Below are 56269 nucleotides of genomic sequence, written 5' to 3'. Positions count from 1 at the left end.
CGCCACTGTTCCGCTACACCCTGGCGATTATGTTGCTGGCGATCGGCGGTGCCTGGCTGTTTATCCGCATTCAGAACCGACCCCTGGTCGACCTGGAGCATGCAGCGCTTCAGGTCGGTAAAGGCATCATTCCTCCTCCGCTGCGTGAGTATGGCGCATCGGAAGTGCGTTCCGTAACGCGAGCCTTTAACCAGATGGCGGCGGGCGTCAAACAGCTTGCCGATGACCGTACGCTGCTGATGGCGGGTGTCAGTCATGATTTGCGCACCCCTTTAACACGCATTCGTCTCGCCACCGAGATGATGAGTGAACAGGATGGCTATCTGGCCGAGTCGATCAATAAAGATATCGAAGAGTGCAACGCCATCATCGAGCAGTTCATCGACTATCTGCGCACCGGGCAGGAGATGCAGACCGAGCGCGCCGATCTCAACAGTGTGTTGGGTGAAGTGGTGGCGGCGGAAAGCGGCTATGAGCGTGAGATTGAGAATGCGGTGATGCCGGAAGAGTTGATGCTGGATATCAATCCGCTGTCGATTAAGCGTGCCGTGGCGAATCTGGTGGTGAATGCCGCGCGTTATGGCAACGGCTGGATCAAAGTCAGCAGCGGCCAGGAACTGAATCGCGCCTGGTTCCAGGTGGAAGATGATGGTCCGGGTATTAAGCCCGATCAGCTTCAGCATCTGTTCCAGCCTTTTGTACGTGGCGATAGCGCACGCAGCACCAGTGGCACCGGCTTAGGGTTGGCGATTGTGCAGCGTATTATCGACGCGCATGAAGGCTCGCTGGAGATAGGTGAGAGCGAGCATGGCGGATTGCGCATTCGCGCGTGGTTGCCGATACCGGAGAATAACGGTACGGCGTTAGTCAGCACGCATCACAGTTAACGCTTCGCTCAGATAAATGTGGAGCGATGACTGTTTCGCCTGCAGGCATCCGCGACTGGCTGCGTAGCCCTCAGCACCACAGTTGAAAAATCACGCCGCTTAAGACTGAGTATCAATGAGCCGCCATTTGGCGGCTCATTCACTTCACAACTGCGGGCCAGCCTGAACCAGCGCTTTGCCGGCATCGTTATCGGTATACTTCTCAAAGTTGGTGACAAAACGCTGCGCCAGACCCTGCGCGGCCTCATGCCACGCGGCTTCATCCGGCCAGCTGCGACGTGGATCCAGAATCGCATCATCGACTTTTTCCAGGGTCGCAGGCATCTGCAGGTTAAATACCGGTAGCGTTTCCATCGCTACGTCGTCCAGCTCACCCGCCAGAATCGCATTGATGATGGCGCGGGTATCTTTCAGTGAAATACGTTTACCGCTGCCATTCCAACCGGTATTCACCAGATACGCTTTTGCACCCGCCGCTTCCATACGCTTCACCAGCGCATCGGAATATTGCGTTGGATGCAATGTCAGAAAGGCCGCGCCAAAACAAGCTGAAAAAGTCGGCGTTGGCTGGGTGACACCACGCTCGGTGCCGGCCAGTTTGGCGGTAAAGCCCGACAGGAAGTGGTACTGGGTCTGTTCTGGCGTTAAGCGCGAAACCGGCGGCAGTACACCAAAGGCATCAGCGGTCAGGAAAATCACGCGCTGCGCATGGCCCGCTTTGGATACCGGCTGCACGATGTTTTCAATGTGCTCAATCGGATAGGAAACGCGCGTGTTCTCCGTTTTGCTGGCATCGGCAAAATCAACGCTGCCATCCGCTCGCACCACCACGTTCTCCAGCAGGGCATCGCGGCGGATGGCGCGATAGATTTCCGGCTCGGCTTTCTCTGACAGATTGATGGTTTTGGCATAGCAGCCACCTTCGAAGTTAAACACGCCATCATCATCCCAACCGTGTTCATCATCGCCAATCAGCTGGCGATCGGGATCGGTGGACAGCGTGGTTTTGCCGGTGCCAGACAGGCCGAAAAATACCGCAACGTCACCCGCTTTACCCACGTTCGCCGAGCAGTGCATTGACGCGATGCCTTTCAGCGGCAGCAGGTAGTTCATGATGGCGAACAGGCCTTTCTTCATCTCGCCGCCGTACCAGGTGCCGCCAATCAGCTGCATGCGTTCGGTGAGGTTAAAGGCGACAAAGTTCTCAGAGTGTAAACCCTGAGCCTGCCAGTCCGGGTTGGTGCATTGCGCGGCGTTCATCACCACAAAATCCGGCTTAAAGGAGGCCAGCTCGGCTTCATCAGGGCGGATAAACATGTTTTTGACGAAATGCGCCTGCCAGGCGACTTCCATCACAAAACGCACACTCAGGCGGGTGCCGGGATTCGCACCGCAGAAAGCGTCGATGACAAACAGACGTTTGCCAGAGAGTTGTGCGGTGCAGCGATCTTTCAGCGCCTGCCAGGTTTCCTGCGACAGCGGCTGGTTGTCATTTTTACCGTTGCCGACATCATTCCACCACAAGGTGTCACGCGTGGTGTCATCGCGCACGATGTACTTATCTTTTGGCGAACGTCCGGTAAAGATACCGGTATCCACGGCAATGGCGCCGCTCTGCGTCAGGGTGCCTCGCGCATAACCTTCAAGTTCCGGGCGGGTTTCTTCCTGAAACAGCGTATCAAAGTCAGGGTTGTACACCACTTCTGTGGTGCCGCTAATGCCCAAAGCGGCAAGGTCTTGCGATGTCAGGCCGTGAACGCGCATGTGGCTGCTCCTTAGATCGATGCTTCATAGCATTTTTATGAGGGGGTCTGCGTCCTGTCGTGCATGGCCGGACAGGGCAGATCGCGCGCAGTGTACACGTCTGAGCAGGGCGTAAAAGTGAAGAGAGGTAAAAATGCGAGCTGGAACGTGACAAGCAGTGAATTCTGCCAGTTAAGAAACTAAAGTCAGTGTAAGTTAGTTAAATTACGCGGAAGTTGATGGGTTAATTCCTGACAGAAATGCGGGCGGCGATGCCGCCCGTAGGGGAATTAGTGCAATTGATCGCTGTTATTTGTAGGTGAATTACGAATCGCAGCAATGTCTACGGCATCGTAAACATAATGCGAACCGCAATAGTCGCAGTGCATATCGATCTTGCCATCCTCTGCAAGGATTTCGTCCACTTCTTCAACCGGCAGTGTGTTCAGTACTTCGCCACAGCGCTCGCGTGAACAGGTGCATTTGAAACTGACCGGGGTCGGATCAAACACCGTGGCCTCTTCCTGATGATACAGGCGCCACAGCACATCCGTCGCGGGCAGCTCAATCAGCTCTTCGCTCTTCACGGTTTCGGTCAGAGTGGCCAGATGATTAAAATCATCCTGGCTCGGCTCTTGTGCAGGCAGTACCTGCAACAGAATACCGGCGGCGCCTTTATCGCTGGTACGAATAAACAGGCGAGTTGGCAACTGCTCAGAACGCATGAAGTAATCTTCCAGGCAGCCAGCCAGCGTATCGGCTTCCAGACCGACGACACCCTGATAACGCTCGCCTTTTTCCGGAGAAATGGTGATGACCAGATAGCCGTTGCCCACCATCTCTTTTAGGCTGCTACCCGGTGTTATATCGGCATCTTCCTTCACGCGTGCAACGCCACGCAATTCCTGCTTGTTGTTGCCATTGATCACCGCCAATGTCAGTGGACCATCGCCCTGTAACTGAACGGTGATGTCGCCATCAAATTTCAGCGTTGCGGTCAACAAGCTGGTCGCGACCAGCAATTCACCCAGCAGGTTTTTCACCGGTTCGGCGTAGTCGTGGTTTTTGACAATCTCACGCCAGGTTTCGGATACGTTGACCAGCTCGCCGCGAACGGCGACATTTTCGAACAGGTAACGGTGCAGTTGATCTTGAACAGACATAGTGTTTCTCTCGTTGGGGCGACGGTTATTCATCGCCCGACAATTTAAATTTCATCAGATCGCGGCGCTCTTTTTTATCCGGGCGGCGATCGGGGTGCGGCATGGTCAGAGCATTCATTTTGCGTGCCAGCGCCGTTTTTTCACGCTTCTCAATGCTGGCGGCGGTCTCCGCATACATCTCTTGCGCCTCAGTAGCAGGGCGACGTTGATCGCCAATCGCGGTGATCACTACCGTTCGCTCATCGTTGCCCTGACGCAGCGTTAACTCGGCATGCAATTCCACGGTTTTACTCGGCTTGCTACGCTGGCCGTTGTAATGCACTTTACCGCCTTCGATCATTTCGCGAGCCAGCGCGCGCGTTTTATAAAAACGTGCAGCCCACAGCCATTTATCGAGGCGGACACCTTCGCTGGTTTTTTCTTTCATTGCGGCTCCTGCTTTAACGCAGCGTTTCACACAACTGGCGATAGTCTCGCACTGCAGCATGACGCTGGAAAGATTGATCGGGCCGACCGGAATCCGGATTGCTGACGCCTAAACACCAGCGAATGCCCCAGCGTGCCGCCGCATCGAGGATCGCTTCGCTGTCATCAATAAACAGCGTGCGCTCGCTATCGAATGCAGTTTGCTGCTGAACGGCCTGCCAGAGACGTGGATCCTCTTTCGGATACCCAAAGGTATGGGTAGAAAGTAATAAATCAAGGTGGGGAGCCAAACCGGTTTGCTCCAGCTTTACCTCGAGGTTGTACGGATGCGCATTGGTCAGCAAAATGGTGCGTTTACCCGCAGCACGTAGTGCCTGGAGTAGCGGCAACGTATCCTCGCGCATGGCGGCACGGTGACGTTTTTCCCATGTCATGGCGCGGATATCTAAGGCCAGTTCTTGCGACCAGTAATCAAGACAATACCAGTTTAGCGTATGCACTACGGCTTGATACTTTTGCTGAATCAGCTGATGTGCCTCGGCCAGCGTGATATCACGCTCGCGGCTCAGGGTTTCAGGAACGTGTTCCAACCAGAAATGGCGGTCGAAGGCGAGATCGAGCAGCGTGCCATCCATATCCAGCAGCACGGTATCAATCCCGGACCAGTTTAGCGTCATCGTCATACTCTCTCGCCCTAAAAAATAGGGCGACAGGGTAGCACAGAAGGGAAGGGCTCAGAACAGTGAGCGCACGCTCTGCATAGTGCTCAGATTGTGATTGAAGCACTTGTCGTAATACTGCTGAATTTCCACCATGCGCAGGCGATTACGATGCACACGTCGCAGGGCCAGTAGCCCATTGGTGACGCCGCAGAGGATCAGCACCAGCATCAATAATGCGGTACCGAGGTATCGCCATTGCGCCATCGCATCCGGTTCATTGTGCAACGCAATGTGGCGTGTGCCGTTAGCGTCAGTGGTGATGCTGGTAATGATGCCGTTGGCAGCAAACGGCGTGTGCAACAGCATGCCGGACATGCGTTGTAATTCGCGCCATTGCGATGGTGCATCAAGATCAAACAGCGACACGGAAGGCTGTGGCTGATTCACCATCTGACGACCCTCATCACTCACTATCAGGAAGCCGCCCGGTGGTGGGCTATTCAGATTTTCTGCTGCACGACGGGTTTCACGCGAGAAGAATGTCGAGGTCGCGGTATTCACCAGGTTCTCCAGCGCTTCCGCACTGACCGGGCGTAACAGCACGTTCATGCCGTTAAGCTTGCCGGAATCTGCGCGGTGGATCAGTGAATCCCAATCCTTAGCATTGCCCAGATTCACCAGGGCATTTTTCAGCCGGACGCAATCTTGCTGCTGGCTGCACAGATCCTGTGTTTTCAGCACTAAATCAGAGAAATCATCCAGCAGAATCATGCCCGATTTCTGTATCGCGGAGGCGAGCTGTGGATTGAGTTTCGGATCGGTGTTGGTTTCCGGATGCAGCTGACGTGTGGTGGTATCAAGCAGAGCGGCAGCTTTATCGATGATATCCGACTGCGGCTGCGGCAGAGGTGCTGCGTTATTCCAGTAAATGGCTGAGCAATCGAACGGCATATACGCATAGCTGCGATTGCTTTGATAGTTGCCCGGTACGGAACACATGCCGGTTCCGCTCACCTTCAGGTTGTCACCGATGTGCAGCGGCAGGGCGTTGAGTTTATCCACGCTATTCACTTCAATGCTTTCGGTGCCTTTTACCCATGCGAGGCTGAGCTTGATTGGCATACTGAGCGGAATCCAGGTAAACAGCATCACCAGCACCACCAGCGAACCACATGCCAGCACCAGATTTTTGCGCCAGCGCTGAACTGGGAAGTTGCGAACTTCATCGTGCAGGGAGAGGAAACGCCCCTGTCGCACCACTTGCCGATTCAGATAGATGTCGACATCCGTCACCTGGCCCAAATCGTGCGCCACATAGGGTTGCCAGTGGGCGGGATAAATTAAATCGATAATGCCCAGCGAGATATTGCTCTGCTCCTGATTGGATTCACCAAACAGGCCCCAGCGTTTCGGTGCTCCGCGCAAGCAGTGCACATCGCGCAGCCCTTTTTCACCCGGGAAGCGGTAAAGGAACCACAAGCTAACCGCAATCATTGCGCAGGCTGACAGGGCAATCCACAGCATCAGGCTTCCGGGCAGCACCAGGCTGAGTAAGAACAGCAGGAAGGCAAAGCAGATAACAATGGCCTCGCGCGTGCCATCCGGCCGCGATAGACGGTATTCTTCCGGCGACTCTTTACGCACTTGCAGCAACTCGACATTTTCGCTCTCCTCTTTACGAATAGAGGCGTTGGTCGACATTGAGCGCACCAGCGGCGGCAAGGCGGGTTGTTCTACGGCATAGTTTACTAACGAGTGACCGTTGAGTGAGATCACCAGCGGCAGCGTTTGAGTGCGGATCAGCTCAACATAATTCTCTTCCGCAATGTACTGCTCCCACAGCGGTGGCAGATGCACTTCCACTTCATCGAGGTAGTAGCGCCATTGATGCGCATCATCCGTTGAGAGACCATAGCGAGTGATGGAACGTGTGACAGGATAAACATTGCTGCTCTGCGCCGTGAGCGTCAGGGATTCGGTTTCACGCGACTTCTTTGAGGAGCGGGCAGTACTCTGTTTTTGCTGTTTCGCCAGGGACGCAATGTACGCTTCAATAGCATGACGTTCTTCATCAGTGAGTTTGCGGCAGGGGGGGCTTATAAACGGCAGCGGTTTCGCCAACGGCGGACGATGCCGCATAGCGTACCAATAACCTATTCCTGCTATCAGAGAGCAGGCCAGCATGACAGCCAGAATGGTGATAAAAGTGCTCATGCTTTGCTCAATCCAGCCAAAAAACTGCCTTCACGTTTACGATGTGCTCCCGATGGAACCATTATTACCAGTCAATTTTGGCGAGCAGAAGTCATTCTTACAAGAAAAAACTCAGATAAAATAACGCGCAAAATCATTGAATTATAATTTATTAGATTATTCCTTAATGGGATGTTAACCACAGGACACTCAATTAAATATCGGTATTTTCTGAATTTAACAAGGCCCCATTGACTTATTGTGAAAATTTAAGTGTATAGATAACAATAAGTTGTTAGCAGGCGTAAGCAAATGTGTGTCACGATGCTTTCCCTGCGCTGCGTGTCGCACATTGCTGCGGGCTTCGGTATGCTGGCGTCATCGCGATTCACAAGGCTGTGCTAAGTTTGAGGCTGATATGAAAACTCCAATGAAAAAACCTGACATCCTCAACGTGGAAGCGGTGGCCCGCTCCCGCTTGTTTACTATTGAAGCGGTTGATCTCGCTTTCAGTAACGGTGCACGCCGTGTCTATGAGCGTATGAAACCTTCCAACCGGGAAGCGGTGATGATTGTGCCGATTCTGGGTGATGATGTGATCCTGATTCAGGAATATGCCGTGGGGCTGGAAAGCTATGAGTTGGGTTTTCCTAAGGGGTTAATTGACCCAGGCGAAAGCGTGTTTGAAGCCGCAGACCGTGAGTTAAAAGAAGAAGCCGGCTTTGGTGCCCGAAAACTCGAAGCGCTGGGTAAACTCACTATGGCTCCGTCTTACTTCTCCAGCAAAATGAACATTGTGGTGGCTGAGGGGTTGTATGAAGAGAAGCTGGAAGGGGATGAACCTGAACCGCTGATTGTGCACCGCTGGCCGCTCAATAACCTACTGGCGTTGCTGGACGAGCCAGATTTCGGCGAAGCCAGAAATGTCAGTGCACTGTTCCTGGTGCGTGAGTGGCTGGTGAAGCAGGGACGATTGACCTACTGAATACGACAAGTGCGCAATAAAAAAGCCGGCGAATACGCCGGCTTTTTTGATCAGAACAGTTCGTGGCTTTGGCCGTTGTCCATGAGTGTGGTGCCCACATCATGCACTGAATACTCCGTTGGCTGAGTGCCATTGATGAAGTACTCCTGACGGGTATTGCCGCCACCGTTGGCCAGCTTGCCCGTACCGCGATCGATCGTCACAGTGACAACGCCATCTGGCGGTGTCAGCGGCTGTACCGGCACGCCATCCAGCGCAGATTTCATGTACTCATCCCAGGCAGGCTGAGCACTCTTCGCGCCGCCTTCATAGCCAGAAATCTGGTCAGGAATCGCGCCTGACATGGTCGAGCGGCCCAGCGCGCGTGAATCATCAAAACCAATCCACACTGAGGTCACGACACCAGGGCCGTAACCCGAGAACCACGCATCCTTTGAACTGTTGGTGGTACCGGTTTTTCCGCCAATATCGTTACGCTTCAGGTCACGACCCGCACGCCAGCCTGTCCCCATCCAGCCTGGCTCACCGAACACGTTGGAGTTCAGTGCGCTTTTGATCAGGAACGACAGCGGTGTATTAATCACATGCGGTGCGTATTGCTGGTCACCTGCGGGTTGCGGCTGAGCAGGCACTTGCTCCAGCTCCGGCTGTGGCACCGCCTGATTCTGCGATTGATCGGAGGTCGCGACGTTTTCCACGCTCTCTTCGCTCAACGCCAGCGATTTTTTGGTATCACCGTAGATCACCGGCAGATTGCACTGTGGGCAGGCAATCTTCGGTTTCTCTTCGAACATTACGCCGCCTTGTTCATTCTCAATTTTGGTAATGAAGTAAGGATCGACAAGGAAGCCGCCGTTAGCCATCACGGCATAACCGCGCACCACCTGCATTGGGGTAAACGAAGCCGCACCCAGTGCCAGCGATTCGGTATGGATGATGTTCTGTGCTGGGAAGCCGAAGCGCTGCAGATACTCTGCGGCGTAATCCACACCCATCGCACGCATCGCACGTACCATCACCACGTTTTTCGACTCACCCAGGCCCTGACGCAAGCGGATAGGCCCCGCATAGGTCGGCGGTGAGTTTTTGGGGCGCCAGTCGGCTCCGGCACCCGCATCCCAACGTGAAATAGGCACATCATTCAGAATGGAAGCCAGCGTCAGTCCACGGTCCATCGCGGCGGTATACAAGAACGGTTTGATGTTTGAACCAACCTGACGCAGTGCCTGTGTCGCACGGTTGAACATACTCTGGTTGAAGTCGAAACCACCGACCAGCGCGCGTACCGCACCGTCTTCTGGATTGAGCGAGACGAGGGCCGAGTTGACCAGCGGCACCTGACCTAACCACCAATCGTTATCGACTTTACGCACCCAAATCTGCTGGCCTGCCTGCAGTACCTGCGTCACGCTGCGGGGCGTCGGGCCTTGTAGCGTGTCGGATTTGTAAGGACGCGCCCAGCGAACGCCCGCCATACTCAGAGAGACGCTGCTGCCGTCTTTCATCATCGCGGTGGCTTCATCGGCCGTGGCAGTGGTCACCACGGCGGCATTCAGTGGACCGTAGGTCGGCAGATCTTTCAGCGCGTTTTGAATGCGGCTCTTATCCCAGCTTGCTTCGCCCACTTTCCACAGCACGTTGGTCGGGCCGCGATAACCATGACGCATGTCATACGCCATCACGTTATTGCGAACAGCTTGTTGTGCGGCCTCCTGCAGATGACGCGTGACGGTGGTATACACTTTGTAGCCATCATCGTAAGCGGCATCACCATAGCGTTTCACCATCTCCTGACGCACCATTTCGCTCAGATAAGGTGCGGAGAAGGCAATTTCGGGACCATGATAGGTTGCGACCAGCGGCGTGTTGCGCGCGGCATCATATTGCTGCTGCGTGATGTAATTCTGGTCAAGCATACGCGCCAGTACCACATTACGACGCGCCAGCGCGCGCGCATGAGAGTAAAGCGGGTTAAAGGTTGACGGTGCTTTCGGCAGACCGGCAATCATCGCCATCTCACTCAACGAAAGCTGATCAACCGGCTTACCGAAATAGACCTGTGCAGCCGCTCCGACACCATAGGCGCGGTAACCCAGATAAATTTTGTTGAGGTAGAGCTCGAGGATTTCATCCTTGCTCAGCAGTTGTTCAATGCGAATCGCCAGGAACGCTTCCTTGATCTTACGCATCAGCGTGCGTTCAGGGCTAAGGAAGAAGTTACGCGCCAGCTGTTGCGTAATGGTACTGGCACCCTGCGAAGCATGGCCGGACACCAGCGCGACGCTGGCAGCACGGAAAATGCCCACCGGGTCGACACCATGGTGCTCATAGAAACGGCTGTCTTCGGTTGCAATGAACGCTTTGATCAGCTCAGGCGGCATCTGTTGCAAGGTGAGCGGCACGCGGCGCTTCTCACCGTACTGGGCGATCAGTTCGCCATCCGCGCTGTAAACCTGCATTGGGGTTTGCAAACGCACGTCTTTCAGCGTGTTCACATCAGGCAGCTGCGGCTCTATGTATTTGTACAAACCATAAACCGTGCCTGCTCCCAGCAGAATGCAACACACTGTAAGAATCAATAAATACTTTACGAACTTCACCTGAGAATTCCCATCTGTTGTCGTTTGGGCAGTTTATAAACAATCGCGCGGTAGTATAAAGGCAAGCCTGACGCTTTGATATACCCGTCATACTTCGAGCGGCAGCTATGTCGGCTGCGCGAGCTCACCTTAGACGCTGACTTCGGTAAGCGCCTGAGTAATAGTTCGTTTTCCGCCTTGCCGCCACTCGAAAGATTGAGGGTCTCTCTTTTTTTACCTTAAAAGATAAGGAGATCGCGCATATGGCTTTTCAGCGCTGGCAAATTGGATTGGACATCCAAAACGGGCAACTTTGCGCCCTGGGCATTGAACGCCGACGTCATGGCTGGCAGTTACGCCATTGGTGGCAGCAACCGCTGCCGCACGATACGTTACGCAACGGCGTGTTGCAAACTACCCCACTGTTACAGGAGATGTTGACGCGCTGGCAGCGCCATCTGCCGAAACGCTATTCACTGCGAGTTGGCTTGCCCCCGCAACTGGTGTTGCAGCGAACATTGCCGCTGCCAGAAACCTCGCTCAGTGAGCCAGCAATGAGCCGTTATGTGGCATCCTCGGCGCCACGCTTGTTTCCGGTTGAACCCGCCACGCTGTCGATTGACTACCGCTCGGCACGCAATGCAACGCAACTGTGCATTACGGCGGCTCGGCGTGAAGTGATTGCGCAGTGGCTGGCGCCGTTAAAGGAGGCTGGCCTGCGACCCGATGTCTTTGAACTGAGCAGCCTGGCGTTGACCCAAATCGCCATGCGCATGCCGCTGCATCGTGACCAACTTTTAATCCATCCGCTTAGCGATCACTGGCTATGGACGTTAGCCGGTGAGCCGGGCACATCAGGCGCGGCCACAGAGCCTCTAACGCTGGCGAAACTGCGTGATACCTTCCCTCAGGCATCCTCCATCTTTTGCACCTCGACCTACAGCCTGGCTGAACCCAGCGTGGCGCACTGTCAACCGCTTTCATTACTGCATTACCGGCAGCCGCCATTGCCCGCGCACGAAGGGGAATTTGCCATTGCGCTGGGTCTGGCGCTGCGCCCGGAGGATGCATGATGCTGGCCGTCAATTTATTACCCTGGCGCGTCCGGTTGCAGCAGCGCCGCCGCCAGCAAAGTTTTTCCCTGCTGGGATGCGTCCTGCTGGCGACTGTAATGATGGTGCTGTCGTTATGGTGGCGCGGAAGCCAGACACAGGGCCAGATGCACAGGACGTTGGCGGATATCAGCCAACAGCATGAAGCGTTGCAACGCCAGTTGACGCGACAGCAACTGCTGCTGCAGCAACGCGATGAGCTATTAGAGACGCAGCGGATACGGCAGCGTAAAAAGGATGAGCATCAGCGCTGGCAACAGTTCTGGCTGCGCTTGCCAATGTTGATGCAGGACACGCTTTGGCTCAAACGGGTGGAGCGGCGCCAGGGCGTCTTGCTGTTCGAGGGGCAGGCGCAGAGCATGATGGCGATCCAGGATTTTCGTCATCAATTGATGCGGCAGCCGCTGTTTGCCACGGTTAAACCGGCCAGCGTGCAGCGCCAAACCGCTGGGCACTATCGATTTGTCTTGCGCGCGCGGATGCAGGAGAACATCGGTGAATGATGCATTACAGCGCTGGCTCGCTTTAGCCCTGATGTGGCGGATTGCCTGCCTGTTAGGCATGTCTCTGCTGCTGATGCTTATGGCGTGGTGGATTTTGCTTCGCCCGCAGCAACAGGTCCATGCTGCCCAATTACGCCAGCAGGCGGTGATGTCACAACAGATGATGCAGCGTCAGCAGCTATTGGCTGCACGACCTGCCATCAACGTACTCGAACAGGAAATCGCACGGTTACAGCAACCCATGAGTGGCGTCACTGAGCAAGCTACGCTTGAAGCTTTGATCACCGCGCGCGGCGATCAACTGGAAAGCTGGCTACCGGATAATCAGCCGCAGCAGTTACAGCTGCGGCTCGGCTGGACGCAATTTGTTCCGCTGTTTTCTGAGCTGTCATTGACTCGCCTGCCTGTACCGCAGCGCTTTGAACTCAAAGAAGAGCAGGGAGCGCTGAACACACAGCTGTGGCTGGAGGATGGAGATGCGCCATAGTGCATGGCTGTTAGTGCTGTGGAGCGGCTTTACGCTGGCACGCGATCCCTTTCAGCCGCTGCCCGAGGTGCAATGTCGGATGCAGGTAGCTGAACCTGATGGCTGGCGGTTGCAGGGCATTATCGGTACTCCCACGCGCTATGTTGCCTGGCTACGCTCACCAGAAGGAAAAAATCATCGGCTTGGCCCTTCGGCTCGGTTACCGCGCTCAAGCTGGCAGGTGGCAGCATTAACCGCGAATAGCATGACCTTGCATGTCGCGCAAAGCTGCCCGCCGCAGCAAATCATCTGGTCTATAAAAGGAGGATATTATGAAATGGATGACACTACTGCTGTGCCTGAGTTTGAGCCTGCCCCTGCAGGCAAATGAAGAACGCTTGAGCCTGGTGTTTGATGATGCCCCCGTTGAACGTATTTTGCAGGCGCTGGCAGATTATCAACAAACCAACCTGCTGATTGCACCTGGCGTTGAAGGGCGCTTATCACTGCGCCTGGAAAATGTAGGATGGGAACGCGCACTGGCGCTGGTGACCCGGCTGGCAAAACTCACCGTAGTGCAGGAAGAGGGCGTGCTGCTGGTTTATCCCGAAAGCTGGCAACAGATGCAGACACAACAGGCGAAAACAGAACATGAGGAGCGGCAACAGCAACTTCCTCTCGAACAGCAGTCCGTCACGCTGCATTACGCCAATGCCAGCGATGTCTATCGTAGTCTGCAAGCGGAGCGTTCACTCCTCACTTCACGCGGCAGTGTCACGGTCGATAGCCGCACCAACAGCTTGTTATTGCGTGACACCGCCGCCGCGTTGCGTGACGCCTCGCGCTGGTTGCGCGCGCTGGATATGCCACTCGAACAGGTCGAGTTGTCTGCCCACATCATCACCATCAATGAAGAGCATCTGCGTGAGTTGGGAGTGAACTGGCACACCGCACCTGCCCAAAGTGTGACGGCAGCCTTGCATCATCCACAGCTGGAGATCCCATTGGCGGTAAATAATCCTGCTTTGCGCGCGGGCGTTACGCTGGGTCAGGTCAGTGGCGGATTGCTAAATCTGGAACTCAGCGCGCTTGAGCAGGAGAACCAAATTGAAATCATCGCCAGTCCACGGCTTTTTACCTCTCATCAGCAAACCGCTTCCATTAAACAGGGAACCGAAATTCCTTACGAGGTGAAGTCGGGCAGCAGTGGTGCAACGGCGATTGAATTTAAAGAGGCAGTGTTAGGGATGGAAGTGACGCCCATGGTGCTGGGGAATGGACGGATTCAGTTAAAACTGCGCTTAAGCCAGAACATGCCGGGGCGCAGCCTGAACGTGGGTGAAAGCAGCGTGCTGAGTATTGATAAGCAGGAAATTGAAACCCAGGTGACGCTGCGTGATGGCGAAACGTTGGCGCTGGGCGGGATTTTTCAACAACAGCGCATGCAGACCGAGCAGCGGGTACCTTGGTTGGGTGAACTGCCCCTATTGGGAACGCTGTTCCGTCAGCAAACCAAAGAACATAAAAAGAAGGAGTTGGTGATCTTCATTACCCCCAGACTGGTCAGGGAAGCAGCGCTTACAGCCGGATAAAGCGGAAAATTCACTCTGATTTGCCATCTGCGTTGACGCAGGGCAGGAATTAGCTTACAAGGTTTAGCGATTTTTAAAACGGTGTAGCGGAACGCGGCAGGATAACCTTCCGATGGGCGTCAGTCACAAGCGATACTGGCGTCAGAATATATTTTCCTTAAATAATTTGAGTTAAAGCGCGGTGGTGAAAGCGTTCATTTCTAAGCTTATTTCTGTAAGTTTCAGGGATGAAAAGACACAGCCAACGCGCATGCTGCTTGAAGTGTGAAGGAAACAGGAGGGGCGTTACCGTCTCGCGAACCACAGACCGGTCCTGTTACAAGGTCGCCGGGGCCAATTTATTCGGTTGCCAAACGGCCATGAGTGTTGAGATAATTTTCCGTCTGACTCTTGTTAATGCTCATGAGGTCTCAGTTCCTGTCCCGCCAGCACTATGCTGAACGCGGGGTATCATCAACGAATTCTTAGTAATACCGATAAAATGGCAGAGAAACGCAATATCTTTCTGGTTGGGCCGATGGGTGCCGGCAAAAGCACTATTGGTCGTCAGTTAGCTCAGCAACTCAATATGGAATTTTTCGATTCCGATCAGGAAATTGAGCGACGTACCGGAGCGGATGTAGGCTGGGTATTTGATGTGGAAGGCGAAGACGGTTTCCGCGATCGCGAAGAGAAGATCATTAATGAACTCACCGAGAAACAAGGCATTGTCCTGGCGACCGGTGGTGGTTCTGTCAAATCCCGTGAAACCCGCAATCGTCTCTCCGCCCGCGGCGTGGTCGTTTATCTTGAAACGACTATCGAGAAGCAACTTGCTCGTACACAGCGTGATAAAAAACGTCCGTTGTTGCAGGTTGAAGAGCCACCGCGCGAAGTACTGGAAGCTTTAGCTGGCGAACGTAATCCACTTTATGAAGAGATCGCTGACGTCACTATTCGCACTGACGATCAAAGTGCAAAAGTTGTCGCCAATCAGATCATCAACATGCTGGAAAAAAATTAATCCAGCGCCCTGACGGCTCAGCAATAGGTATCGGTCATCATGGAGAAGATCACTGTCTCACTCGGGGATCGTAGTTACCCCATCACCATCGCTGCCGGACTGTTTAACGATCCGGCTTCTTTTTGGCCGCTAAAAGCAGGCGATAACGCCATGCTGGTGACCAATGAGACGCTTGCCCCGATCTACCTCGACAAGCTGTCAGCACTGCTTTCGCAGGCGGGCGTGAAGGTGGATCAGGTGATTTTACCTGATGGTGAAAAGTACAAGACGCTCGCTGTGATGGACGATGTCTTCACCGCGCTGCTGCAGAAACCGCATGGACGTGATACCACGTTAATTGCGCTCGGCGGCGGTGTGATTGGTGATCTCACTGGGTTTGCTGCTGCGAGCTATCAACGCGGTGTGCGCTTTATCCAGGTACCGACAACGCTGCTGTCTCAGGTCGACTCTTCGGTCGGCGGTAAAACAGCCGTCAACCATCCGCTGGGCAAAAACATGATTGGTGCCTTCTACCAGCCAGCCTCAGTGGTGGTCGATACCGATTGCCTGGCTACGCTGCCGGCGCGCGAATTAGCGTCTGGTCTGGCGGAAGTGATCAAATACGGCATTATCCTCGATGGCGAGTTCTTCCAGTGGCTGGAGCAGCATCTTGATGCTCTGCTGGCACTGGATCAGCAAGCCCTGGCCTACTGCATCCGTCGCTGCTGTGAACTCAAAGCTGAAGTGGTTGCCGCCGATGAGCGTGAAAACGGTCAACGCGCACTGCTCAATCTGGGCCATACTTTTGGTCATGCGATTGAAGCGCACATGGGCTATGGCAACTGGTTACACGGTGAAGCGATTGCGGCAGGCATGGTGATGGCTGCGCGTACCGCTGAACGTCTGGGACAGTTCTCTGCAGCGGATACCGATCGCATTATCGCGCTATTTCTGCGTGCCGGTTTACCGGTGCACGGCCCGGAAAGCATGCAAGCAGAAGCGTATCTTCCGCACATGATGCGCGATAAGAAAGTGCTGGCGGGTGAAATGCGTTTGGTGCTGCCTCTCGCAATTGGCCGCTCTGAAGTGCGCGCAGGTGTGGCACATGATATGGTGCTGGCTGCGATTAACGATTGTATAAAATACTGAAGATATCCGGAATAAGTTGAGCTGCAGCAAGGTGAGCATTGCATGCATTCCAGGCGCTGATGTGAGTGAGCGTCTGGATAATAAAGTGCAACCAACGCCGTTTCAGCTTGAGTATGACGGGTAGAGTGGTGATGCGGTGCGTGGGAAGCGTGCCGTTTTACGGAGGAGGCTAGATGGATGAGTTCAAACCGGAAGACGAGTTAAAACCTGATGCCAGTGACCGCCGTCCTACGCGGCCACGCAAAACGTCTTCTGCGCCGAAAGTGAAGGTACCTGTTTCTCGTCAGCATATGATGATGGGGATCGGCATACTGGTTCTGCTGTTGGTAGTACTGGGCATCGGTTCGGCATTGACCGGTCCAGATGAAAAGAAACTAGCGACCACTGCTAATAATGGCAATGCGGCGCCGACGGCAACCGGTGGTGAAAAGAACATCGACCTTTCCGGCTCGACGTCCATGAGCGGCCAGCAAAACGCCACGCCTTCAGCGGAAGGAAACGCACCACAGACGTCAGCTGCATCATCCTCGCCAGCAAGCAGCGATTCCAACTCGATTTCTATGCCAGCGGTGTCTTCAACACCGACACAGGCTGCGCCTGTCGATACGCCAGCCAATCAGCAACGTGTGACGCTGCCGGGCGATCTCAACAGTGTGTTGAGCAACCAGCAAGGTCAGGTTGATAACGCCGCACAGGGTGCGCAAGGCAACAGTTCACTGCCCACTGCGCCTGCTACGGTGAGCGGTAACGGTAAAGCGATAACGCCTCCGGCGATGCGCTCTGAAATACCTGCGCGTGCTAATAGCAACGGTTCACGTGAAACGCACAGCAACACCGCGCATAAAGCGCCGGCCACGTCGAAACCAGTCGCCGGAGCAAAAGAGAATAAAACACATACCACCGCCGCACACAATGCACCTGTGAGTGCCAGCAGCGGTGCCAGTAAGTCACTGCCAACCGGTGGCAGCTACACGCTGCAGTTGAGCGGTGCGTCGAAAGAAGAGAGCCTGAATGCCTGGGCGAAGAAACAAAATCTGAGCGGTTATCATGTGTATAAAACCACGCGTAACGGTCAGCCCTGGTATGTGTTGGTCAGCGGTGCTTACGCTACGCCAGCCGATGCCAAGCGCGCAGTGGCATCACTGCCTGCTGAAGTTCGTGCGGCAAATCCGTGGGTAAAACCGTTGAGTCAGGTGAAGAAAGAAAGTCAGTAATTGATGTGGGGCTGCGATCATGCGGCCCCGTTTAAAGCGCAAAGCTGCTGTCGGTTCCACCACAGCCCATAATTAAGATGTAATAACCACGACAGCATGAAGAAAAATCGCGCTTTCCTTAAATGGGCCGGAGGGAAATACCCGCTGCTTGACGATATCCGTCGTCATTTGCCACAAGGTGACTGTTTAGTCGAACCTTTTGTGGGTGCCGGTTCCGTGTTCCTCAACACCGATTATGATCGCTATCACCTGGCGGACATCAACGGTGACCTGATCAATCTCTATAACATCGTTAAAAACCGCACGGTTGAGTTTATTGAAGACGCGCGGCAGCTGTTCACGCCTGAAGGTAATATCGCAGAGACCTATTACGCGCAACGTCTGGCCTTTAACGCCAGCAAAGATGAATATCAGCGTGCATTACTGTTTCTCTATCTCAATCGGCATGGCTATAACGGTTTGTGCCGTTACAATCTGCGCGGTGAGTTCAATGTGCCTTTTGGTCGTTATCGCAAACCTTACTTCCCGGAAGCGGAGCTGTTGTGGTTTGCCGAACGGGCGCAAAAAGCGACCTTTGTCTGTGAATCGTACGATGTTACTCTGAACAACGCCCCTGCTGGCTCAGTGGTTTATTGCGATCCGCCGTATGCGCCCTTGTCGGCGACGGCGAACTTTACCGCGTACCACACCAATAGCTTTAGCCTGCGCGAGCAGCAGCATCTGGCCGAGCTGGCAAATAAGCTGGCACATGAAAACAGCATACCGGTGCTGATTTCCAACCACGACACGCTGCTCACGCGTGAGTGGTATCAGAATGCGGTTTTACACGTAGTCAAAGCCCGGCGTTCCATCAGCCGAAGCATAAGTGGTCGCACTCAGGTTGACGAACTGCTGGCGCTTTTCCGCTAGCCTGTTTCGTCCGCGACCAACGCATTACGCCAGCTCTGGCTGGCGCACAAAATTGGGAGAATCGGATGAAACAATTTTTGCTGGCCCCTTCAATTCTTGCTGCTGACTTTGCTCGCCTGGGCGAAGATACCGCCAAAGCGCTGGCAGCAGGCGGGGATGTGGTGCATTTCGACGTGATGGATAACCACTATGTGCCTAATCTGACCATGGGGCCAATGGTGCTGAAAGCGCTGCGCGACTATGGCATTACGGCACCGATTGATGTGCATCTGATGGTGAAGCCGGTGGATGCACTGATTCCAGAGTTCGCTAAAGCGGGCGCGACTTACATTACCTTCCATCCTGAAGCCAGTGAGCACGTTGACCGCACACTGCAACTGATCAAAGAGCACGGCTGTAAAGCGGGTCTGGTGTTCAATCCGGCGACGCCGCTCGATTACCTCGACTACGTGATGGATAAACTCGACATCATTCTGCTGATGTCAGTGAACCCTGGCTTCGGCGGTCAATCCTTCATTCCCGGCACGCTGGACAAATTGCGTCAGGCGCGTCGTCTTATTGATCAAAGCGGTTACGATATCCGTCTGGAAGTGGACGGTGGTGTGAAGATCGATAACATCGGTCAGATCGCGGCGGCAGGTGCGGATATGTTTGTGGCCGGTTCAGCCATCTTTGGTCACCCCGATTACAAAAAAGTGATCGACGAAATGCGCGGCGAACTGGAGAAAGTTAATGGCTCATTTCACTGATATCCGCGCGCTGGCGTTTGATCTCGATGGCACGCTGGTCGATAGCGCACCGGGTCTGTCACAGGCCATTGATCATGCTTTAGGTGATTTGCAGTTACCGCCTCCTGGCCTGGCGCTGGCTTCCACCTGGATTGGCAATGGCGCAGATGTGATGATGACACGCGCGCTGACCTGGGCACTAGGCCGTGAACCGCACGCCGAAGAGCAGCGTGACGCACGCACGCTGTTTGACAAGTATTACGCCGAAACGGTGGAAGCGGGCAGCACGCTGTTCCCGCAGGTGAAAGAGACGCTGGCTGCTTTGCATGCCAAAGGCTTGCCGATGGCCATCGTCACCAACAAGCCAACGCCGTTTGTCGCGCCTTTGCTGCAATCGCTGGGCATTGCCGATTTCTTCACGCTGATTATTGGCGGTGATGATGTGGTGGTGAAAAAGCCCCATCCGGCAGCGATCTTCCTTGTTTTGGGTCACTTTGGCGTACTGCAAAAAGAATTACTATTTGTTGGTGATTCTCGTAATGATATTCACGCAGCTCAGGCTGCGGGTGTACCTAATGTCGGTATGACATTTGGCTACAACTATGGCGAGCCGATTGCCGCCAGCCAACCCGATCTCACTCTCGATACTTTTAGCGAACTTTTGCCCGCTCTCGGGCTGTAATTATCAGGATATAACATGAGCATACCCATCGTTTTCAGCGGCGCCCAGCCTTCCGGTGAACTGACCATTGGCAACTATATGGGTGCGCTGCGTCAGTGGGTGCAGATGCAGGATGATTTCCACTGCATTTACTGCATCGTCGATCTGCACGCCATCACCGTTCGTCAGGATCCGGCTGCGCTACGCAAAGCCACGCTGGATACCCTGGCGCTGTACCTTGCCTGCGGTATTGATCCAGCAAAAAGCACCATTTTTGTACAGTCACATGTGCCTGAGCACGCGCAGCTGAGCTGGGTACTGAACTGCTATGCCTACTTTGGCGAGCTGAGCCGTATGACGCAGTTTAAGGATAAGTCCGCGCGTTATTCTGAAAACATCACCGCGGGTTTGTTCGATTACCCGGTGCTGATGGCGGCCGATATTCTGCTGTATCAGACCAACCAGGTACCGGTGGGCGAAGATCAGAAGCAGCATCTGGAACTGAGCCGCGATATCGCCGGTCGTTTCAATGCGCTGTATGGCGATGTGTTCAAAATCCCTGAGCCGTTTATTCCGAAATCAGGCGCACGCGTGATGTCGCTGCTGGAACCGACCAAGAAGATGTCGAAGTCGGATGACAACCGTAACAACGTGATTGGCCTGCTGGAAGACACCAAAGCGGTAGTGAAAAAGATCAAGCGCGCGGTCACCGATTCCGCCGAGCCGCCAGTGGTGCGTTACGACGTGAAAGAAAAAGCCGGTGTTTCTAACCTGCTGGATATTCTTTCTGGTGTCACCGGTAAGTCGATTCCGCAGCTGGAGCAGGAATTCGAAGGCAAGATGTATGGCCACCTGAAAGGCGAAGTGGCGGAAGCGGTTTCCGGCATGCTGACTGAGCTGCAGGAGCGCTATCATCGTTTCCGTAACGACGAAGCTTTCCTGAATCAGGTGATGCGTGATGGCGCAACCAAGGCCCGTGCGCAGGCGCAGGAAACGCTGAAGAAAGTTTATGAAGCGGTGGGTTTTGTGGCTCAGCCTTAATCAGCTAGCTGCCTGACCTATGAACGGCGAGTTGTGACGACTCGCCGTTTTTTTATGTTTAAAACCAGCGTAACTGGCGGCGCAGGCTGACCACGCGCCCGACAATAATCAGCGCCGGGCTGGCAAACTGCTGCGCCAGCGTGCTGAGTTCGGCTAACGTCGCGGTTTCCACCTGTTGTTCTGGCGTGGTGCCGTTCTGCACGATGGCGACCGGCATCGCCGCATCCATGCCATGCTGCAACAGCTGGCGCTGGATCTCGGGTGCCTGATTCAGCCCCATATAGAACACCAGCGTTTGCTGCTCTGCCGCCAGCTTACTCCACTCAATTTCGCCCTGTTGTTGCAGATGACCGGTGACAAAGCGCACGCTCTGCGCATGGTCGCGATGCGTCAGCGGAATGCCGCTGTAGGCGGCACAACCGGAGGCGGCGGTAATACCTGGCACCACGCTGAACGGAATGTTGTGCTGTGCCAGTACCTCTAGTTCCTCACCACCGCGACCGAAAATAAAGGGATCGCCGCCTTTCAGCCGTACCACGCGCTTGCCGCTCTGAGCCTGCTCTAACAGTAACTGGTTGATTTGCGACTGCGGCACGCAGTGATGCCCGGCCTGTTTACCGACGAAGATGCGTTCAGCATCGCGGCGCACCAGGTTGAGAATGGGTTCGGACACCAGACGGTCATACACCACCACATCGGCCTGCTGGATACACTGCAAACCTTTCAGCGTTAATAATCCGGCATCGCCTGGACCCGCGCCCACCAGCACCACTTCACCTTGTTGGGAGAGCGGCGCATCGAACAGCGTATCAGCGATATGATCGGCGCGTGGCTTGTCACCATTCGCCAGCGTTTGCGCCAGACGATCGCTGGCAAAGAAGCGCTCCCAAAATGCCCGGCGCTGTCCCATGCTGGCGAAGGTTTTCTTCACCCGGCTGCGCAGTGTGCCAGCGAGTGAAGCCAGTTGGCCCAGATGCTGCGGCAGCATCGCTTCCAGCTTCTCCCGCATCAGGCGCGCCAGCACCGGAGCGCGGCCACCGGAGGACACCGCAATCATCAGCGGGGAGCGATCGACAATCGACGGCATGATAGCGCTGGCTTCCTGCGGTGCATCCACCAGATTGCAGAAGATGCGGCGTGCTTCGGCGGCATCGCCCACTTGCTGATTCACAGCGTCATCGTCGGTGGCGGCAATGACCAGCCAGCAGCCCTCCAGCCACTGCTCTTCAAATGTGCCGGGCAATAGGTGCAACTTTCCCTGTTCAGCCCACTGCTGAAACGCAGGAGAGAATTGCACTGCGCCAACGTGCAGATCGGCACCGGCATCCAGCAGCAGGCGCGCTTTGCGCTCGGCTACATCGCCGCCGCCGACCAATAAACAACGCTTGCCTCGCAGACGGCAAAACAGCGGAAAATAGTCCATCGCTCATCCTCAAAAAAGCCCGCAATGTGCGGGCTTAAAAACGTTAAACCGATTTGAGCGCAGTGGCTTGTGGCGCCACTTGCGGCCGCTGAGCCTGTGGCGTGGCGTACCAGTATCCAAGGCCCATCAATACCATGCCAGAGAACATGTTACCCAGCGTCACCCACAGCAGGTTATGACCGATGCCGCTCAAGGTCAGGTCGGCATTATGCTGACCAAACCACGACAGTGCAAAGACCGTCATATTCGCTACCGAGTGTTCATAGCCGGAGGCGATAAAGGCCAGCAGGCACCACCAGATGGCAATGAATTTTGCCGTGCCTTCGGTGCGAACTGCCATCCAGATCGCCAGACACACCAGCCAGTTGCACAGCGCCCCTTTAAAGAACAATGCCATTGCCGGTTGCGTGGTTTTCGCCAGCGCCGCGCTGTGAATCAGTGCGCCTGCATTGGGCAGCATCGCACCGGCTGCACAGTAGTAGAGCAGGGCGACAAACACCGAGCCAATCAGATTACCCAGCCAGGTTTGCGGCAGTACGCACCACATCTGGCCCTGGCTAATGGTTCCGGCTTTGACGCCGACGGTGAGGAACATCGTATGGCCGGTAAACAGCTCCGACCCGGCAATGATCACCAGCGTCAGAGCGATACCAAAGGTGGCGCCCATGATCAGCGGCCGCCACGCAGGATCGGCCAGGTTGCCGAGAGTAAAAATCAGGATGATAGCGAGGCCGACGTAAGCGCCTGCCATCGCCGAGCTGATCCAGAAGGCCAGCGGGCTGTGCTGCGCCGTACGCACAATGCGCGCCGCGTTGGCGGCGCAGGTATTCAGGGTGTCAGTAAACATAGTGACGTCTCATAAAGTAAAAGAATTCTGTCAGGCGCACACTTCGACCTGGCCCGCAGTAACGCGCACCGGATAGCTCGCCACGGAACGGGCGGCATCTTCCAGGCAGACGCCGTCGCTTAAACGGAAGCGCTGTTTTTTCAGTGGGCTGGCGACCCACAGCGTGTGCTGATGTTCGGCAATCAGGCCGCGTGACAGCACGCTGGCTGCGGAGAAAGGATCGATGTTACTCAGCGCATAGAGTTGCTCATCATCATGCGGACGGAAGATGGCAATCTGCTGGCCTTTTACCAACGCGCAGACGCCGGTGGCAGGCAGGATTTGTTCGAGTTCACACACGGAATGCCACTGGCTCATGCGTCTATCTCCTCAATCTGGGTGATGGCAATACGCTCGGCAGGGCTTGCCGGACGGTGCTGATCGCGCTGAGCGACGTGCTGCACCAGCGGATCGCGCTGATCGCTGTTGATGAAGGTGCTGAAGTGGATGTGCTGCCGGGGATCGTTCACCGTCGCAGCCCATTCACACTCGACTTCAGCCCGCAGTCGCGCCAGTTCAGCTTCCAGTTGCGTATTCAGGCTGAGTTTGTCATCGATAATCACGCTGCGCAGATAGTCGATACCGCCTTCCATGCTTTCCAGCCACAGCGAGGTACGTTGCAGGCGGTCACCGGTGCGAATATAGAACATCATAAAGCGGTCGAGATAAGTCAGCAGGGTATCGCGATCCAGGTCCGCGGCCAGCAGATCGGCGTGGCGTGGCTTCATGCCACCGTTGCCGCACACATACAGATTCCAGCCTTTTTCCGTGGCGATGATGCCGACATCTTTGCCCTGCGCCTCCGCACATTCGCGCGTGCAGCCCGAGACGCCAAACTTCATTTTGTGCGGTGTACGAATGCCTTTGTAGCGGTTCTCCAGTTCGATGCCGAAACCGAGGCTATCGCCAACGCCATAGCGACACCAGGTGCTGCCCACGCAGGTTTTTGCCATGCGCAACGCTTTGGCATACGCCTGGCCGGTTTCAAATCCGGCATCAATCAGCTGCGACCAGATGGCAGGCAGGTCATCACGCTGGGCACCAAACAGGCCAATACGCTGTGAGCCGGTGATTTTGGTGTAAAGGTTGTACTGGCGCGCCACCGCACCGATCGTCATCAACCCTTCTGGCGTGATTTCGCCCCCGGGCGAGCGTGGGATCACCGAGTAGGTGCCATCTTTCTGGATATTGCCGAGGAACAGATCGTTGCTGTCTTGTAGCGGCGCGAGCTGTGGCTTGAGCACATAGTCGTTCCAGCAGGATGCCAGCAGCGAACCCACGGTGGGTTTACACACTTCACAGCCATAACCCTGACCGTATTTCGCCAGTAAGGCATCGAAGGAAGTGATCTCTTCGACACGAATCAGGTGATACAACTCCTGGCGTGAATAGGGGAAGTGTTCGCACAGGTGGTTGTTGACTTCGATGCCCTGACGGCTCAGTTCCGCGTTGAGCACCTGAGTGAGCAGCGGAATGCAGCCGCCGCAGCCGGTGCCGGCACGGGTTTCGCTTTTCAGCATCGCCACGGTGTGGCAACCGGCTTGCACCGCTTTGACGATATCGCCTTTGCTGACATCAAAGCAGGAGCAGATTTGCGCGCTGTCCGGCAGGGAATCGACTCCCAACACCGGCTTCTCGCCACTGCCTGCTGGCAAAATCAAACCTTCAGGATTATCGGGCAGCGCGATGTTATTCAGCGCCAGCTGTAGCAGATTGCCGTAATCGCTGGTGTCACCGACCAATATCGCGCCGAGCAGCGTGCGATTGTCTTCACTGACGATCAGGCGTTTGTAAATGTGCTTCTGTTCGTCGAGCCACATATAGCTGCGCGCGCCCGGCGTGCGGCCATGCGCATCGCCGATACCACCGACATCCACGCCCAGCAACTTAAGTTTGGCGCTCATATCGGCACCGGAAAAGGCACTGTCGCGTCCCAGCAACGCATCGCTGGCGACCTGTGCCATTTTGTAGCCCGGCGCGACTAAGCCGAATAGCCGGTTCTGCCAGGCTGCGCATTCGCCGACGGCATAAATTGCCGGATCGCGCGTCTGGCAGCGGTCGTTGATGGCGATGCCGCCACGCTGGCCGATTTCCAGCCCACACTGTTTTGCCAGCTTGTCTTGCGGACGAATGCCAGTGGAGAACACGATGAAATCGACATCCAACGCGCTGCCATCGGCGAATTCCAGCGTCTTACCGCCTTTAGCGTGGTGCACAATTTGCTGGGTATTTTTGCCGGTGTGCACGCGCACACCCATTTGTTCGATCTTACGACGCAGTTGCTCGCCACCTTGCGCATCCAGCTGTTCCGCCATTAATCCGGGCGCGAACTCAATGACATGGGTTTCGATGCCGAGGTTTTTCAGTGCGCCTGCCGCTTCGAGACCTAGCAGACCGCCGCCAATCACGGCACCGCGTTGGCTGCGGCGGGCACAGGCTTCTATGGCGTTGAGATCTTCGATGGTGCGATAGACAAAGCAGTCACTGCCTTCGGCGCCTCTTATCGGCGGTATCCACGGATAAGAGCCGGTGGCAAAAATCAGCGTGTCGTAATGCACCGCGCGACCGGTATTGGAGTGAATCAGTTTTTCATCGCGGTTGATGGTAATCGCCCGCTCACCGATCAGCAGGTTGACCTGATGTTTTTCGTAATAGCCGGGGCGAACCAGTGACAGCTCTTCCGCGGTGTGATGGGAGAAGTAGGCGGAAAGGTGGACGCGGTCATAGGCGACGCGCGGTTCTTCACAAAAGACGGTAATGGCAAATTGTCCGGGTTCGGCTTTGTCGATCAGTTCTTCTATAAAGCGGTGGCCGACCATGCCGTTACCAATAATCACGACACTGTGCTTGCTCATGCTTGCCTCAAAAATTGCGGTATCTGCGCTTACGATAGCGCGCAATATCAGGCGCTTATTGATGCACATCAAGCGCACGGCCATATACCTATTTAGAGGTATGTAATTGATTTTGAACGAAAATGATAAGTGGCTTATTTGATTGGATATTGTGCAGCATCGGTTACCATCAGTGTCGCTGCTACAAACTGATCTGAGGGCTTTTTTGCATGGTCATTTTGGCAGACTAAAAACCTATGGCACAGACGGAAAGATTTTCATGCTAGCTTAACCTGTGGCTTAAAACGGGAGGAAGGCATGGCGAATCGCACACTAAAGTGGATCAACAACCTGCGTCTGGCCGGCCAGCAGGGGCTGTGGCAGATGGAAATCAACGGCGGCAAAATAACGGCATTACGCCCCCAGCCACCGCAAATCACGCAGCAGGATGATGCGCTGGATGCCGAAGGAGGGCTGGCAAGTGCCCCCTTTATCGAACCGCATATCCATCTCGACACCACGCAAACCGCCGGGCAGCCTGCCTGGAATCAGTCCGGCACCCTGTTTGAAGGTATTGAACGCTGGGCGGAGCGCAAGGCGCTGCTTAGCCATGATGATGTTAAACAGCGCGCACAGCAGACGCTGAAGTGGCAAATTGCCAACGGTATTCAGCATGTGCGTACCCATGTTGATGTTTCCGATCCCACTCTCACCGCGCTGAAAGCGATGCTGGAAGTAAAGGCGGAAATGGCGCCATGGATCGATATTCAAATCGTGGCGTTTCCGCAGGAGGGGATTCTCTCCTATCCAAATGGTGAAGCGCTGCTGGAAGAGGCATTGCGTCTCGGCGCCGATGTGGTGGGCGCCATCCCGCACTTCGAGTTCACACGCGAGTATGGCGTTGAATCACTGCATAAAACCTTCGCGCTCGCTAACCGTTATGACAGCATGGTGGATGTGCACTGTGATGAGATTGATGATGAGCAGTCGCGCTTTGTCGAAACCGTGGCGGCACTGGCACATCGTGATGGCAATGGCGAACGTGTCACCGCCAGCCACACCACGGCGATGCACTCCTACAACAACGCCTACACCTCGCGCTTATTCCGCTTGCTCAAGCTTTCAAAGATTAATTTTGTCGCTAACCCACTGGTGAACATTAACCTGCAGGGCCGTTTTGACAGCTATCCCAAACGCCGTGGCATCACGCGGGTGAAGGAGTTGCTGGAAGCCGATATTAACGTCTGCTTTGGCCATGATGATGTGTTTGATCCCTGGTATCCGCTCGGCACCGCCAGCATGCTGCAGGTGCTGCATATGGGATTACATGTCTGTCAGTTGATGGGCTACGAGCAGATCGACAATGGCCTGAGCCTGATCACCACTAACAGCGCGAAGACGATGCAATTGAAGGATTACGGTCTGGCGGTAGGTGACCATGCCAGTCTGATTATTCTGCCGGCTGAAAGTGGCTTTGATGCGGTGCGCAGACAAGTGCCTGTGCGCTATTCGATACGGCAGGGAAGCGTGGTGGCGGCAACGCAGCCCGCGAGCAGTGAAATCTATTTGGGTGAGGCGGAAGCGGTGACATTCCGACGATAGTCGCTGCATAAAAAAAGAGTGCGCATCACTGCGCACTCTCTTGCTACTGAGCCAGGCAACAGAGGTGAACGTTCACCCCTGCACGTCACCGATTAGTGCGTAATATGGCCGTGCTGGCGATGTTTGGTCACAAAGCCCAGCAGCACGCACATCACAAACACCACGGCATACAGGCCATTGGCGGTAGAGAGCGCTGCATGTGCGCCGCCTTTCGCCACAATCGGGCCGGTGACCACGAAGGTCAGCATGGTGCCGACGGTGCCGCAGGTGAGGATAAAGTTCACCAGCTTCGGCGAAGAGACTTTGGTTTGCAGCGAGCCCAGCGTAATGATGGTGGTGTAGATAGCGCTGGAGCTGAAGCCGAGAATCATAATGATCCAGTGCAGCATGCTGGCGTCACTGGTGGTGACAAACCAGTACATTAAACCGGTCGCCAGAGCCGCCAACACCATCAGGATGCGCTGCAGATCGAAGAAGCGCAGCAGGAAGCTGAACACCCACATACCGACCATGTACGCGGTCCAGAAGTTACCGACAAGCTGACCAGCCGCCGCAATATCCATGCCCATCGATTTGGTGGCGTACTCTGGCACCCAGGAGATAAAGCCCAGCTGACCGAGGATATAGCACAGCGCCGCGATAGACAGAAACAACACGCCGATGCCCCATTTCTCTTTCTCGCCGCCTTGTACGGCTGCTTCGCTTTTCAGCTCCGGGAATTCCACCATCAGCGTCAGGACGAAGATCGCGATATAAATCACACCGATGCAGGCGTATACCCAATACCACGGCAGCATGCGAGCCAGTAACACACCGGCGATGATCGGGAAAATGGTACCGGCCATGCTGAAGAAGGAGTCGGTGAACAGCAGGCGCGAGCCACGCTGGCGACCATCGTACAGATGGGTAATCAGGAAGGTACCGATCGACATGGTGATACCGCTGACCACACCGAGCACAAACATGCACAGCGAGAAGACGGTCAGGTTATGGCTGGTCATCAGGCCTGCCACCGCGAGGATCATCAGCACAAAGCCAAAAATCAGCTGGCGTTTCAACGGCACAATCACCATCAGCCAGGCGTTAAGGAATACCGCGACCAGGATACCGGCATTCAGGAAGGTGAAAGTGTTGCTCATTTCTGAGATGGGCAACTGGAAGTATTGGGCAATATTATCCAGTACCATACCGGTAACGATCACCAGCGCGCCGGTGAGCGCGTAGGAGAAAAAGCTGATCCAGGTAAGGCCAATGCGATTACGGTTTGTCATGTTCTGAACCTGTGATGCGCCGGGATTGGCAAAAAGTGTCATGAATTGTAAATGCAACTGTGATCTTAATAAACAACGAGTGTAACGAGCGCTAAATATTTCATTAATAGTGTGATTTTCGTCACGCAAATGATTGCGCACCTCAAAAAGTATGACAATCGCAACATCAGCGTAAATATCGGTAAAACGCTGGCTCTTGTATAACTTGCTCTTTACAATCGATCTCGTTTTTGAGCTTGCACTCCATGGTAAGGAATCTTTCATGTTTAAACGTACTTTGACAGCGGCAGTCGCCCTGTTAGCGCTCTCTTCTGTATCCGCTACCGCTCTGGCAGCCAAAGGGGATACCCATGTGCTGCTCACCACCTCTGCGGGCAATATCGAACTCGAACTGAACAACCAGAAAGCCCCGGTTTCGGTGAAAAACTTTGTCGACTACGTCAACAACGGTTTCTACAACAACACTATCTTCCACCGTGTGATCCCGGGTTTTATGATCCAGGGCGGCGGTTTCACCACGGATATGCAGCAGAAGCAGACCGTGGCACCGATCAAAAACGAAGCCGACAACGGTTTGCGTAACCTGCGTGGCACCATCTCTATGGCGCGTACTGCAGATAAAGATAGTGCGACCAGCCAGTTCTTCCTCAACGTCGCGGATAACGCCTTCCTCGATCACGGTCAACGTGACTTCGGTTATGCGGTATTTGGTAAAGTTGTGAAAGGCCAGGATGTGATCGATAAGATTGCTCAGGTACCAACCAAAGATGTCGGCCCGTACCAAAATGTGCCGTCAAAACCGATTGTTATCCTGTCTGCGAAAGTCCTGCCTTAATGAATTAACGCGCCGGCACTCGTCGGTGCGTTCTGCTGCTCTCCGGCAAAGCTAAAATTAGCTCTTATACTTAGGGCAAATTGCTTGTCGGAGGCGCAATGACCAGCCAACTCACCGAAAAACAGAAAGCCACCCTGTGGCAACAGCGCCGCATGGCCAGTTATCAGGCCAGTTGCCGTCTTGCCGGCTACGTACTCAGCGATATCAGCGCTGAGCAGTATGAAGAGCGACTTGAGTCACTAAGGAGGCAATATGGCGGATAACAGTCTGGCCGTGCGCGACCCTTATGTCTGGCACAACGACACGGTGTTGAAAAATCGTCTCGATATTCATGATGAAGCGCAGTTGCGTAAAGCGGAGCTGGCGTTTAGCGCTGCACGCCTGGCGACACTGGAACTCGGCCCGCGCAGCACCGGTATGCCCTGGTTATGCCATATTCATCGCACGCTGTTTCAAGATCTCTACAGTTGGGCAGGGGAGTTACGCAGCATCGATATCTGGCGTGATGAGACACCCTATTGCCATTGCGAATACATCGAGAAAGAGGGCAATGCGCTGATGAGCGCGCTGGAAGATGAACAACAACTGACAAACCTGACGCAGGATGAGTTTGTCGCGCGGCTGGCGCATTATTATTGTGAAATCTTCGTATTACACCCGTTCCGCGCGGGTAATGGCCGCACGCAGCGCATTTTCTTTGAACAGCTGGCGCTGCACGCCGGTTACCTGTTGACGTGGGATAAGCTGGAACGAGAAGCGTGGCGTACCGCGCTGTTTGCTGGTGTGTCGGGCGATCTGGCACCGCTGACGACACAGTTTGCGAAAGTGGTGAGTCCCGCACGGTAAAATGCGTAGAATAGCGGCGGTTTGACTGGCCTGAGGGCACTATGCTGCTGTTAATTGATAACTACGACTCCTTCACCTGGAATCTTTACCAGTACTTCTGTGAGCTGGGCGCAGAAGTGCGCGTGGTGCGTAACGATGCCATCACGCTGGCGGAGATGGATGCGTTGCCGCTGACGCATCTGGTGATTTCACCTGGTCCCTGTACGCCGGATCAGTCCGGTGTGTCTCTGGATGCCATCCGCCATTTTGCCGGTCGCTTACCGATTCTCGGTGTTTGCCTCGGCCATCAGGCAATTGCGCAAGCCTATGGCGCGCAGGTGGTGCGGGCTCGTCAGGTGATGCACGGCAAAACCTCTGTTATCCAGCACACCCATCAAGGCGTATTTCGCGACCTTAATAATCCGCTCACCGTCACGCGCTATCATTCACTGATTGTGGCGCGCGATACGCTGCCCGCAGAATTCGAAGTCACGGCCTGGAGCCTGCGTGATGGCGAGCCCGATGAGATCATGGGCTTCCGCCACCGTACGCTGCCCTTAGAAGGGGTGCAGTTCCATCCTGAGAGCATCCTCAGCGAGCAGGGCCATCAGCTATTGGCTAATTTCCTCAACGCGTAACTTATGTTTGCCTTCGTATGATTTTTTATGCATATTTTGTGATTATAATTTCACTTCAGCTCAATAGATAACCCAATGAGGTCAGCAATGGCAGCGGAAAAACTAGCGGTAACCCGGGAAACGTTCGATAACGTGATTTTGCCTGTTTATGCACCAGCGCAGTTCGTGCCGGTAAAGGGCAAGGGCAGCCGAGTCTGGGATCAGCAGGGCAAAGAGTATATCGACTTCTCCGGCGGTATCGCGGTGACTGCTTTAGGCCATTGCCACCCGGCGCTGGTGGAAACGCTGAAAACGCAGGGCGAAACCCTGTGGCACACCAGCAACGTGTTCACCAACGAACCGGCGCTGCGTCTGGCGAGCAAACTGATTGCAGCGACCTTTGCCGATCGCGTTTTCTTTGGCAACTCCGGCGCGGAAGCTAACGAAGCGGCCTTCAAGCTGGCGCGTTATTACGCCTGCAAAAAACACAGCCCGTTCAAAAGCAAAATCATCGCCTTCCACAACGCGTTCCACGGTCGTACCTTGTTTACCGTTTCCGTTGGCGGGCAGCCTAAATACTCCGACGGCTTTGGTCCAAAACCAGCGGATATCGTGCATGTACCGTTCAACGATCTGGATGCGGTGAAAGCGGTGATGGATGACCACACCTGCGCGATTGTCGTTGAACCGATTCAGGGCGAAGGCGGCGTGGTGGCGGCAACTCAAGAGTTCATGCAGGGCCTGCGTGCACTGTGCGATGAGCATAAAGCGCTGCTGGTGCTGGATGAAGTGCAGAGCGGCATGGGTCGTAGCGGTAAGCTGTTCAGCTACGAACATTACGGCATCAAGCCAGACATCATAACCACCGCCAAAGCGCTGGGCGGCGGATTCCCGGTGAGTGCGATGCTGACCACCAATGAAATCGCCTCAGTGATGGCGCCCGGCGTGCACGGCACCACTTACGGCGGCAACCCGCTGGCCTGTGCGATTGCTGAAACGGCTCTGGACATCATCAACACCCCTGAAGTGCTGGGTGGCGTTGAAGCCCGTCGTCAGCAGTTCGTTGAGGCACTGCAGGCGATTGACAGCAAATATAATCTTTTCAGTGAGATTCGCGGCAAAGGTTTGCTGATTGGCGCAGCGCTGAAGCCACAGCACGCCAGTAAAGCGCGCGATATCCTCAATGCCTCGGCAGCAGAAGGGTTGATGGTTCTGACCGCAGGCACTGATGTGATTCGTTTTGTGCCGTCACTGGTGATCGAGCCGACTGACATCGAAGAAGGCATGGCGCGTTTCGCCAAAGCGATTGAGAAAGTGCTGGCGGCGTAATCATCCTTTCGGACGTAAAACTTTCAGCCAGCGGCCGTGATGCGGTCGCTGGCTCCAGGCCAGTGAAGAGATGGTGTGCATCACATTCAGGTGTTGCAGGATGCGCTTCACATGCTGCTCGACAATCGTTACCGGCCCTTCATTCATATTCTCCGGCGCTTCCAGAATATTGCTGTCACTGCCTGGCCCGTCATACGCCAGTCGCTGCTGACAGCGCTGCAGCGCAATTTCACAGGATTGCAGATAGCGTTCCGCCAGCTTCGGCGTCAGCATGGTGTGCTCACGCGCCAGGATCGTCATCGCGTTAATATGCTCCACAATGAACTGGCTGTGGGTGACCCACATGCGCATATCTTTCAGGTACTGCGCGTTGAAGCCCGGTTCGCTCGATGCCTGATTCAGTGAGTTGAACAGTGCATTGTGCGCCTGATTGACCTTCATGCGCTGGTAAGCCAGCTTTTCAGGAGATTGCTCCGGCCCCAGCAACATCCGCAAGGCTTCCTGATAAGCCTCCAGCGCATCATGCGCGTTGCTGCGCAGTAATCCGCTCTGCCACTGTGGCCACAGCCAGATCATACCGGCAAAGGCGATCAGGCAGCCCATCAGGGTATCCATCATGCGCGGCAGCAGGAACTGCGCCCCGTTCAGCGACAACAGCTGGAGCGAATACACCGCCGTCACGGTGAAGCCAATCATCGACCAGCCGTAATACTTGCGCGTGACCAGATAGCTGGCGAGGGTGATGGCCAGCATAAACAGCAGGGTGATCGATTCGGGCACTTCGAGCCGTAGCGATCCTGCGGCGATCAGCAATCCGGCAAAGGTGCCCAGCGCACGGTGCTGAATGCGTACCCGTGTGGCGCTGTAGCCATTCTGGCTGACAAACATGATGGTCATCAGAATCCAATAAGGCTTGGGAATATTAAAGAACAGCGCCAGCGCACTGCCGAACATCAGCATCACCGAAATACGAGCCGCGGTGCGCAATGCAGCGGACTTGAGCGACAGATAGCTGCGCAGCGCCGGGAACAACGGCAAACGGCGCTGGCGATCGGCCATCAGGTCACGGGTGTATAACGGTTTCTGGGTGCGCAGCACGCGGGCGATGCGGCTGAAATGGTAATAGCAGAAGTTGCCCACCGGATTGTCGGGATGCTGGCGCGCAATTTTTTCCAGCGCGCCGAGCTGCTTTTCCATGTGGAAGCGATCGGGCAATTGATGATAGAGAATGGCATCGGCTAACAGGCGCAGACGCGCAGAGATGGTTTTGGCATTCCAGCGGATCACCGCTTCGGCGTGACTCTGCTCGACCAGCTTTTGCACTTCTTCCGGCTGGTGCAGGCTCACCGAGATGTGCTCCTGCAAATCAAGCGCCACCTGGAAAGCCCGCGTCAGGCGCTTGTGGCTGTTATCGCGGCTGGCAGAGAGCATGTGCATCTGCTGATAGCAGGTGGTGATCAGGTCAACGGCTTTTTGCTGACGCGCCAGCAGCGGCGGCAGCGCTTTCTCGGGATCGGTAAGCTGCGTCAACAGGGTGTATTTTGCATCGCAATAATCCGCCAGTTCCCGATATAGCAGACTGAGCGTTTCGCGCATCGGCTGCTCTTTCCACAGCCAAAACCAGAACCAGTTAAACAGGCCATACCATAGCGTGCCGCCGATATACAGCAGCGGCGGCACCCACATGGGCATGCGTCCTACCAGGCTGAGGCTAAAGATGGCAGCAATCAGCGTTGCGGGCAACAAGCGGCCGTGCAGCGGGCTGATTTCGCCGGTCACGCCAATCAGCAGCGGCAGCACAAACAGGATCAGCGGTAACGGAATGGCGTCACTGGTGAGAAATTGGATCAGGAAACTGGCGGTAGCAAACAGTGAGCCGCCAACAATCAGGCGTTTAAAGAAGCGCTTATGCGGTGTATCAAGACCCGCCATGTTGCAGCAGGCAGGCACTAAGGAGAACAGCAGGCCTTTTTGCAGATCGCCAAACAGCCAGCCTAGTGCCACAGGCAGGCACAGCACCAGCGTTTGCCGCAGTGCGTAGTTGACCTCAGGATGATAGATGATTCGGCGCCACATCAGCTCATCGCAAACAAAAACGGCGCGATGTTGCCATCACGCCGTGGGTGATAAGAAATTAGCGGGTGCCGTAGACGACGATGGTTTTACCGTGTGCGGAGATCAGGTTCTGATCTTCCAGCATTTTCAGGATACGACCCACGGTTTCGCGTGAGCAACCCACGATCTGACCAATCTCCTGACGGGTGATTTTGATTTGCATCCCGTCGGGGTGCGTCATCGCATCGGGTTGTTTCGCCAGATTAAGCAGTGTTTGCGCGATACGGCCCGTCACATCGAGGAAGGCAAGGTTGCCCACTTTCTCGGAAGTGACTTGCAGACGACGCGCCATTTGCGACGAAAGTCGCATTAAAATATCCGGGTTTACCTGAATCAGCTGACGGAATTTTTTGTAGGAAATTTCAGCCACTTCGCAGGCAGTCTTAGCACGTACCCAGGCACTACGTTCCTGGCCTTCTTCAAACAGGCCGAGTTCGCCAATGAAGTCTCCCTGATTGAGATAGGAGAGGATCATCTCTTTGCCTTCTTCATCTTTGATCAGAACCGCAACGGAACCTTTCACGATGTAGTACAGCGTTTCCGCTTTCTCACCCTGATGGATGAGCGTGCTTTTGGACGGATATTTGTGAATATGGCAATGGGACAGGAACCATTCGAGTGTAGGGTCTGTTTGCGGTTTGCCGAGAACCATTCGCTATTATCCTCTGTTGTAATCGTGCCCAAAACACAGGGGGCAGTTTTCCCTGTCAGGCGGTGTAATCGTCGAGCGTTTCCAGTAAAGGAAAATTATTTCCGGGTGATTCTTAAGCTACGCTTTTGATTCTTCCCGCCTTCGTCTGTGATGACGAAAATATTTTCAGCACTGTTTGTAGCACAGCTTTTGCAAGCTGTCTTCTGTTGTCTCGCTTCAGCAACAGGCGGAAGAGTCTGGATTGCTGTTTATCAAGTGAAAGCGTACTCTGGCGGCAAAACCGCCACTTCAGGAGAAAGAATAATGCAGGCACGAGTGAAATGGGTGGAAGGGCTGACCTTTCTCGGAGAATCCTCATCAGGCCATCAGGTATTAATGGACGGTAACTCGGGTGACAAAGCGCCAAGCCCGATGGAGATGGTTTTGATGGCAGCAGGCGGCTGTAGCGCGATTGACGTGGTATCGATCCTGCAAAAAGGCCGAAATGATGTGGCTGACTGCGAGGTGAAACTCACCTCCGAGCGCCGGGAAGAAGCGCCACGTATTTTTACGCAAATCAACCTGCATTTTATCGTTAGCGGCACAGCGCTAAGCGATAAAGCGGTGGCGCGGGCCGTCGATCTGTCGGCGGAGAAGTATTGCTCGGTGGCGATCATGCTCGGCAATAGTGTGAAAATGACGCACAGTTACGAAGTGATTGAGCGATAACATAAGTGGGCGGCCAAACGGCCGCCGCTACAGAATTTCTGGATTATTCAATCCGTTTACCTTCAATCAGCCGCTGCACCAGTGGCGTCATGATTAACTCCATTGCCAGCCCCATTTTGCCGCCCGGCACCACCAGGGTGTTCATATGCGAAATGAACGAGCCCTGGATCATCGCCAGCAGGTAAGGGTAAGCAATGCCTTCCAGTCCACGGAAGTGAATCACCACAAAGCTTTCATCGAGTGACGGAATTTCACGTGCGGCAAATGGGTTGGACGTATCCACCGTAGGTACACGCTGGAAGTTGATGTGGGTGCGCGAGAACTGCGGCGTGATGAAGTTGATATAATCCTCCATTGAACGCACCACTGAATCCATCACCGCTTCACGGGAATGGCCGCGCTCGCTGGTGTCGCGCACCAGCTTTTGAATCCACTCCAGATTGACAATCGGCACCACGCCGACCAGCAAATCGACATGCTCGGCGACGTTGTGCTGCTGTGTTACCACGCCACCGTGTAATCCTTCATAGAACAACACGTCAGTGTTTTCCGGCAGCGGCTGCCAGGGCGTAAAGGTGCCCGGCACCTGATTCCACGGCACCGCTTCGTCGTAGGTGTGCAGATATTTGCGCGATTCACCTAGCCCGGTTTTTCCGTAATGCTTAAACGTCTGTTCCAGCAGCCCGAAGTCATTGGCTTCCGGACCGAAGTAGCTAATATGACGGCCCAGATCGCGTGCCTTACGGATCGCCATATCCATTTCTGGACGGGTATAACGGTGAAAACTGTCACCTTCCACTTCCGCAGCATGCAGATTCAGCTGCTGGAAAATCTTACGGAAGGCGAGGCTGGTGGTCGTGGTACCGGCACCGCTGGAACCGGTCACGGCAATGATTGGATGCCTGGCTGACATAACAGAACTCCCTGTGAAGTCGGGCGATGAGCATTGTTACCACGAATTACTGCGCGGTGCATTAACCGCGAAACTCGCCTTTCGGCATAATGTTGACGGATTCATGCAGTTCCGACCACACCAGCACAACGTCTCCGCGCTCCAGCTGGCGGCGCACGTCGGCGACTTTCTGTTCCAGGCTGCGCTCCTGCTCACCATAGTCGGTGCCTTCGCGCAGCACGAAAGTTTCAATCAGGTTTTCCAGTGTTGCGACTTCAAGTTCTTGCCAGGGAATAATCACGATCACACATCCAGATAGGTTGAAAGCCAGTCAGGCACACGCTGTTCCAGCCACATTTTCGGCTTCATTAACGTACCGCCAACAAAGCCGACGTGCCCGCCTTGTTGTGTCAGCTGATATTCAATGGAAGCCGACAGTTGCGCCGGCTGCGGGATGACCGCATCGGTCATAAAGGGATCGTCTTTGGCATGGATGATCAGCAGCGGCTTGCGCACGCCCGTGAGCAGCGGCATAGCGCTGGCACGTTGATAATAGTCGTTGGCATCCAGAAAACCGTGCGCCCGTGCGGTAATCGCATCATCAAACTCACGAATGCGGCGAAATGCGCGCAGCTGGCTCAGTTCCACCGGTAGTGTGCCGGGCCAGGCCAGCAGTTTACGCGTAGCGTTCTGTTTCAGCTTGGTCAGTAAATAGTGCTGATAGAAACGAGAAAAGCCAGCATCGAGCTTTTCACTGCAGGGTTCGAGCGCAAAGGGTGCCGAGATGGCGACGGCGGCATCCACCGGCACATCATTCCCCTGCATGCCCAATAAATAGGCCAGCATATTGCCACCGAGTGAAACGCCCACTGCTGCAGTCGGCACCGTGCCCCATTCGCGTTGCAACCAGTGCAGGAAAAAGGTCGCATCTTCGGTTTCACCGGAATGATAGATGCGCTCCAGACGATTCGGCTCGCCGCTGCATCCACGAAAGTGCATCACCACCGCCAGCCAGCCACGCGCCTGACACGCCTGCATCAGGCCATGCGCATACGGGCTACGGAAACTGCCTTCCAGACCATGGAACATCACCATGCGCGGCTTGTGACGCGCCTGTGCCGGATCTTCGCTCCACGCGAGATCGACAAAATCGCCGTCTGGCAGGTCAAGTCGCTGCCAGTGCGGACGCAGGGTTACGCGCCGACGCAGTATGCGCGGCAGCAGGGTTTGCAGATGCGCGTTACTGAATCCGCGCAGCGGTGTAAATCGCTCGCCGTTCAGGCGATCAAAATAGCTAGGGTAAAGGCTTGTCTGATGCATAACTCGCTGATAGCTTCGATGGGTTGTCCGCTTTACTGGGTGAGGAGCACCCGAATATACATGGAACTGAGTCTTTTTTTATCAATGTTGGGTTTTCTTTGGGTCGCGGCCATCACGCCGGGGCCCAATAATATGTTACTTACCGCCTCAGGTGCTAATTTTGGCTTCCTGCGCACCATCCCGCTGCTCATTGGTATCATGATTGGTATGCAAGTCATGTTGCTGATGGTGGCATTTGGCATCGGTGGTTTGATCCTACTTTATCCCTCTCTGCATATGGTGCTGAAGATTGCCGGTAGCCTCTACCTGCTGTGGCTGGCGTGGAAAATTGCCACCGCGGAGTACGAGAAGCTGGAAACTGAAGATGCCAACGTCAAGCAGATGCCGTTCTGGCAGGGTGGCCTGCTACAGTTGATCAATCCAAAAGCCTGGCTGATGGCGTTGGGCGCGGTAGCCAGCTTTAGCCTGGCGGGCGATGCGTATCTGCATTCGGTGATCGCCATCAGTATCGGTATGGCGCTGGTCAATGTGGTATCCGGTGTTATCTGGATGGGATTTGGTTCGCTAATTGGCCGTCTGTTGCGCAGCCCGCGCGCGTGGAAAATCTTCAACCTGGCGATGGGTGCGCTCACTGCCGCCTGTGTACTGCTGATCTGGCGTTGAGTTAGCTGGAGGCGCGTTCAACGCGCTTCCAGGGTAACACCTCACGCACCACTTCACTGTGCGGCTGGCGGATGCGGTTCAGTAACAGCTGAACACTGCGTGCACCCAGCCGATTCATCGGTTGTTCGATGGTGGTCAGCGGTGGATTGAGGCTGCTGGTGAAGGGAATACCATCAAACCCCACGACAGCGAGATCTTCCGGAATGCGCAATCCGGCCTCCAGCGCGGCGTGAATCACGCCAACCGCCAGCACATCTGAGACCGCAAACACGGCGTCTGGTCGCTCCGGTCGTGCCAGCAGTTCACGCAGTGCGGCACTGCCCGCTTCACACGAAATGTTTTCCGCGTAAGCCACGCCACCCCAATTCAGTTCCAGCTGTTCCAGCGCTTCGCGATAGCCACTTTCACGCTGATGCGAGTAAAGATAGCGCATATCACAGTTAACCAATGCAATACGTCTGCGACCTTTGCTGGCCAGATAGCGCACGGTTTCAAACGCCGCTTCTTTATTATCAATGGTGACACTTGAGGCGGGAATGGCCGGATCGTATTCGGCGCATTGCACCCAGGGTGCGTCACCAATCAAACCTTTTAACTGCTGCAAGCAGGCGGCGGCATCCATGGTGATCACACCGTCAACCACTTTACCGCTTAACAACGCCAGATAAGCGGCTTCGCGTGGCAACTGTGAGGCCGAATTGCACAGCAAGATGTGATAACCCTGCGCTTCGGCTTCAGCTTCAATACCTTGCACCACACGTGAGCAGAAGGGATTAGTGATGTCTGAAATTAACACCAGCAACATATGGCTCTGGGCAGTACGCAGCTGGCGGGCCAGCAGGTTGGGCTGATAGTCACAGTGATTGATGGCCGCCAATACTTTCTCTCGCGTATCTGTACGCACGCCGGGATGCTGGTTCAACACCCGAGAAACCGTGGCTTTAGACACGCCAGCAAGACGGGCAACTTTCTCAATCGACATGGATTTCAGTACCGCCAGTAGAGGTGAAAAATCAGAAGCCTATCAATAGCACAGTCGCTATGTGAGCGTGTGACATATTTCCGTCTTTACGCCTTCTTTGCATTTGCGCATTTCGCATAGCGTTGCCCGATGTTGATCTAAGAACAGATTTTCATTAGGGATAATTTTTAATTCCTTTATGAAATTACAGCCGCTGGAGAAACTGCCATCACGACATAACATTGGGGTGAATGATGATGGCAGTAAAAAAAAAGATAACGGCAGTGGCGGCAGCATTGGCCCTGATGGCATTCCAGGCACAGGCGGTCAACGTCACCGTGGCATATCAAACCTCGGCGGAACCGGCCAAAGTGGCGCAGGCCGATAACACCTTCGCCAAAGAAAGTGGCGCGACGGTCGACTGGCGCAAGTTTGATAGCGGTGCCAGCGTGCTGCGGGCATTGGCTTCCGGTGATGTGCAAATCGGTAATATCGGGTCCAGCCCGCTGGCAGTGGCGGCAACACAGCAGTTGCCCATCGAAGCTTTCTTACTGGCATCACAGCTTGGCAATTCCGAAGCGCTGGTGGTCAAAAAATCCATCACCAGTCCCAGGGATCTGATTGGCAAACGCATCGCCGTGCCCTTCATCTCCACCACCCATTACAGCCTGCTGTCAGCGCTCAAACATTGGGGCATCAAGCCATCGCAGGTGCAGTTAGTGAATCTGCAACCGCCAGCCATTATTGCAGCGTGGAAACGCGGTGATATCGACGGCGCGTACGTCTGGTCACCGGCGGTAAACGAGCTGGAAAAGGATGGCACGGTGTTAACCGACTCTTCTCAGGTGGGCAAATGGGGATCGCCAACGCTGGATGTGTGGGTGGTGCGCAAAGATTTCGCTCAGCAGCACCCTGACGTGGTTACCGCTTTCGCGCGCAGTGCGATTGAGGCACAGCAAGCCTACATTGCGAATCCAGAACAGTGGCTCAAGCAGCCCGACAATCTCAGCAAACTGGCGCGCCTGAGTGGCGTACCGGAAAGCGATGTGCCGGTTCTGGTGCAAGGCAATACCTACCTGACCGCACAGCAGCAGGTGGAACAGCTGGGCAAGCCAGTGAACAAAGCCATTGTTGATACCGCGCGCTTCCTGAAAGAGCAGGGCAAAGTGCCGGATGCCGCTAATGATTACAGCAGCTTTGTCACCACGCGCTTTGTCGCGCCTTTGGCGAAATAACGGAGGCCGTATGCTCAGCATCACCAATCTGAATGCACGTTACGCCGGACAACCCGCGCTGCAGGATATCAACCTGCAGCTGGAACAACGCGACCTGCTGGTGGTGCTGGGACCGTCAGGCTGTGGCAAAACCACCTTACTGAACTTGATCGCCGGATTCCTGCCGCTGGAGTCAGGCAGTATCACGCTGGATGGCAAAGCGGTAAATGGACCGGGCGCAGAACGTGGCGTGGTGTTTCAGAACGAAGGGCTACTGCCGTGGCGTAACGTGATCGATAACGTGGCGTTTGGCTTGCAGCTGGCGGGAATGGACAAGGCTGAACGCCACACCATTGCTCGCCGTTTAATCCGCAAAGTCGGACTGGAAGGGGCAGAAAAGCGTTTTGTCTGGCAGCTCTCTGGGGGGCAACGTCAGCGCGTGGGGATTGCGCGTGCGCTGGCGGCTGATCCTCAGTTGCTGCTGTTAGATGAGCCGTTTGGTGCGCTGGATGCCTTTACACGCGAACAGATGCAAACCCTGCTGCTGACGCTGTGGCGTGATACCGGCAAACAGATTCTGTTGATTACCCACGATATTGAAGAAGCGGTGTTTCTTGCCAGCGAACTGGTGCTGCTGTCGCCGGGGCCAGGCCGTGTGGTGGAGCGCATCAAACTCGACTTCGGTCAGCGCTTCGCTGCGGGTGAACCGTGCCGCAGTATCAAATCCGACCCGGCCTTTATCGAGCGTCGTGAATATGTGCTGAATCAGGTCTTTTCCCAACGGGAGGCGTTTGTATGAGCGCGGTGATTGATGAGAAAACCCAGACTCGCCGACGCACGTTGCGCTGGCCTTTTTCACCGCAGTTTTCTCTGAGCTTGCTGAGTGTAGCCGTGCTGCTGCTGGTGTGGTGGAGCGTGACGGCGCTCAATTTGGTGGCACCGCTATTTCTGCCGCCGCCCCAGCAGGTGCTGCAAAAGCTGCTGCTGATCGCCAGCCCGCAAGGCTTTATGGATGCGACCCTATGGCAGCACTTGGGCGCCAGCCTGACGCGCATGCTGGTGGCGCTGTTCTTCGCTGCGTTGATTGGCATCCCGGTGGGGATTGCAATGGGCCTAAGTCCCGCGATTAGGGGGCTGCTCGATCCGCTGATTGAACTCTATCGTCCGGTGCCGCCGCTCGCCTATTTGCCGCTGATGGTGATTTGGTTCGGTATCGGTGAGACCTCAAAAATTTTACTGATTTATTTGGCGATCTTCGCGCCGGTTACGCTGTCGACGTTGGTGGGTGTGAAGAATGCTCAGCAGGTGCGGATTCGCGCTGCGCAGGCACTAGGCGCCACGCGCTGGCAACTGCTGTGCTTTGTCATCCTGCCGGGCGCATTGCCTGAAATCCTTACCGGTTTACGCATTGGCCTCGGCGTGGGTTGGTCGACGCTGGTGGCCGCCGAACTGATTGCTGCCACGCGCGGACTGGGATTTATGGTGCAGTCGGCGGGCGAGTTCCTTGCCACCGATGTGGTGCTGGCCGGAATCGCCGTAATTGCCTTGATCGCTTTTAGCTTAGAACTGGGTCTGCGCGCTTTGCAGCGCCGATTAACGCCCTGGAATGGAGAACAGCAATGAACGAACGTATCACTTTTACCGCGCTGGGCCCGCATATCGGTGCGCAGGTTAGCGACCTCGATCTCAGCCGCCCGTTAAGCGACGCGCAGTTTGAGCAGCTTTATCATGGTCTGCTGCGCCATCAGGTGTTGTTCCTGCGCAATCAGGTGATCACGCCGGAACAGCAGCGCGCTTTGGCGATCCGCTTCGGTGATCTGCACATCCATCCGGTGTATCCGCATGCGGAGGGGGTGGAAGAAATTATCGTGCTGGATACCCATCAGGATAATCCACCGGATAACGATAACTGGCACACCGATGTGACCTTTATTGAAACGCCGCCGGCGATTGCGATTTTAGCGTCTAAGCTGCTGCCGGAAAGCGGTGGCGATACGTTGTGGTCAACGGGTATTGCGGCCTATGAAGCGTTGTCCGAACCGTTTAAGCAACTGCTGAGCGGCTTGCAGGCGGAGCATGATTTTAAGAAGTCGTTCCAGGAGTATAAGTACCGCAAGACGGAAGAAGAGCATCAGCGCTGGCAGCAAGCGGTCGCCAAACATCCGCCGGTGCAGCATCCGGTGATTCGTACCCATCCGGTGAGCGGGCGCAAGGCGCTGTTTGTCAATGAAGGCTTCACGACGCGTTTACTGGGATTGAGTGAGAAGGAGAGCGAAGCACTGCTGAATTTCCTGTTCTGGCACACGGCAAAACCGGAGTTTCAGGTGCGCTGGCGCTGGCAGGAGAATGATGTGGCTATTTGGGATAACCGCGTCACGCAGCATTATGCGAATGCCGATTACTATCCGGCGCGGCGAGTAATGCATCGGGCGACGGTGTTAGGGGATGTTCCGTTTTAAAAGAGTGCAATGGTTAACCAGGTCGGCCTAAATGCCGACCTGTCGGCAGAAGTTGAACAAGAATACCGGACTTACAACAGACGCTGAGCATCCACGAAATCCGCACCAGACATACTTGCCTGACAGCAGAAGCTGAACAAGAATGCTGGCCTTCCAGAGATGCGAACCCTGCCTGCTGATCTTACAGCAGGCACTCACCCTGCAGGGGCAGCATGGATGCTGAACACTAACTCGCCAGCATTTGCTCCAGTTGTTCCTGGGCATCCAGCCAGGCCATTTCAACGTCTTCCAGCGCCGATTTGCTTTCAGCCTGACGTTGCAGCGCCGAGGTTAAATCGGCCTTACGGCTCTGATCGTAAATTGCACTGTCTGACAGCATCGCTTCCGCTTCGCGGAGCTGGCTCTGCCACTTCGCCATCTGCTTCTCTAACTTCTCGATCTCTTTACGCAACGGCTGGGTTTGCGCGCGCAGTTCAGCATCGCGGCGTTTCTGATCTTTACGAGACTGGGCGCTGTTGGCGTTATCCTGCTTCGGTGCAGCATCCTGCTGGGCTTGCTGCTTTTGCAGATCGCTCAACCACTGCTGGTAATCATCGAGATCGCCTTCAAACACATCGACTTTGCGGTCATGCACCAGATAGAGATCGTCGGTGGTGGATCGTAGTAAATGACGGTCATGCGAAACCACCACCAGCGCACCCTCGAAATCAATCAGCGCTTCGGTCAATGCCTGACGCATGTCGAGATCAAGGTGGTTGGTCGGTTCATCGAGTAGCAGCAGATTTGGACGTTGCCAGACGATCAGTGCCAGCACCAGTCGCGCTTTTTCACCGCCTGAGAAACGTTCAGTGATTTCACTGACTTTATCACCCTGGAAACCGAAGCCGCCGAGATAATCACGCAGCTGTTGTTCCAGCGTTTGTGGCGCAATACGGGCCAAATGCTGCAATGGCGATTCATCGGCGCGCAGGTATTCAAGTTGATGCTGAGCGAAGTAGCCAAGCTTGATGCCTTTTGCCAGGCCAACTTTGCCATCCAGCGCTTCAATTTCACCGGCCAGCAGTTTGATCAGCGTTGATTTACCCGCACCGTTACGGCCGAGTAGACCAATGCGTGAACCCGGTACCAGATTCAGTTTGATGGCATCAAGAATGATGCGTTCGCCATAACCCGCCGTGACTTTCTCCATTTTCAGTAATGGATTGGGCAGGCTCTCTGGTGCGCGAAAGCTGAAGCTGAACGGGTTATCGACGTGAGCCGGGGCAATTAACTCCATGCGCTCCAGCATCTTGATACGGCTCTGCGCCTGTTTGGCTTTAGTGGCCTGGGCGCGGAAGCGATCGATGTACTTTTGCAGGTGCTGTACTTTTTCCTGCTGGCTCTGGAACAACGCCTGCTGCTGCGCCAGTTTGGCGACGCGCTGGCGCTCGAACGAGCTGTAGTTGCCGGTGTATTCGAACATCGTCTGCTGTTCGATATGAATGATTTTATCCACCACCGGATCAAGGAAGTCACGGTCATGCGAGATGAGGATCAGCGTGCCTTCATAGCTTTTCAACCAGCGCTCTAGCCAGATAACAGCGTCAAGATCGAGGTGGTTAGTCGGTTCATCAAGTAGCAGCAGATCGGATCGGCACACCAACGCTTGCGCAAGGTTAAGGCGCATACGCCAGCCACCGGAGAAATCACTCACCGGCCGCATTAATTGTTCCTGGCTAAAGCCCAATCCGTGCAGCAGGCTGGAGGCGCGAGCATGTATGCTCCACGCCTGAATTGCATCCAGCTTGCCATGCAGCAGAGCGATGGCGTTGCCGTCATCCCTGGCGTTAGCATCAGCTAATTCGGATTCAAGCTGACGATATTCGCGGTCGCCGTCGATAACATATTCCAGCGCGGCTTTAGTGAGGGCCGGGGTTTCCTGGTTCACCCATGCCAGCGCCCAGTTACCTGGAAAAGTGAAATTGCCTGCATCACTGCTAATTTCACCCTTCAGGAGCGACAGCAGCGTGGATTTTCCACAGCCGTTCTTACCCACCAAACCGACTTTTTGGCCGGGATTAATGGTGGCTGTTGCGTTGTCCAGCAGCACGTTAGTGCCGCGGCGTATTTGTAATGCGGAAAAGACAATCATAAGCGCCGTATCGTCAGAATATGTTAATTTATCGGCAACATAATTCAATAATGGTTAGTTGCGTCGAGCATGGTAGCGGAATTCCGTTGCGGTGACGACGCTTTGGAGGGGAACGATGTCGCAGCCACCCAAAATTTTGCTGCTTTACGCCCATCCGGAAACACAGGATTCGATTGCTAATCGGGTTTTGCTGCAGTCGGCTATGGAACTGGACCACGTCACGGTGCACGATTTATACGCCCACTATCCGGATTTTTTCATTGATATTCATTACGAGCAGCAGCTGCTGCGCGAACACCAAATCATCGTTTTCCAGCATCCGTTGTATACCTACAGCTGCCCGGCTTTGCTGAAAGAGTGGCTGGATCGCGTGTTGTCGCGTGGGTTTGCCAGCGGCCAGGACGGGAATGCGCTGGAGGGCAAGTACTGGCGCAGCGTGGTGACCACCGGAGAACCGGAAACCGCGTATCACCATAACGGCCTGAATCGTTATCCGATGAGCGACATCATGCGTCCGTTTGAGCTGACGGCGCAGATGTGTCGTATGCACTGGATGACGCCGATGGTGATCTATTGGGCTCGCCGCCAGACACCGGAAGTGATGCGCAATTATGCGCGCGCCTACCGTGACTGGCTCTCGTCACCATTGCCGCAGGGAGTGATGTGATGGAAGGTCAAACGTTACTCACTGCCGGAGTGATTTATCTGGTGGCCGCTGTGGTTGTGGTGCCGATTGCGGCCCGACTAGGCATTGGTGCCGTGCTGGGTTATCTGGTGGCGGGTATTGCTATCGGCCCGTGGGGACTCGGGTTTATTAGTGACGTCGATGAGATTCTGCACTTCTCCGAACTCGGCGTGGTGTTCCTGATGTTCATCATCGGGCTGGAGTTGAATCCCGCCAAGCTTTGGGCGTTAAGACGTTCAATCTTTGGTGTGGGCGCTGCGCAGGTATTGGTTTCTACCGCGATTCTCGGTGTGCTGCTGTGGCTGACCAACTTTAGCTGGCAAGCCGCGGTGATCGGCGGGATTGGCCTGGCAATGTCTTCGACGGCTATGGCACTGCAATTGATGCGCGATAAAGGCATGAATCGTAGCGAAGCGGGACAACTCGGCTTCTCGGTGCTGCTGTTCCAGGATCTGGCTGTCATCCCCGCATTAGCCCTCGTGCCGCTGCTGGCCGGTGGCGACAGTGGCCATGTTGACTGGCTGAAAGTGGGCATGAAGGTGCTGGCGTTTGCTGTCATGCTGGTGGGTGGCCGTTATCTGCTGCGTCCGATTTTCCGCTTTATCGCCGCTTCCGGTGTGCGTGAAGTGTTCACGGCGGCTTCATTATTACTGGTGCTGGGCTCGGCGCTGTTTATGGATATGTTAGGGCTGTCGATGGCCCTCGGCACCTTTATCGCCGGGATCCTGCTGGCCGAGAGTGAATATCGGCACGAGCTGGAAGTGGCGATCGAACCCTTCAAAGGGTTGCTGCTCGGGCTGTTCTTTATTTCCGTCGGCATGGCGCTGAATTTGGGCGTGCTCTATACCCATATCGCGGAGATTATCCTTGGCGTAGTAATTCTCGTGGCGGTCAAGACGCTGGTGCTCTATGTGCTGGGCCGTATTTATGGTTTACGCAGTTCCGAGCGCCTGCAGTTTGCCGGGGTGCTTAGCCAGGGCGGTGAATTTGCTTTTGTGCTGTTTTCAGCGGCCTCGTCGGCCAAACTGTTTAGCGGCGATCAATTACCACTGTTGCTGGTGACGGTGACGCTGTCGATGATGACCACACCGCTGTTGATGCAGGGGGTGGATAAAATTCTCGCACGTCGGTTCAATGAGCCCGATGATGACAATGAGAAGCCGTTTGTCGAAGATGATCAGCCGCAGGTCATTGTGGTTGGCTTTGGTCGTTTTGGTCAGGTGGTGGGCCGCTTGCTGATGGCTAACAATAAGCGTATTACGGTGCTGGAGCGTGACATCTCGGCTGTCAGCCTGATGCGCAAATATGGCTATAAGGTTTACTACGGCGATGCCACTGAGCTTGAGTTACTGCGTGCTGCCGGTGCGGAGAATGCACAATCCATTGTGATTACCTGCAATGATCCGGAAGATTCGATGTCCATCGTTCACCTTTGCCAGCAGCACTTCCCGCAGCTGGAAATTCTGGCGCGTGCGCGTGGCCGTGTGGAAGCCCATGAATTACTGCAAGCGGGCGTAACGTTGTTCTCGCGTGAAACCTTCTCCAGTGCGCTGGAGTTAGGGCGCAAGACGCTGATCTCATTGGGGATGCATCCACATCAGGCACAGCGCGCGCAGCAGCATTTCCGTCGCCTCGATATGCGCATGCTGCGTGAACTGGTACCCAGTCATGATGACAGTGCGCAGGTTTCACGCGTGCGTGAAGCTCGTCGTGAGTTAGAAGACATCTTCCAGCGCGAAATGCAGCATGAAAAACGCCAGATTGACGGTTGGGATGACGAGTAGGACTACACTTAACATATCCGTTGCTTAATAGCGGGCAGGAAAGAGTATGCGTAAACGTTTTATTGCTGGTGCGGTATGTCCGCAATGTCAGGAAAAAGACACGCTGGCGTTGTGGCGTGAGAACAATGTCGAAGTGGTGGAGTGCGTTCAATGCGGCCACCAGATGCGCGAAGCGGATAAACAAGTTCGCGATAAGGTGCGCAGCAATGAGCAAGTGATTGGCATTTTTCATCCTGAGTAGCGGAATGGCGCAGCTTTTTTTAAGCATAAACTTACAGCGGGATTGAATTCCGCTACAATCGGCGCCATTAACGCTGAGCAGTATGCAGCAACACATTTGTTGGCATCCTCAGTCTTGAACCTTTCTGGTTGGTTATTGCACGCAAAATAGACCAATGAGACGGGATCTCAGTTCTCAACGGTTAGGAGATATCATGAAAGTAGCAAAAGACCTGGTGGTGAGCCTGGCGTATCAGGTTCGTACCGAAGACGGTGTGTTGGTTGACGAGTCACCGGTGAGTGCACCGTTGGACTATCTGCACGGTCATGGTTCCCTGATTTCTGGTCTGGAAAAAGCGCTGGAAAATCACGCGGTTGGCGATAAGTTTGATGTGCATATTCCGGCAAACGACGCTTACGGTCAGTACGATGACAACCTGGTGCAGCGTGTACCAAAAGACGTGTTCATGGGCGTCGATGAACTGCAGGTTGGCATGCGCTTCCTGGCAGAAACCGATCAGGGTCCAGTGCCGGTTGAAATCACTGAAGTGGAAGACGAGCACGTTGTGGTTGATGGTAACCACATGCTGGCGGGTCAGAACCTGAACTTCAACGTGGAAGTGGTAGCGATCCGTGAAGCAACGGAAGAAGAAATCGCACACGGCCATGTACATGGTGCAGATGGTCATCATCATGACCACGATCACGACCATGGTCACGATCACGGCCAGGGCGGTTGTGGTACTGGCGGTTGCGGTTGCAGCCACTAAGTTCTGCATTGAACAACAAAAGGCCACCTTCAGGTGGCCTTTTGCTTTAATAGTGCGGTGGTGGCGTCTCTTCGGACTGCGAAGCAATCGGTGAAGGTGTCGCTGCTTTCACTTTATCCACTAATAAACGTACCTGTTCGCGCATACGACTCATCTCCAGTTCATGTTGAGTCACCGTCAGATTGAGCTGATCGATGGTGTGCTCCTGAAATGCCAGTTTGCTCTCCAGCGCCTCAAGGCGTTGTTCCCACTCTTCATGCTGCATCATTTCTTCTCCTGTCACGGTGCTGCGCCTGGCGCGTATCGGGCGTGATTCTACGGTCTTTAGCGGCAGAATCACCCGATTTTTAACCTTTATGGGGCTTTGCGGTTGAAATCAGCGCTAATGCCTTCATCTCTGGTGAAACTTCCTGATGCAAAAAAGGTCGGATGTTAAGCGGGTAATTACGTTGTGGGAGTGTTCGCCGCTGCCACGTAAAGTTATAGTGTGGGCCACTGTCCGCAATGATTCCCGAGGTTTAGATGCTTCGGTTTTGGAGAAAGGATGAAATCACTGTTTAAAGTCACATTGTTAGCTACCACCATGGCCATTGCGCTGAATGCACCGCTGGCAATGGCAGCTGAAACCGCTGCGGCTCCGGCTGACGCTGCTCAGGCAGCACCGCAGGCACCGAAAAATGCTGCCTTCAAAAACGAAGACCAGCAGTCAGCTTATGCGCTGGGTGCTTCTTTGGGTCGCTACATGGACAACTCTCTGAAGGAACAAGAGAAACTGGGCATCAAACTGGACAAAGATCAGTTGATCGCAGGTGTTCAGGATGCATTCGGTGGCAAGAGCAAGCTGTCTGATCAAGAAATCGAGCAGACACTGCAAGCCTTCGAAGGCCGCGTGAAAGGTGCTGCACAGGCGAAGATGGAAAAGGACGCGAAAGAGAACTCTGACAAGGGTGCCGCTTACGCTGATAAATTCGCCAAAGAAAAAGGCGTGAAGAAAACTGAATCTGGCTTGCTGTATCAGGTTGAGAAAGAAGGCACCGGTGACGCACCTAAAGACAGCGACACCGTCGTCGTGAACTATAAAGGTACGCTGATCGACGGTACCGAGTTCGATAACTCTTACACCCGTGGCGAGCCACTGTCATTCCGTCTCGACGGCGTGATCCCAGGCTGGACCGAAGGTCTTAAGCACGTGAAGAAAGGCGGCAAGATCAAGCTGGTGATCCCACCGAACCTGGCTTACGGTAAAAATGGCGTTCCGGGCATTCCGGCCAACTCAACGCTGGTATTTGATGTTGAGCTGCTGGATATCAAGCCAGCGCCAAAAGCGGATGAGAAAGCACAGGCTCCGGCCGCTGCTGATAAGAAAGCGCAGTAATCTGCTTGCGCTTCTGACGCCGCCTCCGGGCGGCGTTTTTATTTGTCCGCCAGACTTGAGCTGCGCTGGCTGTGCTCGCCATCCTCACTCATGCTCAGGGCATGAACCAACTTGCCGTCTTGCAGCAACCCAAATTGTTTAGGGGAATGAGTAAAGCTCTGGCTAAACATCCCGACATTTGCCAGACTAGCGCCTGCACAACTATCACAATATGAGTCTGCCCCAAAGCTGTCGAGACAGGCTCCAGCCATTTAGGGTAATGTCTTCGATGTCTAATCCATTCAATCCCGGTGAACTGACTGACTTCGATTTACTGGAGCAACGTCCGTTCGAGCAAGCCGATTACGATATTCTCAAATCTTACGAAGCCGTCGTTGATGGCCTCGCGATGCTGATCGGCTCGCACTGCGAAATCGTGCTGCACTCGCTGGAAGATTTGAAATGCTCCGCCGTGCGCATCGCCAACGGTGAACATACCGGCCGTAAAGTGGGCTCGCCGATTACCGATTTGGCACTGCGCATGCTGCACGATATGCATGGCGCTGACAGCAATGTGTCCCGTGCTTACTTCACGCGCGCTAAGAGCGGCGTGCTGATGAAATCGGTCACCATCGCGATTCGCAATCGTCAGCAGCGCGTGATTGGCCTGCTGTGTATTAACATGAACCTTGATGTGCCGTTCTCGCAGATTATGTCGACCTTTATGCCGCCGGAAATGCAGCAGGTAGATTCCAACGTCAACTTTGCCAGCTCAGTCGAAGACCTGGTGATGCAAACGCTGGAATTTACCATTGAGGAAGTGAGCAACGACCGCAATGTGTCGAACAACGCCAAGAATCGCCAGATTGTGCTCAACCTGTACGAGAAGGGAATTTTTGATATCAAGGATGCGATTAACCAGGTGGCCGATCGTCTCAATATTTCCAAACACACGGTTTATCTCTACATCCGCCAGTTCAAAAGTGGAGACTTCCAGGGGCAGGATCGCTAATGCGCTATACCTTGCTGGTAACGGGGCCAGCGTACGGTACGCAGAATGCCAGTAGTGCATTGCTGTTTGCTCGTGCGTTGCTCAAAGCAGGGCACCAGTTGGAAAGTGTTTTCTTTTATAGAGAAGGCGTGCTGAATGCCAATCAGCTCACTTCACCTGCCAGCGATGAAGTCGATGTGGTGCGCGCATGGCAGCAACTGCGCGAAGAGAGTGGTGCCGCGCTAAATATTTGCGTGGCTGCCGCATTGCGCCGTGGCGTGACGGATGAGCAGGAAGCGACGCGCTTGCAACTGGTGGGCAGTAATTTGCAGCCTGGTTTTGAACTGAGCGGCTTAGGTGCGCTGGCAGAAGCCGCGTTGAGCTGTGATCGTTTGGTGCAATTCTGATGAATCGTGTGGCATTTCTTTTCACTCAGGCACCCCACGGCAGCAGCGCGGGCAGGGAAGGGCTGGATGCGGTGCTGGCCACTGGCGCGCTCAGCGAAGACATTGGACTGTTCTTTATTGGCGATGGCGTACTGCAACTGCAACGCGCACAGCAGCCTGAGCAGATTTTGGCTCGCAACTATATCGCGACGTTCGGCGTGCTCGATCTCTACGACATCGACCAGTGTTTCGCCTGCCGAGAGTCACTTGATGCGCGCGGGCAAAGCTTGACGGCTGAACGCGTGATGACGGCTGAAGTGCTGGATGCCGCGACACTGCGCCAGAAACTCGCCACTTATCATCGAATCCTTCGTTTCTGAGAATCCAACATGCTCTACACGCTGCTGCAATCACCCTGGCAATGCGATATCGATAGCCTGTTACTGCTGATGCAGAAGGGCGACGACTTGCTGCTAATGCAGGATGGCGTCACGGCCGCGCTTGAGGGCAGCCAGATGTTCATCAAGCTGCAAGCCTCTCCGGCCGCGCTTTGGGTTCTTGAGGAAGATGTGGTCGCGCGTGGGTTGGTTGAGCAAATTTCGACCAAAGTAGCACGTTTGGACTATACTGGTTTCGTTGCGATGACGGTGAAGCACCAACAACAAGTGGCCTGGTAGCAAGGAAAACCTGGTTATTTCTTGACACCCTTTTGACACAGCCCTAAAATTCTGCCTCCTCGTAGTAATACGAGGCGATTTATTACGTGTTTACGAAGCAAAAAGCTAAATCCCAGGAGCTATTTAATGGCAACAGTTAACCAGCTGGTTCGCAAACCACGCGTACGCAAAGTTGCAAAGAGCAACGTGCCTGCGCTGGAAGCTTGCCCGCAGAAACGTGGTGTTTGTACTCGTGTGTACACCACTACCCCTAAAAAACCAAACTCAGCACTGCGTAAAGTTTGCCGTGTGCGTTTGACTAACGGTTTTGAAGTTACCTCCTACATCGGCGGTGAAGGTCATAACCTCCAGGAACACTCAGTGATCCTGATTCGTGGCGGTCGTGTTAAAGACTTGCCAGGTGTGCGTTACCACACCGTTCGCGGCGCGCTTGACTGCTCAGGTGTTAAAGACCGTAAGCAGTCACGCTCCAAGTACGGCGTGAAGAAGCCAAAGGCTTAATGGTTCTCCGTTAAGTAAGGCCAAACATTTTCACTTTAATGTCAAAATAAACTCATAGAGTTTTGGACAATCCTGAATTAACAACGGAGTATTTCCATGCCACGTCGTCGCGTCATTGGTCAGCGTAAAATCCTGCCAGATCCTAAGTTCGGATCAGAATTGCTGGCTAAATTTGTAAACATCCTGATGGTAGATGGTAAAAAATCTACTGCAGAATCTATCGTCTATACCGCACTTGATACCCTGGCTCAACGTGCAGGTAAAGATGGTCTGGAAGCTTTTGAAGTTGCACTCGAAAACGTACGTCCGACTGTAGAAGTTAAGTCACGTCGCGTTGGTGGTTCAACCTACCAGGTTCCAGTTGAAGTCCGTCCGGTTCGTCGTAATGCTCTGGCAATGCGTTGGATCGTTGAAGCTGCTCGTAAACGCGGTGATAAATCAATGGCTCTTCGCCTGGCGAACGAACTTTCTGACGCTGCAGAGAACAAAGGTACTGCAGTTAAGAAACGTGAAGACGTTCACCGTATGGCTGAAGCCAACAAGGCGTTCGCACACTACCGCTGGTAACAGCCACGTAGTTGTTATTAACCCAGCGGGCGTCCCAGTGGCTTACCTGCTGGGCTTTTTTAACTTAGAACGTCTCAGAATCAGAGGAATCAAATGGCTCGTAAAACACCCATTGAGCGCTATCGTAACATCGGTATCAGTGCTCACATCGACGCCGGTAAAACTACCACTACCGAACGTGTTCTGTTCTACACCGGTGTAAACCACAAGATCGGTGAAGTGCATGACGGCGCCGCAACCATGGACTGGATGGAGCAGGAACAGGAACGTGGTATTACCATCACTTCCGCTGCAACCACCTGTTACTGGTCAGGTATGGCTAAGCAGTTCGAGCCACACCACGTCAACATCATTGACACCCCGGGACACGTTGACTTCACCATCGAAGTTGAGCGTTCTATGCGTGTGCTTGATGGCGCAGTAATGGTTTACTGTGCGGTTGGTGGTGTTCAGCCACAGTCTGAAACCGTATGGCGCCAGGCTAACAAATATAAAGTTCCACGCATCGCGTTCGTTAACAAAATGGACCGCATGGGTGCTAACTTCCTGAAAGTTGTTGATCAGATGAAAACGCGCCTGGGTGCAAACCCGGTTCCGCTTCAGCTGGCAATCGGCGCAGAAGAGAAATTCACCGGTGTTGTTGACCTGGTGAAAATGAAAGCCATCAACTGGAACGATGAAGATCAGGGCGTTACCTTCGTTTACGAAGATATCCCAGCTGATATGCAGGAACTGGCTGATGAATGGCGTGCGAATCTGGTTGAAGCCGCTGCAGAAGGTTCTGATGAGCTGATGGAGAAATTCTTCGGCGGTGAAGAGCTGACTGAAGAAGAGATCAAAACTTCTCTGCGTAAGCGCGTGCTGAAAAACGAAATCATCCTGGTTACCTGTGGTTCTGCATTTAAGAACAAAGGTGTTCAGGCGATGCTGGATGCGGTAGTTGAATACCTGCCAGCACCGACTGACGTTACCGCGATCAACGGTATGCTGGACGACGGTAAAGACACGCCGGCTGAGCGTCATTCTGACGACAACGAGCCGTTTGCTGCTCTGGCGTTCAAAATCGCAACCGACCCGTTTGTGGGTAACCTGACCTTCTTCCGCGTTTACTCTGGTGTTGTTAACACCGGTGACACCGTGTTCAACCCGGTTAAGTCAAACCGTGAGCGTCTGGGCCGTATCGTTCAGATGCACGCTAACAAACGTGAAGAGATCAAAGAAGTTCGTGCGGGCGACATCGCAGCTGCGATCGGCCTGAAAGATGTGACCACTGGTGACACCCTGTGTGATCCAGAAAATGTCATCATTCTTGAGCGCATGGAATTCCCAGAGCCAGTAATCTCTATCGCCGTTGAGCCGAAAACCAAAGCTGACCAGGAAAAAATGGGTCTGGCTCTGGGTCGTCTGGCAAAAGAGGATCCATCTTTCCGCGTATGGACTGATGAAGAATCTAACCAGACCATCATCGCGGGTATGGGTGAGCTGCACCTCGACATCATCGTTGACCGTATGAAGCGTGAGTTCAACGTTGAAGCGAACGTCGGTAAACCACAGGTTGCTTATCGCGAAGCGATTCGCGCTAAAATCACCGATGTTGAAGGTAAACACGCTAAGCAGTCTGGTGGTCGTGGTCAGTACGGTCATGTTGTTATCGACATGTACCCACTGGAGCCGGGTTCTAACCCTAAAGGTTACGAATTCGTCAACGACATCAAGGGTGGTGTGATTCCAACTGAATACATCCCTGCGGTTGATAAAGGTATCCAGGAGCAGCTGAAGTCTGGTCCACTGGCCGGTTACCCGGTAGTAGATCTGGGTGTTCGTCTGCACTTCGGTTCTTACCATGACGTTGACTCCTCTGAGCTGGCGTTTAAACTGGCCGCTTCTTTAGCCTTCAAAGATGGCTTTAAGAAAGCACAGCCCGTTCTGCTTGAGCCGATCATGAAGGTTGAAGTAGAGACTCCGGAAGAGAACACCGGTGACGTTATCGGTGACCTTAGCCGTCGTCGTGGTATGCTCAAAGGACAGGAATCTAACGCTACTGGCGTTCAGATCCATGCTGAAGTTCCACTGTCTGAAATGTTCGGATATGCAACCCAGCTGCGTTCTCTGACCAAAGGCCGTGCTTCTTACTCCATGGAGTTCCTGAAGTACGATGATGCGCCGAACAACGTCGCTCAGGCCGTTATTGAAGCTCGTAGCAAATAAGCTACGGTTTAAAAATTGTGAACTGATGCCTTCATGACTCATGAAGGCACAACGTAAGGAATTATCGCCATGGCGAAAGAGCAATTTCAGCGTAACAAACTGCACGTAAACGTTGGCACCATCGGTCACGTTGACCATGGTAAAACCACTCTGACTGCAGCTATCACCACCGTTCTGGCTAAAACCTACGGCGGCTCTGCTAAAGCGTTCGATCAGATCGATAACGCACCAGAAGAGAAAGCTCGTGGTATCACCATCAACACTTCACACGTTGAATATGAAACCCCGACTCGCCACTACGCGCACGTTGACTGCCCAGGCCACGCCGACTATGTGAAAAACATGATCACCGGTGCTGCGCAGATGGACGGCGCGATCCTGGTTGTTGCTGCGAC

The 56269-nt window shown here is 54.5% G+C and carries 58 protein-coding genes (1 of these 58 cut by a window edge); 39 read left to right on the top strand and 19 right to left on the bottom strand.

Translation table 11 applies throughout. The annotated features are described in order from the left end of the window. Positions 1-887: the 3' portion of a two-component system sensor histidine kinase EnvZ gene (gene envZ / locus QMZ65_RS16515; protein ID WP_058960579.1), read on the top strand. 472 nt of this gene lie to the left of the window's left edge; the window shows 887 of its 1359 coding nt (coding positions 473-1359); its start codon lies off the left edge, out of view; its stop codon occupies positions 885-887. Between the two features lie 144 nt (positions 888-1031). Here the strand turns inward: envZ and pckA are convergent, their stop codons facing one another. The 5 genes from pckA to QMZ65_RS16490 form a co-directional block, all read right to left on the bottom strand. Further along, entirely contained in the window at positions 1032-2651 is a 1620-nt protein-coding gene (gene pckA, locus QMZ65_RS16510) for a phosphoenolpyruvate carboxykinase (ATP) (RefSeq protein ID WP_283216369.1), read from the bottom strand. Between the two features lie 269 nt (positions 2652-2920). Further along, positions 2921-3793, bottom strand: coding sequence for an Hsp33 family molecular chaperone HslO (gene hslO / locus QMZ65_RS16505; RefSeq protein ID WP_283216368.1), 873 nt, complete (start codon positions 3791-3793; stop codon positions 2921-2923). Positions 3794-3818: 25 nt separating this feature from the next. After that, the gene (hslR, locus tag QMZ65_RS16500) at positions 3819-4220 is read right to left on the bottom strand and encodes a ribosome-associated heat shock protein Hsp15 (protein WP_160833813.1); all 402 of its coding nucleotides are present in this window, start codon (positions 4218-4220) and stop codon (positions 3819-3821) included. A gap of 13 nt (positions 4221-4233) precedes the next feature. Next, positions 4234-4902, bottom strand: a complete 669-nt coding sequence (yrfG, locus tag QMZ65_RS16495; RefSeq protein WP_038644273.1) for a GMP/IMP nucleotidase — start codon at positions 4900-4902, stop codon at positions 4234-4236. Positions 4903-4953: 51 nt separating this feature from the next. Beyond that, positions 4954-7095: an intracellular growth attenuator family protein gene (locus QMZ65_RS16490; RefSeq protein ID WP_283216367.1), complete on the bottom strand. Its 2142-nt coding sequence runs from the start codon at positions 7093-7095 to the stop codon at positions 4954-4956. Between the two features lie 397 nt (positions 7096-7492). On the opposite strand from QMZ65_RS16490, the gene nudE reads away from it, so the two are divergent. Then, positions 7493-8059 carry an ADP compounds hydrolase NudE gene (gene nudE / locus QMZ65_RS16485; RefSeq protein WP_211729238.1) on the top strand — a complete coding sequence of 189 codons (567 nt, stop codon included), beginning with the start codon at positions 7493-7495 and terminating at the stop codon, positions 8057-8059. A 50-nt stretch (positions 8060-8109) separates the two neighbouring features. Here nudE and mrcA read toward each other — a convergent pair whose 3' ends face one another. Next, the gene (gene mrcA / locus QMZ65_RS16480; protein ID WP_283216366.1) at positions 8110-10659 is read right to left on the bottom strand and encodes a peptidoglycan glycosyltransferase/peptidoglycan DD-transpeptidase MrcA; all 2550 of its coding nucleotides are present in this window, start codon (positions 10657-10659) and stop codon (positions 8110-8112) included. Positions 10660-10901: 242 nt separating this feature from the next. On the opposite strand from mrcA, the gene pilM reads away from it, so the two are divergent. The 12 genes from pilM (at position 10902) to trpS (ending at position 20995) form a co-directional block, all read left to right on the top strand. Beyond that, the gene (gene pilM, locus QMZ65_RS16475; protein WP_097119711.1) at positions 10902-11711 is read left to right on the top strand and encodes a pilus assembly protein PilM; all 810 of its coding nucleotides are present in this window, start codon (positions 10902-10904) and stop codon (positions 11709-11711) included. Further along, the gene (locus QMZ65_RS16470) at positions 11708-12253 is read left to right on the top strand and encodes a PilN domain-containing protein (RefSeq protein WP_255253304.1); all 546 of its coding nucleotides are present in this window, start codon (positions 11708-11710) and stop codon (positions 12251-12253) included. Before pilM ends, QMZ65_RS16470 begins: the two co-directional genes overlap by 4 nt. Next, positions 12246-12740, top strand: coding sequence for a HofO family protein (locus QMZ65_RS16465; RefSeq protein WP_097119710.1), 495 nt, complete (start codon positions 12246-12248; stop codon positions 12738-12740). The genes QMZ65_RS16470 and QMZ65_RS16465 overlap by 8 nt, the downstream gene beginning before the upstream one ends. Next, positions 12730-13110, top strand: coding sequence for a HofP DNA utilization family protein (locus QMZ65_RS16460; RefSeq protein ID WP_097119709.1), 381 nt, complete (start codon positions 12730-12732; stop codon positions 13108-13110). The genes QMZ65_RS16465 and QMZ65_RS16460 overlap by 11 nt, the downstream gene beginning before the upstream one ends. Continuing rightward, on the top strand, positions 13052-14311 hold the full coding sequence (gene hofQ / locus QMZ65_RS16455) for a DNA uptake porin HofQ (RefSeq protein WP_160834628.1): 1260 nt from the start codon (positions 13052-13054) through the stop codon (positions 14309-14311). The genes QMZ65_RS16460 and hofQ overlap by 59 nt, the downstream gene beginning before the upstream one ends. A gap of 481 nt (positions 14312-14792) precedes the next feature. Beyond that, a complete protein-coding gene (aroK, locus tag QMZ65_RS16450; RefSeq protein ID WP_034820046.1) occupies positions 14793-15314 on the top strand; it encodes a shikimate kinase AroK in 522 nt (173 codons plus the stop codon). 39 nt (positions 15315-15353) lie between these two features. Further along, positions 15354-16442, top strand: a complete 1089-nt coding sequence (gene aroB, locus QMZ65_RS16445; RefSeq protein ID WP_097119708.1) for a 3-dehydroquinate synthase — start codon at positions 15354-15356, stop codon at positions 16440-16442. A gap of 173 nt (positions 16443-16615) precedes the next feature. Next, positions 16616-17656 carry an SPOR domain-containing protein gene (locus QMZ65_RS16440; protein ID WP_283216365.1) on the top strand — a complete coding sequence of 347 codons (1041 nt, stop codon included), beginning with the start codon at positions 16616-16618 and terminating at the stop codon, positions 17654-17656. Positions 17657-17752: 96 nt separating this feature from the next. Continuing rightward, positions 17753-18565 (top strand): adenine-specific DNA-methyltransferase, encoded by an 813-nt coding sequence (gene dam, locus QMZ65_RS16435; protein WP_034819614.1) that lies wholly within the window; start codon positions 17753-17755, stop codon positions 18563-18565. A gap of 65 nt (positions 18566-18630) precedes the next feature. Next, on the top strand, positions 18631-19314 hold the full coding sequence (rpe, locus tag QMZ65_RS16430; protein ID WP_034819612.1) for a ribulose-phosphate 3-epimerase: 684 nt from the start codon (positions 18631-18633) through the stop codon (positions 19312-19314). After that, positions 19298-19975 carry a phosphoglycolate phosphatase gene (locus QMZ65_RS16425; RefSeq protein ID WP_160834626.1) on the top strand — a complete coding sequence of 226 codons (678 nt, stop codon included), beginning with the start codon at positions 19298-19300 and terminating at the stop codon, positions 19973-19975. The genes rpe and QMZ65_RS16425 overlap by 17 nt, the downstream gene beginning before the upstream one ends. Before the next feature lie 15 nt (positions 19976-19990). Beyond that, positions 19991-20995 (top strand): tryptophan--tRNA ligase, encoded by a 1005-nt coding sequence (gene trpS, locus QMZ65_RS16420; protein ID WP_283216364.1) that lies wholly within the window; start codon positions 19991-19993, stop codon positions 20993-20995. 58 nt (positions 20996-21053) lie between these two features. Here the strand turns inward: trpS and cysG are convergent, their stop codons facing one another. From cysG to nirB, 4 genes are read right to left on the bottom strand one after another with little or no spacing between them, the layout of a single operon-like run. After that, positions 21054-22418: a siroheme synthase CysG gene (cysG, locus tag QMZ65_RS16415; RefSeq protein WP_283216363.1), complete on the bottom strand. Its 1365-nt coding sequence runs from the start codon at positions 22416-22418 to the stop codon at positions 21054-21056. Between the two features lie 43 nt (positions 22419-22461). Next, complete coding sequence (gene nirC / locus QMZ65_RS16410) at positions 22462-23265, bottom strand: nitrite transporter NirC (protein ID WP_283216362.1); 804 nt, start codon at positions 23263-23265, stop codon at positions 22462-22464. Positions 23266-23295: 30 nt separating this feature from the next. After that, positions 23296-23622, bottom strand: coding sequence for a nitrite reductase small subunit NirD (gene nirD / locus QMZ65_RS16405; RefSeq protein ID WP_038644290.1), 327 nt, complete (start codon positions 23620-23622; stop codon positions 23296-23298). Continuing rightward, a complete protein-coding gene (gene nirB / locus QMZ65_RS16400; protein ID WP_283216361.1) occupies positions 23619-26159 on the bottom strand; it encodes a nitrite reductase large subunit NirB in 2541 nt (846 codons plus the stop codon). The genes nirD and nirB overlap by 4 nt, the downstream gene beginning before the upstream one ends. Positions 26160-26456: 297 nt before the next feature. Between nirB and QMZ65_RS16395 the strand changes: the two genes are divergently transcribed. After that, positions 26457-27740, top strand: coding sequence for a cytosine deaminase (locus tag QMZ65_RS16395; protein WP_283216360.1), 1284 nt, complete (start codon positions 26457-26459; stop codon positions 27738-27740). A 92-nt stretch (positions 27741-27832) separates the two neighbouring features. Here the strand turns inward: QMZ65_RS16395 and tsgA are convergent, their stop codons facing one another. Continuing rightward, positions 27833-29011 (bottom strand): MFS transporter TsgA, encoded by a 1179-nt coding sequence (gene tsgA, locus QMZ65_RS16390; RefSeq protein WP_097119703.1) that lies wholly within the window; start codon positions 29009-29011, stop codon positions 27833-27835. Between the two features lie 262 nt (positions 29012-29273). On the opposite strand from tsgA, the gene ppiA reads away from it, so the two are divergent. The 5 genes from ppiA to argD all read left to right on the top strand — a co-directional run bounded on the left by ppiA (position 29274) and on the right by argD (position 32617). After that, on the top strand, positions 29274-29846 hold the full coding sequence (ppiA, locus tag QMZ65_RS16385; protein ID WP_034819591.1) for a peptidylprolyl isomerase A: 573 nt from the start codon (positions 29274-29276) through the stop codon (positions 29844-29846). Positions 29847-29944: 98 nt separating this feature from the next. Then, a complete protein-coding gene (locus QMZ65_RS16380) occupies positions 29945-30109 on the top strand; it encodes a YhfG family protein (RefSeq protein ID WP_097119702.1) in 165 nt (54 codons plus the stop codon). Beyond that, positions 30099-30692 (top strand): putative adenosine monophosphate-protein transferase Fic, encoded by a 594-nt coding sequence (locus QMZ65_RS16375; RefSeq protein ID WP_283216359.1) that lies wholly within the window; start codon positions 30099-30101, stop codon positions 30690-30692. Before QMZ65_RS16380 ends, QMZ65_RS16375 begins: the two co-directional genes overlap by 11 nt. Before the next feature lie 41 nt (positions 30693-30733). Further along, positions 30734-31309 (top strand): aminodeoxychorismate synthase component II, encoded by a 576-nt coding sequence (locus QMZ65_RS16370; RefSeq protein ID WP_097119701.1) that lies wholly within the window; start codon positions 30734-30736, stop codon positions 31307-31309. Between the two features lie 87 nt (positions 31310-31396). Further along, positions 31397-32617: a bifunctional acetylornithine/succinyldiaminopimelate transaminase gene (gene argD / locus QMZ65_RS16365; protein WP_160834621.1), complete on the top strand. Its 1221-nt coding sequence runs from the start codon at positions 31397-31399 to the stop codon at positions 32615-32617. On the opposite strand, the gene QMZ65_RS16360 is transcribed toward argD, so the two are convergent. Together QMZ65_RS16360 and crp are read right to left on the bottom strand one after the other, a co-directional pair. Next, positions 32618-34693: a YccS/YhfK family putative transporter gene (locus QMZ65_RS16360; protein WP_097119699.1), complete on the bottom strand. Its 2076-nt coding sequence runs from the start codon at positions 34691-34693 to the stop codon at positions 32618-32620. A 58-nt stretch (positions 34694-34751) separates the two neighbouring features. Further along, positions 34752-35384 carry a cAMP-activated global transcriptional regulator CRP gene (gene crp, locus QMZ65_RS16355; protein ID WP_000242758.1) on the bottom strand — a complete coding sequence of 211 codons (633 nt, stop codon included), beginning with the start codon at positions 35382-35384 and terminating at the stop codon, positions 34752-34754. A 303-nt stretch (positions 35385-35687) separates the two neighbouring features. On the opposite strand from crp, the gene QMZ65_RS16350 reads away from it, so the two are divergent. Further along, positions 35688-36092 carry an OsmC family protein gene (locus tag QMZ65_RS16350; RefSeq protein WP_034819576.1) on the top strand — a complete coding sequence of 135 codons (405 nt, stop codon included), beginning with the start codon at positions 35688-35690 and terminating at the stop codon, positions 36090-36092. A gap of 43 nt (positions 36093-36135) precedes the next feature. On the opposite strand, the gene QMZ65_RS16345 is transcribed toward QMZ65_RS16350, so the two are convergent. The 3 genes from QMZ65_RS16345 to QMZ65_RS16335 all read right to left on the bottom strand — a co-directional run bounded on the left by QMZ65_RS16345 (position 36136) and on the right by QMZ65_RS16335 (position 38304). Beyond that, complete coding sequence (locus tag QMZ65_RS16345) at positions 36136-37005, bottom strand: phosphoribulokinase (protein ID WP_034819573.1); 870 nt, start codon at positions 37003-37005, stop codon at positions 36136-36138. A 61-nt stretch (positions 37006-37066) separates the two neighbouring features. Next, the gene (locus tag QMZ65_RS16340) at positions 37067-37285 is read right to left on the bottom strand and encodes a YheU family protein (protein WP_034820041.1); all 219 of its coding nucleotides are present in this window, start codon (positions 37283-37285) and stop codon (positions 37067-37069) included. A 2-nt stretch (positions 37286-37287) separates the two neighbouring features. Next, positions 37288-38304 carry a hydrolase gene (locus QMZ65_RS16335; protein ID WP_097119698.1) on the bottom strand — a complete coding sequence of 339 codons (1017 nt, stop codon included), beginning with the start codon at positions 38302-38304 and terminating at the stop codon, positions 37288-37290. A 60-nt stretch (positions 38305-38364) separates the two neighbouring features. On the opposite strand from QMZ65_RS16335, the gene QMZ65_RS16330 reads away from it, so the two are divergent. After that, the gene (locus tag QMZ65_RS16330; RefSeq protein ID WP_283216358.1) at positions 38365-38967 is read left to right on the top strand and encodes a LysE family translocator; all 603 of its coding nucleotides are present in this window, start codon (positions 38365-38367) and stop codon (positions 38965-38967) included. Between the two features lies 1 nt (position 38968). On the opposite strand, the gene QMZ65_RS16325 is transcribed toward QMZ65_RS16330, so the two are convergent. Beyond that, the gene (locus QMZ65_RS16325; protein ID WP_160834617.1) at positions 38969-39949 is read right to left on the bottom strand and encodes a LacI family DNA-binding transcriptional regulator; all 981 of its coding nucleotides are present in this window, start codon (positions 39947-39949) and stop codon (positions 38969-38971) included. A 233-nt stretch (positions 39950-40182) separates the two neighbouring features. Between QMZ65_RS16325 and tauA the strand changes: the two genes are divergently transcribed. Genes tauA through tauD form a run of 4 tightly spaced genes read left to right on the top strand, consistent with a single transcriptional unit; the run spans position 40183 to position 43601 of the window. Further along, positions 40183-41163 carry a taurine ABC transporter substrate-binding protein gene (gene tauA, locus QMZ65_RS16320; protein WP_502921533.1) on the top strand — a complete coding sequence of 327 codons (981 nt, stop codon included), beginning with the start codon at positions 40183-40185 and terminating at the stop codon, positions 41161-41163. Positions 41164-41173: 10 nt separating this feature from the next. Then, entirely contained in the window at positions 41174-41941 is a 768-nt protein-coding gene (gene tauB / locus QMZ65_RS16315; protein ID WP_097119696.1) for a taurine ABC transporter ATP-binding subunit, read from the top strand. Continuing rightward, positions 41938-42765 (top strand): taurine ABC transporter permease TauC, encoded by an 828-nt coding sequence (gene tauC, locus QMZ65_RS16310; protein ID WP_283216356.1) that lies wholly within the window; start codon positions 41938-41940, stop codon positions 42763-42765. The genes tauB and tauC overlap by 4 nt, the downstream gene beginning before the upstream one ends. Next, complete coding sequence (gene tauD, locus QMZ65_RS16305; RefSeq protein WP_097119695.1) at positions 42762-43601, top strand: taurine dioxygenase; 840 nt, start codon at positions 42762-42764, stop codon at positions 43599-43601. Before tauC ends, tauD begins: the two co-directional genes overlap by 4 nt. Positions 43602-43827: 226 nt before the next feature. Here tauD and QMZ65_RS16300 read toward each other — a convergent pair whose 3' ends face one another. Next, the gene (locus tag QMZ65_RS16300) at positions 43828-45732 is read right to left on the bottom strand and encodes an ABC transporter ATP-binding protein (RefSeq protein ID WP_097119694.1); all 1905 of its coding nucleotides are present in this window, start codon (positions 45730-45732) and stop codon (positions 43828-43830) included. A gap of 115 nt (positions 45733-45847) precedes the next feature. Between QMZ65_RS16300 and kefG the strand changes: the two genes are divergently transcribed. The 4 genes from kefG to slyD all read left to right on the top strand — a co-directional run bounded on the left by kefG (position 45848) and on the right by slyD (position 49190). Next, a complete protein-coding gene (kefG, locus tag QMZ65_RS16295; protein ID WP_034830789.1) occupies positions 45848-46399 on the top strand; it encodes a glutathione-regulated potassium-efflux system ancillary protein KefG in 552 nt (183 codons plus the stop codon). Continuing rightward, positions 46399-48201 (top strand): glutathione-regulated potassium-efflux system protein KefB, encoded by a 1803-nt coding sequence (kefB, locus tag QMZ65_RS16290; RefSeq protein ID WP_283216355.1) that lies wholly within the window; start codon positions 46399-46401, stop codon positions 48199-48201. The genes kefG and kefB overlap by 1 nt, the downstream gene beginning before the upstream one ends. Positions 48202-48247: 46 nt before the next feature. Then, positions 48248-48442, top strand: coding sequence for a YheV family putative zinc ribbon protein (locus QMZ65_RS16285; protein WP_034830784.1), 195 nt, complete (start codon positions 48248-48250; stop codon positions 48440-48442). Between the two features lie 193 nt (positions 48443-48635). Then, positions 48636-49190 (top strand): peptidylprolyl isomerase, encoded by a 555-nt coding sequence (gene slyD / locus QMZ65_RS16280; protein WP_034830781.1) that lies wholly within the window; start codon positions 48636-48638, stop codon positions 49188-49190. A gap of 46 nt (positions 49191-49236) precedes the next feature. Here the strand turns inward: slyD and QMZ65_RS16275 are convergent, their stop codons facing one another. Continuing rightward, on the bottom strand, positions 49237-49455 hold the full coding sequence (locus QMZ65_RS16275) for a SlyX family protein (RefSeq protein ID WP_034830802.1): 219 nt from the start codon (positions 49453-49455) through the stop codon (positions 49237-49239). Positions 49456-49734: 279 nt separating this feature from the next. On the opposite strand from QMZ65_RS16275, the gene fkpA reads away from it, so the two are divergent. The 9 genes from fkpA to QMZ65_RS16230 all read left to right on the top strand — a co-directional run. Next, the gene (gene fkpA, locus QMZ65_RS16270; RefSeq protein WP_045833796.1) at positions 49735-50565 is read left to right on the top strand and encodes an FKBP-type peptidyl-prolyl cis-trans isomerase; all 831 of its coding nucleotides are present in this window, start codon (positions 49735-49737) and stop codon (positions 50563-50565) included. 268 nt (positions 50566-50833) lie between these two features. Continuing rightward, a complete protein-coding gene (locus QMZ65_RS16265; protein ID WP_034830776.1) occupies positions 50834-51556 on the top strand; it encodes a helix-turn-helix transcriptional regulator in 723 nt (240 codons plus the stop codon). Then, positions 51556-51942: a sulfurtransferase complex subunit TusD gene (gene tusD, locus QMZ65_RS16260; RefSeq protein ID WP_058960611.1), complete on the top strand. Its 387-nt coding sequence runs from the start codon at positions 51556-51558 to the stop codon at positions 51940-51942. Before QMZ65_RS16265 ends, tusD begins: the two co-directional genes overlap by 1 nt. Further along, positions 51942-52301 carry a sulfurtransferase complex subunit TusC gene (gene tusC, locus QMZ65_RS16255; protein WP_034830771.1) on the top strand — a complete coding sequence of 120 codons (360 nt, stop codon included), beginning with the start codon at positions 51942-51944 and terminating at the stop codon, positions 52299-52301. The genes tusD and tusC overlap by 1 nt, the downstream gene beginning before the upstream one ends. 9 nt (positions 52302-52310) lie before the next feature. Beyond that, entirely contained in the window at positions 52311-52598 is a 288-nt protein-coding gene (gene tusB / locus QMZ65_RS16250) for a sulfurtransferase complex subunit TusB (protein WP_211729249.1), read from the top strand. Positions 52599-52724: 126 nt separating this feature from the next. Beyond that, complete coding sequence (rpsL, locus tag QMZ65_RS16245; RefSeq protein ID WP_006120575.1) at positions 52725-53099, top strand: 30S ribosomal protein S12; 375 nt, start codon at positions 52725-52727, stop codon at positions 53097-53099. 96 nt (positions 53100-53195) lie between these two features. Beyond that, positions 53196-53666 carry a 30S ribosomal protein S7 gene (gene rpsG / locus QMZ65_RS16240; protein WP_007886246.1) on the top strand — a complete coding sequence of 157 codons (471 nt, stop codon included), beginning with the start codon at positions 53196-53198 and terminating at the stop codon, positions 53664-53666. 93 nt (positions 53667-53759) lie between these two features. Beyond that, positions 53760-55874, top strand: coding sequence for an elongation factor G (gene fusA / locus QMZ65_RS16235; RefSeq protein WP_034830766.1), 2115 nt, complete (start codon positions 53760-53762; stop codon positions 55872-55874). Positions 55875-55943: 69 nt separating this feature from the next. Continuing rightward, the coding region (locus QMZ65_RS16230) for a GTP-binding protein (protein WP_249221757.1) at positions 55944-56269 on the top strand (326 nt) is incomplete at its 3' end.

This window comes from Pantoea sp. EABMAA-21, from assembly GCF_030053335.1.
GTDB lineage: Bacteria > Pseudomonadota > Gammaproteobacteria > Enterobacterales > Enterobacteriaceae > Pantoea > Pantoea communis.
Note: the sequence above shows the minus strand (reverse complement) of the source record. Positions and strands in the feature narration are given on the sequence as shown.

Bases quoted from the DNA above. Each gene is read 5' to 3' on its own strand.
- pckA (WP_283216369.1), bottom strand. From the start codon at position 2,651: ATGCGCGTTCACGGCCTGACATCGCAAGACCTTGCCGCTTTGGGCATT.
- hslO (WP_283216368.1), bottom strand. From the start codon at position 3,793: ATGTCTGTTCAAGATCAACTGCACCGTTACCTGTTCGAAAATGTCGCC.
- hslR (WP_160833813.1), bottom strand. From the start codon at position 4,220: ATGAAAGAAAAAACCAGCGAAGGTGTCCGCCTCGATAAATGGCTGTGG.
- yrfG (WP_038644273.1), bottom strand. From the start codon at position 4,902: ATGACGATGACGCTAAACTGGTCCGGGATTGATACCGTGCTGCTGGAT.
- QMZ65_RS16490 (WP_283216367.1), bottom strand. From the start codon at position 7,095: ATGAGCACTTTTATCACCATTCTGGCTGTCATGCTGGCCTGCTCTCTG.
- nudE (WP_211729238.1), top strand. From the start codon at position 7,493: ATGAAAACTCCAATGAAAAAACCTGACATCCTCAACGTGGAAGCGGTG.
- pilM (WP_097119711.1), top strand. From the start codon at position 10,902: ATGGCTTTTCAGCGCTGGCAAATTGGATTGGACATCCAAAACGGGCAA.
- QMZ65_RS16470 (WP_255253304.1), top strand. From the start codon at position 11,708: ATGATGCTGGCCGTCAATTTATTACCCTGGCGCGTCCGGTTGCAGCAG.
- QMZ65_RS16460 (WP_097119709.1), top strand. From the start codon at position 12,730: ATGCGCCATAGTGCATGGCTGTTAGTGCTGTGGAGCGGCTTTACGCTG.
- hofQ (WP_160834628.1), top strand. From the start codon at position 13,052: ATGAAATGGATGACACTACTGCTGTGCCTGAGTTTGAGCCTGCCCCTG.
- aroK (WP_034820046.1), top strand. From the start codon at position 14,793: ATGGCAGAGAAACGCAATATCTTTCTGGTTGGGCCGATGGGTGCCGGC.
- aroB (WP_097119708.1), top strand. From the start codon at position 15,354: ATGGAGAAGATCACTGTCTCACTCGGGGATCGTAGTTACCCCATCACC.
- QMZ65_RS16440 (WP_283216365.1), top strand. From the start codon at position 16,616: ATGGATGAGTTCAAACCGGAAGACGAGTTAAAACCTGATGCCAGTGAC.
- dam (WP_034819614.1), top strand. From the start codon at position 17,753: ATGAAGAAAAATCGCGCTTTCCTTAAATGGGCCGGAGGGAAATACCCG.
- rpe (WP_034819612.1), top strand. From the start codon at position 18,631: ATGAAACAATTTTTGCTGGCCCCTTCAATTCTTGCTGCTGACTTTGCT.
- QMZ65_RS16425 (WP_160834626.1), top strand. From the start codon at position 19,298: ATGGCTCATTTCACTGATATCCGCGCGCTGGCGTTTGATCTCGATGGC.
- trpS (WP_283216364.1), top strand. From the start codon at position 19,991: ATGAGCATACCCATCGTTTTCAGCGGCGCCCAGCCTTCCGGTGAACTG.
- cysG (WP_283216363.1), bottom strand. From the start codon at position 22,418: ATGGACTATTTTCCGCTGTTTTGCCGTCTGCGAGGCAAGCGTTGTTTA.
- nirC (WP_283216362.1), bottom strand. From the start codon at position 23,265: ATGTTTACTGACACCCTGAATACCTGCGCCGCCAACGCGGCGCGCATT.
- nirD (WP_038644290.1), bottom strand. From the start codon at position 23,622: ATGAGCCAGTGGCATTCCGTGTGTGAACTCGAACAAATCCTGCCTGCC.
- nirB (WP_283216361.1), bottom strand. From the start codon at position 26,159: ATGAGCAAGCACAGTGTCGTGATTATTGGTAACGGCATGGTCGGCCAC.
- QMZ65_RS16395 (WP_283216360.1), top strand. From the start codon at position 26,457: ATGGCGAATCGCACACTAAAGTGGATCAACAACCTGCGTCTGGCCGGC.
- tsgA (WP_097119703.1), bottom strand. From the start codon at position 29,011: ATGACAAACCGTAATCGCATTGGCCTTACCTGGATCAGCTTTTTCTCC.
- ppiA (WP_034819591.1), top strand. From the start codon at position 29,274: ATGTTTAAACGTACTTTGACAGCGGCAGTCGCCCTGTTAGCGCTCTCT.
- QMZ65_RS16380 (WP_097119702.1), top strand. From the start codon at position 29,945: ATGACCAGCCAACTCACCGAAAAACAGAAAGCCACCCTGTGGCAACAG.
- QMZ65_RS16375 (WP_283216359.1), top strand. From the start codon at position 30,099: ATGGCGGATAACAGTCTGGCCGTGCGCGACCCTTATGTCTGGCACAAC.
- QMZ65_RS16370 (WP_097119701.1), top strand. From the start codon at position 30,734: ATGCTGCTGTTAATTGATAACTACGACTCCTTCACCTGGAATCTTTAC.
- argD (WP_160834621.1), top strand. From the start codon at position 31,397: ATGGCAGCGGAAAAACTAGCGGTAACCCGGGAAACGTTCGATAACGTG.
- QMZ65_RS16360 (WP_097119699.1), bottom strand. From the start codon at position 34,693: ATGTGGCGCCGAATCATCTATCATCCTGAGGTCAACTACGCACTGCGG.
- crp (WP_000242758.1), bottom strand. From the start codon at position 35,384: ATGGTTCTCGGCAAACCGCAAACAGACCCTACACTCGAATGGTTCCTG.
- QMZ65_RS16350 (WP_034819576.1), top strand. From the start codon at position 35,688: ATGCAGGCACGAGTGAAATGGGTGGAAGGGCTGACCTTTCTCGGAGAA.
- QMZ65_RS16345 (WP_034819573.1), bottom strand. From the start codon at position 37,005: ATGTCAGCCAGGCATCCAATCATTGCCGTGACCGGTTCCAGCGGTGCC.
- QMZ65_RS16335 (WP_097119698.1), bottom strand. From the start codon at position 38,304: ATGCATCAGACAAGCCTTTACCCTAGCTATTTTGATCGCCTGAACGGC.
- QMZ65_RS16330 (WP_283216358.1), top strand. From the start codon at position 38,365: ATGGAACTGAGTCTTTTTTTATCAATGTTGGGTTTTCTTTGGGTCGCG.
- QMZ65_RS16325 (WP_160834617.1), bottom strand. From the start codon at position 39,949: ATGTCGATTGAGAAAGTTGCCCGTCTTGCTGGCGTGTCTAAAGCCACG.
- tauA (WP_502921533.1), top strand. From the start codon at position 40,183: ATGATGGCAGTAAAAAAAAAGATAACGGCAGTGGCGGCAGCATTGGCC.
- tauB (WP_097119696.1), top strand. From the start codon at position 41,174: ATGCTCAGCATCACCAATCTGAATGCACGTTACGCCGGACAACCCGCG.
- tauC (WP_283216356.1), top strand. From the start codon at position 41,938: ATGAGCGCGGTGATTGATGAGAAAACCCAGACTCGCCGACGCACGTTG.
- tauD (WP_097119695.1), top strand. From the start codon at position 42,762: ATGAACGAACGTATCACTTTTACCGCGCTGGGCCCGCATATCGGTGCG.
- QMZ65_RS16300 (WP_097119694.1), bottom strand. From the start codon at position 45,732: ATGATTGTCTTTTCCGCATTACAAATACGCCGCGGCACTAACGTGCTG.
- kefG (WP_034830789.1), top strand. From the start codon at position 45,848: ATGTCGCAGCCACCCAAAATTTTGCTGCTTTACGCCCATCCGGAAACA.
- kefB (WP_283216355.1), top strand. From the start codon at position 46,399: ATGGAAGGTCAAACGTTACTCACTGCCGGAGTGATTTATCTGGTGGCC.
- QMZ65_RS16285 (WP_034830784.1), top strand. From the start codon at position 48,248: ATGCGTAAACGTTTTATTGCTGGTGCGGTATGTCCGCAATGTCAGGAA.
- slyD (WP_034830781.1), top strand. From the start codon at position 48,636: ATGAAAGTAGCAAAAGACCTGGTGGTGAGCCTGGCGTATCAGGTTCGT.
- QMZ65_RS16275 (WP_034830802.1), bottom strand. From the start codon at position 49,455: ATGCAGCATGAAGAGTGGGAACAACGCCTTGAGGCGCTGGAGAGCAAA.
- fkpA (WP_045833796.1), top strand. From the start codon at position 49,735: ATGAAATCACTGTTTAAAGTCACATTGTTAGCTACCACCATGGCCATT.
- QMZ65_RS16265 (WP_034830776.1), top strand. From the start codon at position 50,834: ATGTCTAATCCATTCAATCCCGGTGAACTGACTGACTTCGATTTACTG.
- tusD (WP_058960611.1), top strand. From the start codon at position 51,556: ATGCGCTATACCTTGCTGGTAACGGGGCCAGCGTACGGTACGCAGAAT.
- tusC (WP_034830771.1), top strand. From the start codon at position 51,942: ATGAATCGTGTGGCATTTCTTTTCACTCAGGCACCCCACGGCAGCAGC.
- tusB (WP_211729249.1), top strand. From the start codon at position 52,311: ATGCTCTACACGCTGCTGCAATCACCCTGGCAATGCGATATCGATAGC.
- rpsL (WP_006120575.1), top strand. From the start codon at position 52,725: ATGGCAACAGTTAACCAGCTGGTTCGCAAACCACGCGTACGCAAAGTT.
- rpsG (WP_007886246.1), top strand. From the start codon at position 53,196: ATGCCACGTCGTCGCGTCATTGGTCAGCGTAAAATCCTGCCAGATCCT.
- fusA (WP_034830766.1), top strand. From the start codon at position 53,760: ATGGCTCGTAAAACACCCATTGAGCGCTATCGTAACATCGGTATCAGT.